The 56,944-nt window shown below is 64.5% G+C and carries 56 protein-coding genes and 1 pseudogene (2 of these 57 only partly in view); 36 read left to right on the forward strand and 21 right to left on the reverse strand.

The annotated features are described in order from the left end of the window. The 4 genes from CK228_RS27505 to CK228_RS27520 form a co-directional block, all read right to left on the reverse strand. Positions 1–214, reverse strand: the 5' portion of a protein-coding gene (locus tag CK228_RS27505) for a propanediol/glycerol family dehydratase large subunit (RefSeq protein ID WP_095789844.1). It extends 2,057 nt beyond the left edge of the window; only the first 214 of its 2,271 coding nucleotides appear in the window; its start codon is at positions 212–214; the stop codon falls past the left edge of the window. Positions 215–510: 296 nt separating this feature from the next. Continuing rightward, positions 511–1,464 (reverse strand): glycosyltransferase family 4 protein, encoded by a 954-nt coding sequence (locus CK228_RS27510; protein ID WP_095789845.1) that lies wholly within the window; start codon positions 1,462–1,464, stop codon positions 511–513. Next, positions 1,461–2,318: a glycosyltransferase family 2 protein gene (locus CK228_RS27515; protein ID WP_245438130.1), complete on the reverse strand. Its 858-nt coding sequence runs from the start codon at positions 2,316–2,318 to the stop codon at positions 1,461–1,463. The genes CK228_RS27510 and CK228_RS27515 overlap by 4 nt, the downstream gene beginning before the upstream one ends. A gap of 237 nt (positions 2,319–2,555) precedes the next feature. After that, on the reverse strand, positions 2,556–3,506 hold the full coding sequence (locus CK228_RS27520) for a LysR family transcriptional regulator (protein ID WP_019859771.1): 951 nt from the start codon (positions 3,504–3,506) through the stop codon (positions 2,556–2,558). A gap of 93 nt (positions 3,507–3,599) precedes the next feature. On the opposite strand from CK228_RS27520, the gene CK228_RS27525 reads away from it, so the two are divergent. The 21 genes from CK228_RS27525 (at position 3,600) to CK228_RS27625 (ending at position 23,904) form a co-directional block, all read left to right on the forward strand. After that, on the forward strand, positions 3,600–4,505 hold the full coding sequence (locus CK228_RS27525; RefSeq protein ID WP_095789846.1) for a dioxygenase: 906 nt from the start codon (positions 3,600–3,602) through the stop codon (positions 4,503–4,505). A 3-nt stretch (positions 4,506–4,508) separates the two neighbouring features. Then, entirely contained in the window at positions 4,509–5,468 is a 960-nt protein-coding gene (locus CK228_RS27530; RefSeq protein WP_095789847.1) for a VOC family protein, read from the forward strand. Then, on the forward strand, positions 5,465–6,124 hold the full coding sequence (locus CK228_RS27535; RefSeq protein ID WP_095774999.1) for a phospholipase: 660 nt from the start codon (positions 5,465–5,467) through the stop codon (positions 6,122–6,124). Before CK228_RS27530 ends, CK228_RS27535 begins: the two co-directional genes overlap by 4 nt. Then, on the forward strand, positions 6,124–7,185 hold the full coding sequence (locus CK228_RS27540) for a maleylacetate reductase (RefSeq protein ID WP_245438131.1): 1,062 nt from the start codon (positions 6,124–6,126) through the stop codon (positions 7,183–7,185). The genes CK228_RS27535 and CK228_RS27540 overlap by 1 nt, the downstream gene beginning before the upstream one ends. A 26-nt stretch (positions 7,186–7,211) precedes the next feature. Then, positions 7,212–8,486 (forward strand): ABC transporter substrate-binding protein, encoded by a 1,275-nt coding sequence (locus CK228_RS27545; protein ID WP_095789849.1) that lies wholly within the window; start codon positions 7,212–7,214, stop codon positions 8,484–8,486. A gap of 56 nt (positions 8,487–8,542) precedes the next feature. Then, positions 8,543–9,262 carry an ABC transporter ATP-binding protein gene (locus tag CK228_RS27550; protein WP_210202904.1) on the forward strand — a complete coding sequence of 240 codons (720 nt, stop codon included), beginning with the start codon at positions 8,543–8,545 and terminating at the stop codon, positions 9,260–9,262. Further along, positions 9,259–9,966 (forward strand): ABC transporter ATP-binding protein, encoded by a 708-nt coding sequence (locus tag CK228_RS27555; RefSeq protein WP_179296069.1) that lies wholly within the window; start codon positions 9,259–9,261, stop codon positions 9,964–9,966. Before CK228_RS27550 ends, CK228_RS27555 begins: the two co-directional genes overlap by 4 nt. A gap of 58 nt (positions 9,967–10,024) precedes the next feature. Beyond that, entirely contained in the window at positions 10,025–10,888 is an 864-nt protein-coding gene (locus CK228_RS27560; RefSeq protein WP_095774995.1) for a branched-chain amino acid ABC transporter permease, read from the forward strand. A gap of 7 nt (positions 10,889–10,895) precedes the next feature. Beyond that, a complete protein-coding gene (locus CK228_RS27565; protein WP_095789851.1) occupies positions 10,896–11,945 on the forward strand; it encodes a branched-chain amino acid ABC transporter permease in 1,050 nt (349 codons plus the stop codon). Further along, positions 11,945–13,699: an FAD-dependent monooxygenase gene (locus CK228_RS27570; protein ID WP_095789852.1), complete on the forward strand. Its 1,755-nt coding sequence runs from the start codon at positions 11,945–11,947 to the stop codon at positions 13,697–13,699. Before CK228_RS27565 ends, CK228_RS27570 begins: the two co-directional genes overlap by 1 nt. Positions 13,700–13,709: 10 nt before the next feature. Continuing rightward, the gene (locus CK228_RS27575) at positions 13,710–14,597 is read left to right on the forward strand and encodes an intradiol ring-cleavage dioxygenase (RefSeq protein WP_095789853.1); all 888 of its coding nucleotides are present in this window, start codon (positions 13,710–13,712) and stop codon (positions 14,595–14,597) included. Positions 14,598–14,667: 70 nt separating this feature from the next. Beyond that, on the forward strand, positions 14,668–15,486 hold the full coding sequence (locus tag CK228_RS27580; protein WP_095789854.1) for an SDR family NAD(P)-dependent oxidoreductase: 819 nt from the start codon (positions 14,668–14,670) through the stop codon (positions 15,484–15,486). A 66-nt stretch (positions 15,487–15,552) separates the two neighbouring features. Beyond that, the gene (locus tag CK228_RS27585) at positions 15,553–16,860 is read left to right on the forward strand and encodes an ABC transporter substrate-binding protein (RefSeq protein WP_095789855.1); all 1,308 of its coding nucleotides are present in this window, start codon (positions 15,553–15,555) and stop codon (positions 16,858–16,860) included. Positions 16,861–16,885: 25 nt separating this feature from the next. After that, positions 16,886–17,614 (forward strand): ABC transporter ATP-binding protein, encoded by a 729-nt coding sequence (locus CK228_RS27590; RefSeq protein ID WP_095774989.1) that lies wholly within the window; start codon positions 16,886–16,888, stop codon positions 17,612–17,614. Then, a complete protein-coding gene (locus CK228_RS27595; RefSeq protein WP_095789856.1) occupies positions 17,611–18,339 on the forward strand; it encodes an ABC transporter ATP-binding protein in 729 nt (242 codons plus the stop codon). Before CK228_RS27590 ends, CK228_RS27595 begins: the two co-directional genes overlap by 4 nt. Further along, positions 18,326–19,189 carry a branched-chain amino acid ABC transporter permease gene (locus tag CK228_RS27600; protein WP_095789857.1) on the forward strand — a complete coding sequence of 288 codons (864 nt, stop codon included), beginning with the start codon at positions 18,326–18,328 and terminating at the stop codon, positions 19,187–19,189. The genes CK228_RS27595 and CK228_RS27600 overlap by 14 nt, the downstream gene beginning before the upstream one ends. Then, positions 19,186–20,211, forward strand: coding sequence for a branched-chain amino acid ABC transporter permease (locus CK228_RS27605; protein WP_095789858.1), 1,026 nt, complete (start codon positions 19,186–19,188; stop codon positions 20,209–20,211). The genes CK228_RS27600 and CK228_RS27605 overlap by 4 nt, the downstream gene beginning before the upstream one ends. A 13-nt stretch (positions 20,212–20,224) precedes the next feature. Next, on the forward strand, positions 20,225–21,241 hold the full coding sequence (locus CK228_RS27610) for an alcohol dehydrogenase catalytic domain-containing protein (RefSeq protein ID WP_095774986.1): 1,017 nt from the start codon (positions 20,225–20,227) through the stop codon (positions 21,239–21,241). Positions 21,242–21,253: 12 nt separating this feature from the next. Beyond that, positions 21,254–22,042, forward strand: coding sequence for an alpha/beta hydrolase (locus CK228_RS27615; RefSeq protein WP_095789859.1), 789 nt, complete (start codon positions 21,254–21,256; stop codon positions 22,040–22,042). Between the two features lie 28 nt (positions 22,043–22,070). Further along, on the forward strand, positions 22,071–23,291 hold the full coding sequence (locus CK228_RS27620; RefSeq protein ID WP_095774984.1) for an acyl-CoA dehydrogenase family protein: 1,221 nt from the start codon (positions 22,071–22,073) through the stop codon (positions 23,289–23,291). 58 nt (positions 23,292–23,349) lie between these two features. Continuing rightward, positions 23,350–23,904, forward strand: coding sequence for a flavin reductase family protein (locus CK228_RS27625; protein ID WP_245318270.1), 555 nt, complete (start codon positions 23,350–23,352; stop codon positions 23,902–23,904). Between the two features lie 102 nt (positions 23,905–24,006). Here the strand turns inward: CK228_RS27625 and CK228_RS27630 are convergent, their stop codons facing one another. From CK228_RS27630 to CK228_RS27655, 6 genes are all read right to left on the reverse strand, one after another. Then, on the reverse strand, positions 24,007–24,756 hold the full coding sequence (locus CK228_RS27630) for a ribonuclease activity regulator RraA (RefSeq protein ID WP_095789860.1): 750 nt from the start codon (positions 24,754–24,756) through the stop codon (positions 24,007–24,009). A gap of 23 nt (positions 24,757–24,779) precedes the next feature. Beyond that, entirely contained in the window at positions 24,780–25,943 is a 1,164-nt protein-coding gene (locus tag CK228_RS27635) for a mandelate racemase/muconate lactonizing enzyme family protein (protein WP_095789861.1), read from the reverse strand. Between the two features lie 26 nt (positions 25,944–25,969). Then, positions 25,970–27,067 carry an ABC transporter ATP-binding protein gene (locus tag CK228_RS27640; RefSeq protein ID WP_095789862.1) on the reverse strand — a complete coding sequence of 366 codons (1,098 nt, stop codon included), beginning with the start codon at positions 27,065–27,067 and terminating at the stop codon, positions 25,970–25,972. 10 nt (positions 27,068–27,077) lie between these two features. Continuing rightward, on the reverse strand, positions 27,078–27,968 hold the full coding sequence (locus CK228_RS27645; RefSeq protein WP_095789863.1) for a carbohydrate ABC transporter permease: 891 nt from the start codon (positions 27,966–27,968) through the stop codon (positions 27,078–27,080). Next, positions 27,965–28,924, reverse strand: coding sequence for a sugar ABC transporter permease (locus CK228_RS27650; protein ID WP_095774979.1), 960 nt, complete (start codon positions 28,922–28,924; stop codon positions 27,965–27,967). Before CK228_RS27650 ends, CK228_RS27645 begins: the two co-directional genes overlap by 4 nt. Positions 28,925–29,001: 77 nt before the next feature. Then, positions 29,002–30,480, reverse strand: a complete 1,479-nt coding sequence (locus CK228_RS27655) for a sugar ABC transporter substrate-binding protein (RefSeq protein WP_095789864.1) — start codon at positions 30,478–30,480, stop codon at positions 29,002–29,004. Between the two features lie 213 nt (positions 30,481–30,693). On the opposite strand from CK228_RS27655, the gene CK228_RS27660 reads away from it, so the two are divergent. The 7 genes from CK228_RS27660 (at position 30,694) to CK228_RS27690 (ending at position 37,715) form a co-directional block, all read left to right on the forward strand. Further along, a complete protein-coding gene (locus CK228_RS27660) occupies positions 30,694–31,404 on the forward strand; it encodes a GntR family transcriptional regulator (RefSeq protein ID WP_095775052.1) in 711 nt (236 codons plus the stop codon). 55 nt (positions 31,405–31,459) lie between these two features. Continuing rightward, entirely contained in the window at positions 31,460–32,626 is a 1,167-nt protein-coding gene (locus tag CK228_RS27665) for a mandelate racemase/muconate lactonizing enzyme family protein (protein WP_095789865.1), read from the forward strand. A gap of 61 nt (positions 32,627–32,687) precedes the next feature. After that, positions 32,688–34,046 (forward strand): mandelate racemase/muconate lactonizing enzyme family protein, encoded by a 1,359-nt coding sequence (locus CK228_RS27670; protein WP_095789866.1) that lies wholly within the window; start codon positions 32,688–32,690, stop codon positions 34,044–34,046. A gap of 104 nt (positions 34,047–34,150) precedes the next feature. Continuing rightward, positions 34,151–34,477 (forward strand): NIPSNAP family protein, encoded by a 327-nt coding sequence (locus CK228_RS27675; protein WP_095789890.1) that lies wholly within the window; start codon positions 34,151–34,153, stop codon positions 34,475–34,477. 9 nt (positions 34,478–34,486) lie between these two features. Continuing rightward, positions 34,487–35,686, forward strand: coding sequence for a mandelate racemase/muconate lactonizing enzyme family protein (locus CK228_RS27680; protein WP_095789867.1), 1,200 nt, complete (start codon positions 34,487–34,489; stop codon positions 35,684–35,686). Between the two features lie 112 nt (positions 35,687–35,798). Further along, the gene (locus tag CK228_RS27685; protein ID WP_095774974.1) at positions 35,799–37,295 is read left to right on the forward strand and encodes an aldehyde dehydrogenase family protein; all 1,497 of its coding nucleotides are present in this window, start codon (positions 35,799–35,801) and stop codon (positions 37,293–37,295) included. A 144-nt stretch (positions 37,296–37,439) separates the two neighbouring features. Then, complete coding sequence (locus tag CK228_RS27690; protein ID WP_095775050.1) at positions 37,440–37,715, forward strand: hypothetical protein; 276 nt, start codon at positions 37,440–37,442, stop codon at positions 37,713–37,715. Positions 37,716–37,795: 80 nt separating this feature from the next. Here the strand turns inward: CK228_RS27690 and CK228_RS27695 are convergent, their stop codons facing one another. Then, the gene (locus CK228_RS27695; RefSeq protein WP_095789868.1) at positions 37,796–38,893 is read right to left on the reverse strand and encodes a CaiB/BaiF CoA-transferase family protein; all 1,098 of its coding nucleotides are present in this window, start codon (positions 38,891–38,893) and stop codon (positions 37,796–37,798) included. Positions 38,894–38,998: 105 nt separating this feature from the next. On the opposite strand from CK228_RS27695, the gene CK228_RS27700 reads away from it, so the two are divergent. From CK228_RS27700 to CK228_RS36030, 4 genes and pseudogenes are all read left to right on the forward strand, one after another. Further along, positions 38,999–40,021: an LLM class flavin-dependent oxidoreductase gene (locus tag CK228_RS27700; protein WP_095789869.1), complete on the forward strand. Its 1,023-nt coding sequence runs from the start codon at positions 38,999–39,001 to the stop codon at positions 40,019–40,021. Between the two features lie 53 nt (positions 40,022–40,074). Then, on the forward strand, positions 40,075–40,722 hold the full coding sequence (locus CK228_RS27705) for a ThuA domain-containing protein (RefSeq protein ID WP_095789870.1): 648 nt from the start codon (positions 40,075–40,077) through the stop codon (positions 40,720–40,722). 62 nt (positions 40,723–40,784) lie between these two features. Further along, complete coding sequence (locus CK228_RS27710; RefSeq protein ID WP_095789871.1) at positions 40,785–41,132, forward strand: hypothetical protein; 348 nt, start codon at positions 40,785–40,787, stop codon at positions 41,130–41,132. A gap of 324 nt (positions 41,133–41,456) precedes the next feature. Beyond that, positions 41,457–41,756 (forward strand): annotated as a pseudogene (locus CK228_RS36030) (CatB-related O-acetyltransferase); the annotation flags it as partial. A 66-nt stretch (positions 41,757–41,822) separates the two neighbouring features. Here the strand turns inward: CK228_RS36030 and CK228_RS27720 are convergent. The 5 genes from CK228_RS27720 to CK228_RS27740 all read right to left on the reverse strand — a co-directional run bounded on the left by CK228_RS27720 (position 41,823) and on the right by CK228_RS27740 (position 47,865). Then, entirely contained in the window at positions 41,823–43,850 is a 2,028-nt protein-coding gene (locus tag CK228_RS27720) for an amidase (protein WP_095789872.1), read from the reverse strand. A gap of 119 nt (positions 43,851–43,969) precedes the next feature. After that, positions 43,970–45,055, reverse strand: a complete 1,086-nt coding sequence (locus CK228_RS27725) for a Gfo/Idh/MocA family oxidoreductase (RefSeq protein ID WP_095789873.1) — start codon at positions 45,053–45,055, stop codon at positions 43,970–43,972. A gap of 64 nt (positions 45,056–45,119) precedes the next feature. After that, the gene (locus CK228_RS27730) at positions 45,120–45,884 is read right to left on the reverse strand and encodes an ATP-binding cassette domain-containing protein (RefSeq protein WP_095774966.1); all 765 of its coding nucleotides are present in this window, start codon (positions 45,882–45,884) and stop codon (positions 45,120–45,122) included. Further along, positions 45,881–46,885 (reverse strand): ABC transporter permease, encoded by a 1,005-nt coding sequence (locus tag CK228_RS27735; protein ID WP_095774965.1) that lies wholly within the window; start codon positions 46,883–46,885, stop codon positions 45,881–45,883. The genes CK228_RS27730 and CK228_RS27735 overlap by 4 nt, the downstream gene beginning before the upstream one ends. Next, positions 46,882–47,865 carry a substrate-binding domain-containing protein gene (locus tag CK228_RS27740; protein ID WP_095789891.1) on the reverse strand — a complete coding sequence of 328 codons (984 nt, stop codon included), beginning with the start codon at positions 47,863–47,865 and terminating at the stop codon, positions 46,882–46,884. Before CK228_RS27740 ends, CK228_RS27735 begins: the two co-directional genes overlap by 4 nt. Before the next feature lie 551 nt (positions 47,866–48,416). Between CK228_RS27740 and CK228_RS27745 the strand changes: the two genes are divergently transcribed. Further along, entirely contained in the window at positions 48,417–48,617 is a 201-nt protein-coding gene (locus CK228_RS27745; protein WP_095774963.1) for a hypothetical protein, read from the forward strand. Positions 48,618–48,687: 70 nt separating this feature from the next. Here CK228_RS27745 and CK228_RS27750 read toward each other — a convergent pair whose 3' ends face one another. Beyond that, positions 48,688–49,914, reverse strand: a complete 1,227-nt coding sequence (locus CK228_RS27750; RefSeq protein WP_095789874.1) for an alpha-D-ribose 1-methylphosphonate 5-triphosphate diphosphatase — start codon at positions 49,912–49,914, stop codon at positions 48,688–48,690. Positions 49,915–50,138: 224 nt separating this feature from the next. Next, positions 50,139–50,951 (reverse strand): PfkB family carbohydrate kinase, encoded by an 813-nt coding sequence (locus CK228_RS27755; protein WP_095789875.1) that lies wholly within the window; start codon positions 50,949–50,951, stop codon positions 50,139–50,141. Between CK228_RS27755 and CK228_RS27760 the strand changes: the two genes are divergently transcribed. Then, positions 50,925–51,290 (forward strand): hypothetical protein, encoded by a 366-nt coding sequence (locus CK228_RS27760; protein ID WP_143750630.1) that lies wholly within the window; start codon positions 50,925–50,927, stop codon positions 51,288–51,290. The genes CK228_RS27755 and CK228_RS27760 overlap by 27 nt on opposite strands. Here the strand turns inward: CK228_RS27760 and CK228_RS27765 are convergent. Beyond that, entirely contained in the window at positions 51,263–52,297 is a 1,035-nt protein-coding gene (locus CK228_RS27765) for a class I SAM-dependent methyltransferase (protein WP_095789876.1), read from the reverse strand. The genes CK228_RS27760 and CK228_RS27765 overlap by 28 nt on opposite strands. 318 nt (positions 52,298–52,615) lie before the next feature. Between CK228_RS27765 and CK228_RS27770 the strand changes: the two genes are divergently transcribed. After that, the gene (locus CK228_RS27770) at positions 52,616–54,580 is read left to right on the forward strand and encodes an EAL domain-containing protein (protein WP_245318281.1); all 1,965 of its coding nucleotides are present in this window, start codon (positions 52,616–52,618) and stop codon (positions 54,578–54,580) included. A gap of 13 nt (positions 54,581–54,593) precedes the next feature. Here the strand turns inward: CK228_RS27770 and CK228_RS27775 are convergent, their stop codons facing one another. Then, complete coding sequence (locus CK228_RS27775) at positions 54,594–55,742, reverse strand: amidohydrolase (protein ID WP_095789877.1); 1,149 nt, start codon at positions 55,740–55,742, stop codon at positions 54,594–54,596. Positions 55,743–55,790: 48 nt separating this feature from the next. Next, positions 55,791–56,246 carry a hypothetical protein gene (locus tag CK228_RS27780; RefSeq protein WP_095789878.1) on the reverse strand — a complete coding sequence of 152 codons (456 nt, stop codon included), beginning with the start codon at positions 56,244–56,246 and terminating at the stop codon, positions 55,791–55,793. A gap of 323 nt (positions 56,247–56,569) precedes the next feature. Between CK228_RS27780 and CK228_RS27785 the strand changes: the two genes are divergently transcribed. Continuing rightward, on the forward strand, positions 56,570–56,944 hold the beginning of the coding sequence (locus CK228_RS27785) for a caspase family protein (protein WP_143750631.1). It continues 1,767 nt past the right edge of the window; 375 of the gene's 2,142 nt are visible here — the first part of the coding sequence; its start codon is at positions 56,570–56,572; its stop codon lies beyond the right edge, outside the window.

Consider the following 56,944-nt stretch of genomic DNA (forward strand, 5'->3'; position numbering starts at 1 on the left):
CGATGAAGCGGTCGATCATGTCGTAGTCGTGTTCGAGCACCCCATCGAGGGATACGACGCGCCCGTCCCTGATGCCGATGCCGGGTTGGGGATCGGCCGGACTGGAGAAAGCGGAGAAGCCGTTGGCGGGGTCTTCCGCCGCAAACTTGTCCAGCCGCAACGGCCGCTCGTCCCAGTCTGCGAAGCGCTTCCAGCGGTTCAGTTTCGGCGTCATGCGTGCGATCCTCGACCCAGCCGAAAGACTAGTGAAAGCTTACCCGCCACACAATGACCCTGGATCGACCGCCGGCCAAGGGGGCGCACGCCGCAGGCTCAAAATACCCGAAGCTGCTCGCCATCCTGTCGATCTTCGCAGCAGAGGCGCTCGAAATCCACCGACGGCAGAGGCTGCCGGTGCCACAGGTCATACGGCATTTATTTCGTTTTGCTGGAGCATGGCGCGACGTGTTTCGGCATCGAATTCGGCCGCCAAAGATCAGGTTTGGCCGGGCACGTCTGAAGCCGCACGTCTCACCGGCCCGACCGCTCCGCTGCGGTGAGCAACGAGGTAAACATGTGCGCGTAGTTCTCCGCCTGCACGCCCCAATCCCACTCCCGGATCGTCTCGATCATGCGGGCGGCCATCCGCGACCGGAGCGATGGCGTGTCCCGCAACAGGGCGAGCTTGTTCGCAAGCCCTTCCGCGGTTCCATCGAAGAACAGCCCGTTGTCGCCATCCCGGATCAGCTCGGGCATGTTTCCCACACGGGTCGTCACCACGGGGACACCGCACGCCGCCGCCTCCAGGCAAGGATTGGGTGTGCCTTCGCTGCGACTGGCGCAGACATAAACGTCGAGATCCCGGTAGAAGTCGAGCATTTCGTCATGGTTGCGCCAGTGCTGCTCCCGAATCGCAGTCTGCAGTCGCACGCCCGGCACGGCAGCGACCGCGGGCTCGATGACGTCGTGGAAGCCGCGATGTGCCGGACCATGGTTGCCGAGACTTCCCGCCCATCCGACGCGGAGCTCGCCAGAATAGGGTTGCGGCTCTGGCCGGGGGCAAAAGAATGTCGTGTCGACTCCATTGGGCGTGTAGTGGACCGGAATACGCAGTAGAGGAGCGTATTCGCGCTCGAGCTGCCGATTGTTGACGAAGACGGCGCGCGCCAACCGCTGCAGGATAGCGAGCCCGGGCTCGCGGAATTCGCCCTCCATCTCCCTGTGGCTGCAGATCCCGATGAGCAGCCTGTCAGAGCGCCGGGCGAGGACCGATTCCGGCAGAGGCAGCTTCGCGATCTGGAACCAATAGAAGATGAGCACGACATCCGCGGCGTTCACGTCGGACTCAGTCACATCATGCTGAAATCGTTCGACGATCTCGAACTTCCTTGCCAGCACGCGCCGGAGATTCTGGGTCTTTCTATCGATCGCCCAGCCGGGTCGGTCCGCGATCGCCAGGATGCGGGGGAGGTGTCCATCGCTCACGAGGCGTACCGCTCAAGCCAATGCGCCAACCATGGATTGGCCTCGTCCAGATCATCGTCCGTCGCGGTGGTGCGCACCTGGGTAGTGTCCGGCAGTTGGATATCGCCTGGTCGCAAGCGGGGTCGCCATCCGTGCCAACCACGACCATTGACCTCCTCGCTCAGGAACCGGCGGCCACCATACTTGCGCGCGGCGTGCTCCGCGCTCAGGAACAGATAATGCTTCATGCGAAAACGCTCGGGGGAGAGCCTCACCGGCTCCACGAAGCGCACGCGATGGCCCCCTGACCACGCAATCTCCATGGGGCCGTCCTGTTTCTTGTACGCACGGACGCAGTGTGGGGAGAACGGCCGGAACGGGTAGTAGGTGCGCAGCGTGTCTTGATAATTGGGATTGTCGTGGTCGGGGGCTTCCCTGGTGGGAATGAACGTGAACTCGGAAGACTCGATCGCATTGAAGCCAAGTGCGTCGGCTGCCGCAATGGCGGAGACCAACGATGAGTACGAAGTCGGCGGAAGATGGATCTCGTCAGCGTCAAGATGCATGAACCAGTCAGCCTCGAGCGACTGAAATAGTTCCTCTTTGCGACGAAGAAGCTGTTCCCAGCAATACCAGCCGTTGTGCGGGATGCTTTCGAATCCTATCAACCCTGCCCCGCGGTAGCGCTGGGCAATCTCCAGCGTTCGGTCCGTCGACTGATTGTCGCAAATGTAGACCTGTACGCCTTGACGAAAGAGATTCTCGAGACATCCGGCGACGAACCGTTCCTCGTTGCGTGTTGTAAGGACTGCGACGACTCGCGGGGATTTCCGATCACGCGCGGCATGCGCAATGTTGGTGTTGAGTTCGACCAAGTTCCTCAATCCTTCGTTGTGTGCTTCCGGATGCTGGCCGGTCAACTGGCGCAATTACTGAACTTGGCCGAAATGACAAGTCTAAAGACTCAGACCCGCCATGCCAACGCGCCGTCACCCTAAGTGCAACCGCTCACAGCGGTTCCCGTCGCGATCGCGAGTCTCGGCAATATGCGTATTCGGAAAACAGGCCAGACGGCCGCTTGTGGCGTCGTTTCCGTGAAACGGTGAATTGCTCTAGCGACCCCAGATGACGGCATTCTCGTGCCGTTTTATGATGTGCTTCAGATTCTCGAAGGCGGTCGTGACGTGGCCGGCGAAGCGCTCCGCCGCCGGAGAGCGCGGCCCGCCAACACGGCGCAGGATGCCCAGTGAGCGGCTAGGCTGCGGGATTTCGTAGGGGAGCACCGTCACCCGGTTCTCCTTGCGCTGCGCGAAGACCACGGAAAATGGCAGCACGGCCAGTGCATCTGTTTCGGCGAGGAAGTTGATCACGCTCATCAGCGAGCCGCCCGAATAGCGCACGTTGAGGTCCGACATGCCGATGCTCATCAGGATCATCTGCAGGTCCGACATCAGCGGAGAGCCGGGCAGGGGCGCCACCCAGGGAAAGCTGGTCAGGTCATGCGCCCTGAGGCGGCGATTGCGCAGCAGCGGATGGTCTGGCCGGCAAGCCACGACATTGCGTCCGGGCAGGATCTCGGTGAATTCGAAGCCGGGTCCGAGGTCGAGCACGCCGATCGGCACGATCCCGAGGTCGATCTGGTTGCTCTCCAGCGCCGCGACCATCTCGGGCAGGTTCATATAGCTTTGCTGGACGGTGACCTCAGGCTCGAGCTTCTGGAATTCGCCGATCATCCGGCTGATCATGGCATCCATGAAGAAAGGCACGCCGCCGACGCGGACGACACCCTTGGTGCCTTTCATGAAGCCTTGCACCGCATCCGACGCCTTGCGCGAGGCCGTGATGATCGTGCGCCCTTGCGCCGCCAGCTGGAAACCGAGCGGTGTCGGCTGCAGCGGCCGGCGGCCCTTGAGGAAGAGGGGCTCGCCGACCCGCGCCTCCAGCATGGCCAGCGATCGGCTGACCGCGGGCTGGGTCAGGCCCAGCATGGCGGCTCCTTCCGACACGCCGCCTGCATCCAGCACCGCGGCGAGCTGCATCAGGTGGCGCTCGTTCAGCTTCATAGCAAAATGCTATACAAGGGGCGCGACATCTCATCAAGCATCGCGTCGGGCCGTGTTATCCCGTTTGGCAAGGGGAAGGGAGGCCCCGGCGAAATGGACGGCCAGCACGACCCCCAGAGGGATGAATTTCCCAAGGCGATCTCGACGCAGGCCGAAGAATTCGCGCGGCGCCTGGCGGCGATGGGCCAGTCCCGCCTGGTGGCGGCGGCGCAGGCGGCCGTGGATGGGTTGCACGCGCTGATAGTGGAGTTGCGGCCTTCCGGCGAGGAATTCCGGCTGGCGATCGATTTCCTGACCGAGGTAGGCCATTACGCCGATGCGCGGCGCCAGGAATGGGTGCTGTTCGCCGATGTGCTGGGCGTGTCCTCGCTGATCGAGGATCAAAACAGCCCGCGCCCCGCCGGGGCGACCCCCAACACCCTGGCCGGACCTTTCTACCGGGCCGATGTGCCGGAAATGCCGCTCGGCGGGAACATTTCGCGCGACCACAAGGGCGAGCCGCTGGAGGTTACAGGGCGGATCGTGGCGCTCGGCGGCGCGGGGATCGGCGATGCTATGGTCGAGATCTGGCAGGCCAATGCCGAGGGCCTGTACGAGAACCAGGAACCGGACAGACAACCGGAATTCAACCTGCGCGGACGCTTCCGTGCCGATCCGCAGGGGCGGTTCCGCTTCATGACGGTCAAGCCGAAGGGCTACACGCTGCCGGCGGACGGCCCTGTCGGTCAATTGATGTCCGCGCTCGGTCTTGGCCTCGAGCGGCCGGCACACATCCATTTTCGCGTTTCGGCACAGGGCTTCGAAACGCTGACGACCCACATCTTCGACCGGTCGGACCCCGCGATCGGCCGGGATGCCATTTTCGGGGTCAAACCCGAACTCATGGCCGAGTTCCGCGCGCTGCCGCCCCATGGAGGAAAGCGGAAGCACGCACTCGACCTCAATCTCGTGCTCTGCCCGCAGCGGCCGGGCGAAACCGAAACCTCTGGGAGGAGATGACCGATGGCCCGTGTCAGCGGCTACCACCATCTGACGCTGTCGACTGATGGCGCTCAGGAAGATTTTGATTTCTATACCAAGGCACTCGGCCTGCATTCGGTGAAGCGCACCGTCCTGTTCGACGGCGTCATCCCGGTCTATCACCTCTATTACGGCTCGCCCGACGGCGATGCTTCGACGATCATCACCACTTTCCCGTTCCGCAAGCCGGGCGTCTATGGCCGCCGCGGCACCAACCAGTCGCGCACCATCATGCAATCCATCCCCAAGGGGGCGGCGGATTTCTGGGTGGACCGGCTGAACGCGCGCGGCATCAAGGCCACCAAGATCACACGCTTTGGCGCCGACCGCGTGGCTTTGGCGCATCCCTGCGGCATCCCGCATGAGCTGGTGGAAAGCGACAGCGATCCGCGCACGCCCATCACCAACGAGGCGCAGGGCATCGGCAAGGCCCACGGCATCAAGGGCATCTACGGCGCCGTCGTGGCGGTGATGGATCGCACCGCGATGGACGATTTCCTGACCGTCGCATTGCCGCTGGAGAAGGAGGCGGACAATCACGAGGGACTGGTGTTCCGCGTGCCGGACGCGACCGGCGTCAATCAGCGGGTCGAGGTGATCGTCGATCGCGACAGCGCGCAAGGCACCTGGACGCTGGCGGGCGGGACGATCCACCACCTCGCCCTCAACACGGGCGACGAAGAGAACCAGTTGAAGTTGCGCGCTCATATCGAGGGCCTCGGCTTCACCGATATCTCGGAGCAGAAGGACCGCAATTACTTCAAGTCCTGCTATGTCCGCTCGCCCGGCGGCGCGCTGTTCGAACTCGCCTGGACCACGCCGGAAGGCTGGGCCAAGGACGAACCCCCGGGCCAGATCGGCAAGACGCTGGTCTTCCCACCATGGTTCAAGGACCGCGAGAGCGAATTGCAGGCCGGTCTGGAACAGGCGGATTTCGCGTGAGTTCAGGCAGCGGTCCACTCCGGCTCGGGCCAAAGGGCGCGCAAGCGAAGGCGATCTGCGTCTTCGTTCACGGCCGCGGCCAATCGCCGGAGGAGATGCAGTCGCATGTGCTGTCGCGGCTTTCCGCGCCTGCCGTGGCATTCATCCTGCCGCGCGCGCCGCTCGGCACATGGTGGGAGGCGCGCGCCGTCGACCCGTTGACGCCGGTCGCCCGCGCGCACCTTTCCGACGCGCTCGACCATTTGGCGGCCGCTGTGGTGGCGGCGCGGGCGGAATTGCCCGGACTGCCGCTGCTTCTGGCGGGCTTCTCGCAAGGAGCATGCCTGTCGATCGAATATCTCTGCGCCGGGCTGCCGCCGCCGGACGCGCTTGCCGCCTTCACGGGCTGCCGCGTCGGTGTGCCGGCGGACGGGCGCTCCGAAGCCGTGCCGGCCGGCGTGCCGGTCTATCTTTCCGGTAGCGATTCCGATCCCTGGATTCCGGTCTCGGCCTTCGCCGATACGGCGCAGTCGCTAGGCCGCAGTGGCGCGAGCCTGCGGGCCGATCTGTTCCCCGGCCGGGGCCACGAGGTTTCGGATGCCGAGATTGCGATGCTGGGCACCATCATCGCCGACCTGGAGGCCGGCCGGGGTGCGCGCATGGGAGCGGCGCGATGATGGACAGTTTCACCTTTCCCGGGCTCACGACGCGGGTGATCTTCGGTGCCGGCACGATGGCCCGCGCCGAGGAGGAGGTGCGGCGGCTCGGCCATGACAAGGCGCTGGTGCTGTCGACGCCACATCAGAAGGCCGATGCGGACAAGCTGGCTCAAAGCCTTGGCGGCCTCGCCGCCGGGGTCTTTGCCGGCGCGGTCATGCATACCCCCGTCGAGGTCACGGAAAATGCCGTCGACGCCTTCCGCGCCAGCGGCGCCACGGCGGTGGTCAGCCTCGGCGGCGGCTCGACCACAGGGCTCGGCAAGGCCATCGCCGTGCGCACCGGCGCCGATCAGGTGGTGATCCCGACCACCTATGCCGGCTCGGAAATGACCGACATCCTCGGCGAGACGGCGGCCGGCGAAAAGACCACACGCCGCTCGCCGGACATCCGTCCCGAGACGGTGATCTACGACGTCGATCTGACACTGAGCCTCCCGGTTGGTCTCACCGTCACTTCGGCGATGAATGCGATCGCCCACGCCATGGAGGCCTTCTACGCCCCCGACCGCAACCCGGTGATCGTGCTGATGTGCAGGGATGCCATGGCTGCGTTCCGGGACGGCATTCCGCGGCTGATCGACAATCCGCAGGACCGCGCGGCGCGGACGCAGGCGCTGTACGCGGCCTGGTGCTGCTCGACCGCGCTCGGCTATGTCTCGATGGCGCTGCATCACAAGCTGGCGCATGTCTTCGGCGGCTCGTTCGACACGCCGCATGCCGAAACCCACGCCATCCTGCTGCCCTACACGACCACCTTCAACGAAGCGGCGGTGCCAGATCTGCTGCGGCCGATGGCCGAAGCCTTCGGTGGTGGCTCGGCGGGCGGCGGGCTCTGGGATTTCGCACGCTCCGTCGGCTCTCCGCTGAGCCTGAAGGAGATCGGCATCAGGCAAGCCGATCTCGACCGCGCGGCGGCGATCGCGGTGAGGAACGCCTATGCGAATCCGAGGCCAATCGACTTGGGGTCGATAAGGGAACTCCTCCAGGCGGCGTTTGAGGGACGCCGTCCAGGGGGCTGACAAGAGGCAAGAGGGAGGAAGAGCAGATGATTACAAGACGGAGCTTACTGAAAGCGTCGGCGGCGACAGGTCTTGCGCTCGCCGGTTCTCGGCTGGCGACGCCGGCGCTCGCGCAGGGCGCCAAGATTCGCCTGGGCTATGTTTCGCCGCAGACGGGGCCGCTCGCCGGCTTCGCCGAAAGTGATGCGTACAACATCAAGGCTTTCCTCGCATCCGAGGCGGGCAAGAATTTCGACGTCATCGTCAAGGACAGCCAGTCGAACCCCAATCGCGCGGCCGAGGTGGCGAAGAGCCTGATCGTCGACGACGAAATCAACCTGATGCTGGTCGGCTCGACGCCCGAGAACACCAACCCTGTCGCCACCACCTGCGAGGCGGAGGGCGTGCCCGTCATCTCGACTATGGCACCGTGGCAGCCCTGGTTCATTGGCCAACAGGGCAATCCGGCCGATCCGTCGTCGTGGAAGCCTTTCAAGTTCGCCTATCATTATTTCTGGGGCCTCGAAGACATCATCGCCGTCTACACGGGCATGTGGAAGCAGCTTTCCTCCAACGGCAAGGTGGGCGGGCTGTTCCCCAACGATGCCGACGGCAATGCCTGGGGCGACCCCAAGAACGGGCTGAAGCCCGGCCTAGATGCCGCAGGCTTCAGCCTCAGCGATCCCGGCCGCTATCAGAACCTCTCGGACGATTTCACCGCGCAGGTCAACGCCTTCAAGGCGGCGAATGCCGAGATCGTCACCGGCGTCGTCATTCCGCCCGACTTCACCACTTTCTGGAACCAGGCCCGCCAGCAAGGCTTCAAGCCCAAGGCGGTGACGGTGGCCAAGGCGATCCTCTTCCCGCAATCGGTCGAGACGCTCGGCGACGCCGGCCACAACCTCTCGTCCGAGGTGTGGTGGTCGGCCTCGCATCCGTTCAAGTCGTCGGTGACGGGTCAGAGTTCAGCGGACCTGACGGCGGATTTCACCGCCAAGACCGGGCGCCCGTGGACCCAGCCGATCGGCTTCGTCCATTCGCTGTTCGAGGTGGCGGCCAATGTCATGGGCCGCGTTTCGGATCCGTCGAATGCCGAGGCGATCGCGGCGGCGATCGCGGCCACCGACATGACGACCGTGGTCGGCAAGGTGGCCTGGGGCGGCGCGGGGCTGCCGCCGTTCGCGGCGAAGAACGTCTGCAAGACGCCGCTCGTCGGCGGCCAGTGGCGCAAGAAGGCGAGCGGCGGCTTCGATCTGGTGATCGTCGAAAACGCCACCGCGTCCGAGATTCCGACCGCAGGCAAGATGGAAGCCCTGGCCTGACGCCGCAGAGGGCGGCGGATGCCGCCGCCCTCGTTCGGCGCGACCCGAGGATGACAGTGATGATACTCAGGCTGGAAAACGTCTCGAAGTTCTTCGGGGCCTTGAAGGTTACCGATGGCGTAACCGTCTCGGTGCGGCGCGGCGAGGCGTTGGGCATCATCGGCCCGAACGGGGCGGGGAAGTCGACGCTCTTCAACCTGATCACCGGCAATCTGCTCGCCAATGAGGGCCGCATCGAACTCCTCGGCCGCGACGTAACCCGCGCCCCGGCCATGGATCGGGTGCGCATGGGTGTCGGCCGCAGCTTCCAGATCCCGCAGCCCTTCGAGGGGCTGAGCGTGTTCGAGAACCTCTTGACCGCAGCCGCGTTCGGCCGGGGCGGCCGCGAGGCCGAGATGGTCGACGATTGCGCGCGTATCCTCGAAGAGACCGAACTTCTCAGGAAGGCCAATGTGCTGGCCGGATCGCTGAGCCTTCTCGACCGCAAGCGCCTGGAGCTCGCCCGCGCCCTGGCGACGGGACCCGAGCTGCTGCTTCTGGACGAGATCGCGGGCGGGCTGACCGAGGGCGAATGCAAGGCGCTGGTCGCGACGATCAAGGCCATCCACGCCAAGGGAACCACGATCATCTGGATCGAGCATGTGCTGCATGCTTTGACGTCGGTGGTCGAGCGGCTTCTCGTGCTGGATTTCGGGCGCGTGATCGGGATCGGCGCGCCGGACGCGATCATGGTCTCGCAGCAGGTTCGCGAAATCTATCTGGGGCTCGAGGTCTGATGCTGCTGGAGACGCGCGCCCTCACCGCGAATTACGGCCAGTTCCGGGCGCTGTTCGGCCTGGATATCTCCGTGGCGGCGGGCGAGTGCGTGGCGATCATCGGCGCCAACGGCGCGGGAAAGTCCACGCTGATGCGCTCGATCACGGGCGTGATCCGCAACGAGGCCGCCATGGTTCTGCACCGGGGCGAGCCCATCGGCGCGCTGTCCTCGGCCGAGATCATGAAGCGCGGCATCGCCATGGTGCCGGAAGGGCGCCGGCTCTTTGCCTCGCTGAGCGTTGAGGAAAACCTGCTGATCGGCGGGCAGGCGCGCAAGGCGCCGGGGCCGTGGAGCCTGGAGTCGGTCTACGACCTCTTCCCGATCCTGCGCGAGCGGCGCAAAAACCCCGGCACGGCGCTCTCGGGCGGCCAGCAGCAGATGGTCGCGATCGGCCGGGCGCTGATGTCCAATCCTGAATTGCTGCTGTGCGACGAGATCAGCCTCGGCCTCGCGCCCGTCGTCATCCGCGACATCTACGCAGCACTTCCCAAGGTCCGCGAAAGCGGCGCCGCGATCGTGCTGGTGGAGCAGGACATCGGCAAGGCGCTGGCGGTGGCCGACCGCGTCTACTGCATGATGGAGGGCCGGGTGACGCTGGTCGCCAAGGCGGCCGATGTCACGCGCGAAGAAATCCATTCCGCCTATTTCGGAGTGGCGGCATGACGAGGCAGCCCTGCATGCCCGCGCAATTTTCCCGCCGCCTGATGACGGGGGCGCGGCGATGATCTGGCTGGACACCCTCGTGCAGGGAATGCTGCTGGGCGGGCTCTATGCGCTGTTCGCGGCGGGGCTGAGCCTGGTCTTCGGCATCATGCGGCTGGTGAACCTCGCCCATGGCGACCTTATCGTCTTTGCCGCCTATCTGGTGCTGATGGGCGTCACGCTGCTTGGCCTGTCGCCCTGGGTCGCCGCGCTCATCGCCATGCCGGTGATGTTCATGCTTGGCTGGCTGCTGCAGGCCGCCGTGCTGAACCGGGTGCTTGGCAAGGATATCCTGCCGCCGCTTCTCGTCACGTTCGGCCTGTCGGTTGCTCTGCAGAATGGGCTGCTCGAAGCCTTTTCCGCAGACAGCCGGCGCATTCCGGCAGGCGCGCTGGAGGGGGCCTCGCTCGATCTCGGGCTGGTCACGGTGGGCGTGATGCCGCTGATGACCTTTGCGTCCGCGATCTGCGCCATCGTGGCCTTGAACGGGCTCTTCTATCACACCGCCCTCGGCCGTGCCTTCCGCGCCACCTCGGACGACGCCGTGACGGCGGGCCTGATGGGGATCGAGCCGAAACGGGTGTTCGCCATCGCCACCGGGATCGCGATGGTCGTGGTGACGCTGGCGGCGCTCTATCTCGGCATGCGGGCGAACTTCGATCCCTCGATCGGGCCGGCGCGGCTGATCTATGCCTTCGAGGCGGTGATCATCGGCGGCCTCGGCAGCCTGTGGGGAACGCTTGCGGGCGGGATCATCATCGGCGTGGCCCAGACGGCCGGCGCGGCGGTGAATCCGGAATGGCAGATTCTGGCGGGCCACATCGCCTTTCTGGCCGTGATGCTGCTCAAGCCGCGGGGCCTGTTCCCGCGCGCAGTGGATTGAGGGCGGCATGTATCGGCTGACAACCCGCACCCGCGCCGGAACTGCCACGGAGATCGCCGTGATTGTTCTCGTCGTGGCCGGGCTCGCCTTGCCCGCCGTGACCTCGCGCGGTGTCATACAGGACCTGTTCTTCATTCTCACCATGCTGACGCTGGCGCAGATCTGGAACCTGCTGGCGGGCTATGGCGGTCTCGTCTCGGTGGGTCAGCAGGCATTCGTCGGCATCGGCGCCTATGCGATGTTCGCTGGCGTGATCCTGCTCGGCTGGAACCCGGTTGCCGCGATCCTGCTGGGCGGCCTTGCGGCGCTGGCTCTGGCCGTTCCCACGGCCTTCTTCGCCTTCCGCCTGCAGGGTGCTTACTTCGCCATCGGCACCTGGGTGATCGCCGAGGTGACGCGGCTGCTGATCGCGCAATGGAAGGCGCTCGGCGGCGGCACCGGCACCTCGCTGCCACGCGAGGCGACCAGCAACATCATGGGCACGGATGCGATCCGGACGCTGTTCGGCGTGCGCGAGGCGGCCGCCCGCGACATTCTCGCCTATTGGCTGGCGCTGGCGCTGGCCGTGGCCGTCACCGGCTGCATCTACTGGCTGCTGCGCAGTCGCCTCGGGCTGGCGCTGGCGGCCGTGCGCGACAATGTCGATGCGGCCCAGGCGGTCGGCGTCGATGTCGGGCGGCTCAAATGGGCGGTGTTTCTAATCGCCGCGGCCGCCACCGGACTGACCGGCGCGCTGATCTTCGTGCAGACGGCCCGCATCTCGCCGGAGGCGGCCTTCGCCGTCACCGACTGGACGGCCTATGTCATCTTCATCGTCGTCATCGGCGGCATAGGCACCATCGAGGGGCCCATCGTCGGGGTGCTGGTGTTCTTTGCGCTGCGTTCGGCGCTGGCCGACTACGGCAGCTGGTACCTGATGACACTCGGCCTCGCCGCCATCGCGGTGATGCTGTTCGCACCGAAGGGGCTGTGGGGGCTGATTTCGGCCCGCACCGGCCTGCACCTGTTTCCGGTCCGCCGCAGGCTGGCCGGTCCGAAGATCGAGGGAGGAATTTGATGGCGGATATCGAAACCGACGTGCTGATCGTGGGCACGGGCCCGGCCGGCTCGGCCACGGCGGCACTTCTCGCCAGCTCCGGCGTCGCCAACATGGTCGTGAACCGCTACCGCTGGCTGTCGAATACGCCGCGTGCCCACATCACCAACCAGCGCACCATGGAAGTGCTGCGCGACCTCGGGCCGGAGGTCGAGGCCGAGGCCGTGATGCACGCCTCGCCGCAGGAGCTGATGGGCGAGAACGTGTTCTGCGAAAGCCTGGCCGGCGAAGAGCTTGGCCGGATGAAAAGCTGGGGCACCGACCCGCTCTCCAAGGCTGAACATCTCCAGTCGTCGCCGTCCTTCATGAACGATCTGCCGCAGACCTTCATGGAGCCGATCCTGTTCAAGACGGCGTGCGCGCGCGGCACGCAGGCGCGCATGAGCACCGAATATGTCAGCCATGTCCAGGATGCGGACGGCGTCACCACGACCTGCCGCGACAGGCTGTCGGCCAGGGACTTCACCGTGCGGTCGAAGTTCCTCGTCGGCGCCGATGGCGGCAACTCGCTGGTGGCCGAGCATCTGGGCCTGCCTTTCGAGGGCAAGATGGGCGTCGGCGGGTCGATGAACATCCTGTTCCGGGCCGATCTTTCGAAATACGTCGCGCACCGGCCAAGCGTCCTCTACTGGGTCATGCAGCCCGGTGCCGATGTCGGCGGGATCGGCATGGGTCTCGTTCGCATGGTGCGGCCGTGGAACGAGTGGCTCATCGTCTGGGGCTACGACATCAACCAGCCGCCGCCCGATGTGACGCCCGAACTGGCAACCGGCGTCGCGCGCCAGCTGGTCGGAGATCCCGAGCTCGAGATCGAGCTCCTGGGTGCCAACACCTGGACCGTGAACAACTGCTTCGCCACGCACATGCAGAAGGGGCGGGTGTTCATCATGGGCGACGCCGCGCACCGGCATCCGCCCTCGAACGGGCTTGGCTCCAACACGTCGATCCAGGACGGGTTCAACCTCGCCTGGAAACTCGCCAAGGTCGTCAAGGGGCAGGCGGGGATCGGGCTGCTGGACAGCTACTCGGCCGAGCGTGCGCCGATCGCGCGCCAGATCGTGACGCGCGCGAACCAGTCGATCGCCGAGTTCGGCCCGATCTTCGAGGCGCTCGGCATGGATGGCGGCGTGGATCACGACAAGATCCAGAGGAACATGGAGGCCCGAGCAGACGCTAGCCCGGCGGCCGAAGCGCAGCGCGAGGCGCTGCGCAAGGCCATCGCCTTCAAGAAATACGAGTTCGACGCCCACGGCGTCGAGATGAACCATCGCTATGCGTCGGGCGCCGTGGTGACCGACGGCCACCCCGAGCCGGCTTTCGAGAAGGATCGCGAGCTGCACTATGCGCCCACGACCTGGCCCGGCGCGCGCCTGCCGCATGTCTGGGTGTTCGAGCGCGCGGGCAGGAAGCTCTCGACACTCGACCTTTGCGGACATGGCGAGTTCACGCTGTTGACCGGCATTGGCGGCGAGGCGTGGCTCGCCGCCGCGGAAATGGTCGCCGCGGAACTCGGTCTGCCGATCCGCACCCATGTGATCGGCCCGCGCCGCCCGATCGAGGACCATACCGGCGACTGGGCGCGCGCACGCGAAATCCGCGACTCCGGCTGCCTGGTGGTGCGCCCCGACCATCACGTCGCCTGGCGTTCCGAAACGCTGGCGGCCGATCCGGCGACCGAGCTGCGCCGCGTCTTCAAATCCGTTCTGGCGCGCTGAGGAGGATCCCATGACCGACGAACACGAACACGGCTATTTCACTGAAGCCAACTCGGCCGAAGTCGTCGTGGCGCGCAACAAGAACGCCAAGGACCAGCGGCTCGGCCAGGTCATGGAGGTCATCACCCGCAAGCTGCACGAGGCGGTGAAGGAGATCGAGCCGACGCAGGAGGAATGGTTCGAGGCGATCATGTTCCTGACGCGGACGGGCCAGATCTGCAACGAGTGGCGGCAGGAGTACATCCTGCTGTCGGATATCCTCGGCGTCTCGATGCTGGTCGACGCGATCAACAACCGCAAGCCGTCCGGCGCCTCGGAATCCACCGTGCTGGGGCCATTCCATGTCGCCGACGCGCCCGAACTGCCGATGGGCTCGAACATCTGCCTCGACCAGAAGGGCGAGCCGATGTTCGTGCATGGCCGCATCCTCGACACCGAGGGCAACCCGATCGCTGGCGCCAAGATCGATGTCTGGCAGGCCAATGACGAGGGCTTCTACGATGTGCAGCAGAAGGGCATCCAGCCCGACTTCAACCTGCGCGGCGTCTTCCGCACCGGTGCGGACGGACGCTACTGGTTCCGCGGCGCGAAGCCCAAATACTACCCGATCCCGGATGACGGGCCGGTCGGCAAGCTGCTCGGCGCGCTGGGGCGCCACCCCTATCGCCCGGCGCATCTCCACTACATCGTCGAGGCCGAGGGTTTCGACGCGCTGACCACGCACATCTTCGATCCGGACGACCCGTATATCGATACGGACGCCGTCTTCGGGGTGAAGCAGAGCCTGCTCGCCGAGTTCCGCAAGGTCGAGGATGCCGAAGCCGCGGCGAAGGCCAAGGTTGCCGCGCCGTTCTACGACGTCGAGTTCGATTTCGTGCTTTCGCGAAAGAAGAAGTGACCCCCGCGCCGTGGGTGCCGCGAAGGCGCCCGCACGCAGGTCGGTATCGCGTAAAAATGGGAGGAAACTGATGGCCGCACTTCAGAAGATGTTCGATGTCAGAGGCAAGTCGGTGATCGTCACCGGTGGCGCCAGCGGCATCGGCCAGGCCTATGCAGAGATCATGGCCGAGCATGGCGCGAAGGTCTGCATCTTTGACCTGAACCCCGCCGGGCTGGACAAGACCGTCGCCACGATCAGGGCCGCGGGCGGCGATGTCTGGGGCCAGGTCGTCGATGTCGGCGACCGCGCGGCGATGGCCCAAGCCTTCGACAAGGTGGCCGACAAGGCGGGCTCGATCGATGTCGTGTTCGCCAATGCCGGGATCGACGCCGGACCGGGCTTCAACAGCCCGACCGGCGAGAGGAACCCCGAGGGCGCCATCGAGAACCTGGCTGACGAGCACTGGGACAAGGTGATCGAGATCAACCTGACTTCGGTCTACACCACCATCAAGCATGCCGTCCGGCACATGAAGCCGAATGGCGGCGGCCAGATCATCGTCACGTCGTCCATCGCCTCGCTGATCAACGAGAGCATCGTGGGCACGCCCTACATGCCCGCCAAGGCCGCGGTGAACCATCTCGTGCGCCATATGGCGATGGAACTCGGCGCCTACAACATCCGCATCAACGCCATTCTGCCCGGCCCGTTCATCACCAACATCGCCGGTGGCCGGCTGCGCAATCCGGCCGACCGCCAGGCCTTCGAGGCCCAGTCGCTCGTCGGCCGCATCGGCGATCCGGAGGAGATCAAGGGGCTGGCGCTATACCTGGCGTCGCCCGCCGCGTCCTACGTCACCGGCTCGCTGATCGTCATCGATGGCGGCTCGCTGCTGCGCATGACTTGAAGGAGCTTTGAACCGACGCCGGTCTCGTCGAGGGGACGGGCCGGATTAACCCAGGGAGGAAATGACATGACCTACTACAACAGACTCGTGAAATCGGGTTTGCCCAGCCGCCGGACCGTGCTGAAGGGGATTGGGGCCGGTGTTGCGGCCGCCAGTACGCTGGCCATGCCGCGCTATGTGCGCGCCGCGACCGCTGGCAAGATCAAGCTTGGCTATCTCAGCCCCACCACCGGTCCGCTCGCCCTCTTCGGCGAGACGGACGGCTACACCTTGCAGAAGATCCGCGCCCTGCTCGGCGGCCAGCTGCAATGCGCCAACGGCAATACCTACGAGATCGAGATCCTCGATCGCGACAGCCAGTCCAATCCGAACAAGGCATCGGAAATCGCCGGCAACCTCATCCTGAACGACGAGGTGCACCTGCTCGTTCCGGCTTCGACCACCGACACGATCCTGCCCGCGGCCGAACAGTCGGAACTCTATGAGACGCCGTGCATCTCCTCGGGCGCGCCCTGGCAGGCCGTGATCATGCCGCGCGGCGGCGGCAAGCAGACCTTCGACTGGACCTACCATTTCTTCTGGGGTCTCGACGAAGCGCTGAATACCTTCGTCGGGCTCTGGAACCATCTGGAGACCAACAAGAAGGTCGGGATGCTGTTTCCCCAGAACGTCGACGGCGAGACCTGGGGCAATGACGAATACGGCCTGCCGGCGCCGACCCGCAAGGCCGGCTACGACGTCGTCGTGCCCGGCTACTTCCAGCCGCGCACCAATGATTTCTCCGCCCAGATATCCGAATTCAAGAAGCAGGGTTGCGACATCATCGGCGGCATCACCTATCCGGACGATTTGAAGACCTTCGTCACCCAGTGCAACCAGCAGGGCTTCAAGCCGAAGGCGGTCACGGTGGCGGCGGCGCTGCTGTTCCCAGGCGGTGTCGAGGCGATGGGTCCGCTCGGCGCCGGCATGTCCTCCGAGGTGTGGTGGACGCCGGCCTTCCCGTTCAAGTCGTCGCTGACCGGGCAGGTCAGCCGCGACATCGCCGACCAGTGGGAAGCCGATGCGAAGCGGCAGTGGACGCAGCCGCTGGGCTATTCGCATGCCTTGCTCGAGGTCGCGCTCGACATATTGAAGCGCTCCTCCAATCCGCTCGACCGCCAGGCCAACCGCGACGCGCTGGTCGCCACCGATCTGCAGGCGCTGGTCGGCCACATCAAGTTCGACGGTTCGCCGCACAAGAACATCTGCAAGACGCCGATCTTCGGCGGCCAGTGGGTGAAGGGCGAGAAATGGCCCTACGACCTGAAGATCGTCGACAACACGGTCAATCAACTCTTCGCGCCCCAACAGGCGATCAAGCCGATCGCCTGGTGACATGAGCAGGGACGCGGAAGGATCCATGGATAGGGCAATCCTGCTGACGGCGCGCGGCGTGTCGAAGTCCTTCGGCGCCGTCCGCGTCCTGCATGAGGTGAGTTTCGACGTGCATCGGGGCGAGGTACTGGGCATCCTCGGCCCGAACGGGGCGGGCAAGACGACGCTGTTCAACATGATCAGCGGCGATTTGAAGGCATCCGGCGGCGAGATCCAGCTCGGCGACACGGCGCTGCGCGGCGAGCCGCCCTTCCGTCGCTGCCAGATGGGAATCGGACGGACCTATCAGATCCCGCGTCCTTATTCCGGCATGACCACCTTCGAGAACCTGCTGGTCGCCGCCGCGTTCGGCGGCGGCCGGTCGGAGAAGCAAAGCTATGCTTTCTGCGCCCAGGTGCTGCGCGATTGCGAGCTTTCCGACAAGGCCAATGTCTCAGCCGGCGCCCTGACGCTGCTCGACCGCAAGCGGCTGGAACTGGCGCGCGCGCTGGCGTCGGATCCGAAGCTGCTGCTGCTGGACGAGATCGCGGGCGGGCTGACCGACGATGAATCGAAAGCGCTGGTGGCGCTGGTGCGCCGCATCCGCGACCGCGGCATCACCATCGTCTGGATCGAGCACGTACTGCACGCGCTGCTGGCGGTGGCGGACCGGCTGTTGGTGCTGAACTTCGGCGAGAAGATCGCCGAAGGCGTGCCCGCCGAAGTGATCGCGCTGCCCGAGGTCCAGCGCGTCTATATGGGGATCGAGGCATGACGGCCGTTCTTTCCACCCACGGGCTGCTGGCCCGCTATGGCGATTTCCAGGCGCTCTACGGCATCGACATCGAGCTGCACCAGGGTGAGGCCGTGGCCCTGATCGGCGCCAACGGGGCAGGCAAGTCCACCCTCCTGCGTTCGATCATGGGCCTGCTCCCGGTTGGGCGCGAGATGGTGCGGCTGCACGGCGACCCTGTCGGTGGTACCGCGACCGACCGCATGGTGCAGAAGGGCGTCGCCATCGTGCCGGAGGGCCGCCGCCTGTTCACCGGCATGTCGGTCGAGGACAATCTGCGCGTCGCCATCGACCAGGCCGCGCGCATGGGCGCCAAGGGCGGATGGACGCTGCCACGGCTGCACCAGCTGTTCCCGATCCTCAAGGAGAAGGCCCGCACGCAGGTGCAGAGCCTCTCGGGTGGGCAGCAGCAGATGGTGGCCATCGGCCGCGCGCTGCTGTGCCAGCCGCGCGTGCTGCTTTGCGACGAGATCAGCCTCGGCCTTGCGCCCAAGGTGATCCGCGAGATCTATGCCGCCTTGCCCGAAATCCGTGCCACCGGGACGGCGATGATCGTGGTCGAACAGGATGTCGGCCTCGCCCGGACCGCCTCGGACCGTCTCTACTGCATGCTGGAGGGGCGCGTGACCCTGACCGGCAGGTCGGCCGAAATCACGCGCGAGCAGATCGGCAAAGCCTATTTTGGAGCGGGCCATGGAGTGGTTTGACGCCTTGGTGCAGGGGATCCTGCTGGGCGGCATGTATGCCCAGTACGCGCTCGGCATGGCGCTGATGTTCGGCGTCATGCGCATCGTCAACATCAGCCATGGCGATCTGGTGATCCTGCTGTCGCTGATCGGCATCTCGATGGCCACGGCCTGGGGCCTGGGACCGCTGCCTGTGCTGATCGTGTTGGTGCCGCTCGCGGTGCTGATGGGCTGGGTGCTGCAGAAGGCCGTGCTGAACCGGGTGGTGGGCAGCGACCCGCTGCCTTCGCTGATCGCGACCTTCGGACTGTCGATCGCGCTGCAGAACCTGATGCTGCAGATCTGGTCCGCGAACAGCCGGTCGCTGCCCGGACATGGGATCGAGAGCCAATCCATCGAGATCGGCAGCGTCTATGTCGGCCTGCTGCCGCTGATCGTGCTGGCGGTCGCCACGGGCCTGACCTGGGGCCTCGATCTGACATTGAAGCGCACGCGCTTCGGCCGGGCGCTGCGCGCCGCGTCGGCCGATGTCGAGGCTGCGGCGATGACCGGCATCAACCCGCGCGCCGTCTATGCGATGGCGACGGCGGCGGCGGTCGGCATCCTGGGCTTTGCCGCCGTCTTCCAGGCGCTGCGGTCGACCGTCGCGCCGGCCGATGGACCGGCCCAGCTGATCTACGCGTTCGAGGCGGTGATCATCGGCGGCATGGGGACGGTATGGGGCGCCTTCGTCGGCTCGATGGTCCTCGGCATCTCGCAGGCCATTGGCTTCCGCATCGATCCGGGCTTTGGCGTGCTCGCCGGACACATCGTCTTCCTGATCGTGCTGGCGACCCGCCCGCAGGGCCTGTTCGGAAAGGCATTGACATGAGTGCGATCCCCTATGTGGAAACCGAGGCGCCCGAAGTCCTGGTGCAGCGCCAGACCCGCTCCGGTCGCGTCGCGATGACGCTGGCGGTGCTGGCGATGATCGCTGTCGCGGCCATGCCGTGGTGGGCCTCGACCGGCACGATCCGCTCGATCCTGGTGTTGTGCTGCTACATCGCCGTCGCGCAGATGTGGAACCTGCTCGCCGGCTATGCCGGCCTTGTCTCGGTGGGCCAGCACGCCTTCATGGGCGCGGCCGGCTATGCGCTTTTCGTGTTGGCGCAGACTTACGGCATCAATCCGTTCGTGGCGGTCTTCATGTCACTGCTGGTGCCGGCCGCACTTGCCGTGCCGATCTACCTTTTGCTTCATCGCCTGGATGGCCCGTATTTCTCGATCGGCACATGGGTGGTGGCCGAGGTCTTCCGGCTGACCGCCTCGAACCTGCCGCTGGTCAATTCCGGCGCGGGCATGTCGCTGCGCGTGATGAAGGATTATTCGGCCTTCGAGCGCAATGTCGCCATGTCGCTGCTCTGCGCCGGCATGCTGCTGGTCACGCTGGGCGGCAGCTACTGGCTGCTTCGCTCGCGCTTCGGCCTTGCGCTGATCGCCATGCGTGACAATCCGGTTGCGGCAGCCAGCCAGGGCGTGAATGTCGCAAAGCTGCGCTTCCTGGTCTATGTCGCGTCGGCGGTCGGCTGCGGCCTTGCGGGCGCGATCTATTTCATGGCGCAGCTGCGGATCACGCCGGGTTCGGCCTTCGACCCGATGTGGGCGAATGTGGCGATCTTCATCGTCATGGTCGGCGGGATCGGCTCCATCGAGGGCGTTCTGATCGGATCCCTGATCTTCTTCATCGCCGACCGCTGGTTCGGTGAATACGGCGCAACCTATTTCGTCGTCCTCGGCCTGATGACGCTGCTGGTGGCGCTCTACGCCCGCACGGGCATTTGGGGCCTGATCTCGAAACGGTGGGATGCGCCATGGTTCCCGATCCGACGCAAGCTCGTCGATCCGGACCGCTGAGAGGGAGGTTCTTATGAAAGCAGCCATCTTTGACACGGTCGGCAGTCCGCTGCGCGTCGGCACGGTGCCGGACCCGACGCCGGCGCCCGACGAGGTCGTCCTGCGTGTCGCCGCTTGCGGCATCTGCGGCAGCGACCTGCACATCACCGAGGATCCGGTGCCTTTCGGCATCGGCGGAGGCTTCGTTCTCGGTCATGAATTCGCCGGTGACATCATCGCGCTGGGATCACGCGTGGCGGGCCTTGGGGTCGGTGATCGTGTCGCCGTCGTGCCGATGCGCGGCTGCGGGCACTGCCAGGCCTGCAGGCGCGGCGATCCAGGCCGCTGCCCCGACATGGTGCTGATTGGTGGCGGCTATGCGCAATACGCGGCCGTCACCGCGCGCCAGTGCCATGTCTTGCCCGAAGAGGTGGCACTGGAGGACGGCGCGCTGGCCGAGCCGCTCTCGGTCGCGCTGCACTGCATCGTGCGCTCGGGCATGAAACCGGGAGACCGGGTCGTGATCCTGGGTGCCGGACCGATCGGCCTGCTCGTCGCCTTCTGGGCGCGGCGGATGGGGGCGTCGTGCGTGGTCGTGGCCGATATCCACAGCCATCAGCGCGACCGCGCGCTGGCGCTTGGCGCGACCGGGTTCGCGCTATCGGGCAACAGGCTGGCCGAGAACCTTGCCGATCTCTGCGGCGGTGCGCCTGATATCGTCTTCGAATGCGTCGGCAAGCGCGGTCTCATCGACGCGGCGGTCAAGGCGGTCCGGCTGCAGGGCACGGTGGTCGGCGTCGGGCTGTGCATCGGCGGCGACGAATGGGACCCGTTCGTCGCGCTGACCAAGGAAGTAAACCTGCTGTTCTCGGTCTTCTTCCATCAGCGCAACGAGTTCGGCGTCGCCCTCGATGCGCTGCGCGGCGGACCTTTCGCGCCGCAGGCGCTGATCACCGATCGGATCGACCTCTCGCCGGTTCCGCAGGTTTTCGAGAGCCTTCGCCGCCGTACCACGCAGTGCAAAGTGCTGATCCAGCCCGACCTTGTCTGAGGAGGAATAAGAATGACCGTTCAGTTCGAAACGCTCGACTACGATGTCGGCGGCATAAAAACGGTGGTGAAGGCCATCGGCAAGGGCAAGCCCGTGCTGTTCCTGCACGGTGCCTCGACGCTGGAAGGTTTCGACTTTGCAGCAGGTCTCGCCGACCGGTTCCGCGTTCTGTGCCCCAGCCATCCGGGCTTCGGCTTTTCGGGTGCCGCGCCGCATGTGGCTGGGATGTCCGACATGGTTCTACACTATCTGAACCTGCTCGATGCCCTGAAACTGTCGGAAAAACCTCATCTCATCGGCTTTTCCATGGGCGGCTGGATGGCGACGGAGCTGGCCGGCCTTGCCCGCGAGCGCTTCGACAAGGTGGTGCTGGTCGCGCCGGCAGGGCTCAACGATCCCGCGCACCCGGCCACCGATCTGGGCGCGGTCGCGCCGCAGGAACTGCCGGCCTTTCTGTCGCATGACGTCTCGGTGGCGTTTCGCTATTTCCCCGACGGCTCCGACCCGGCCTTTGCGGAGGCCTTCGGCGCCGACCGCGCCCGCGAAGGCGAGACGCTGGGCCGCCTGCTGGCGCCATTCGGCATGGGCCACCCCAATCTGCGCCGCTTCCTGGCGCGCATCACCAATCCGGCGCTGGTCGTCTGGGGCACCAAGGACCGTCTGCTACCGGCCAGCCAGGCGCCACTCTTCGTCGCGGCGCTCCCGGACGCACGCCTGATCCTGGTCGAGGATGCCGGCCATTTCGTCATGCAGGAAAAACCAGAAACGCTGAACAAGATCGGCGACTTCCTCGCCGGCTGATCACATTTCAAACAAGGAGGAGAAAACGATGAACAAACCCATCAAGCATGGCTCATGGGGAACGACCGTCGACCATCGCGACCTGCTGGAGAAGATCGCCGAGATCGGGCCGATCCTGGAAGCCAATGCCGCCGCCGACGAGGAGAGCGGCGAACTGACCCAGGCTACGTTCGAGGCGCTGAAGCCGCTGCGCATGTCGCATATCTTCGCCGCCGAGAGCCTTGGCGGCGCGCAGTTGCCACCCACGCAGGGCCTTGAGCTGATCGAGGCGATCACCTGGCATTCGGGATCGGCGGGCTGGGTTTCGATGGTGCATTGCTGCATCGGCGCGATGTCGGCGGCCTTCCTGCCGGACAGTGCGGTCGCGCGGCTTTTCGCGCCGGGCACCGACAACCGTTTCTCGGGGCAGGGCGCGCCGCTGGGCATGCTGAAGAAGGTCGACGGTGGCTATCGGCTGAACGGCAAGTGGAGCTATGGCAGCGGTTTCAGCCACGCCACCTACAGCCACAGCGCCGCCTTCGTCGATGACGGCACCGGCAAGCCCGCCAAGGACGAGAACGGCAATGTCATCGTCATGTGCGCGCATGCGCCGATTTCCGAGCACAAGCAGCTCGGCAATTGGGACGTGCTGGGCCTCGGCGGCACCGGCTCCATCGACTATGCGGCCGAGGAGGTCTTCATCGCCGACGATCTCGTCTTCCCGATCCTGACCGCGCCGCCGCTGCGCCAGAAGGAGTTCTTCAGCCTCGGTGTCGTGGGCCTCGCCGCCATCGGCCATACCGGCTGGGCTCTCGGTGCCGGCCGGCGGATGCTGGACGAGATCGCCAAATTCGCCCGCTCGAAGTCGGGCCGCGCCGGGCTGATCGGCGAGAGCGAGAAGTTCTGGCACGACTATGGCCGCGCCGAGGCCCGCTATCGTGCCGCCCGCGCCTTTGTCTTCGAAACCTGGCGCGACGTCGAGGCGACGGTCGAGGCCGGCAACAGGATGTCGACGCGGCAGATCAGCCTTGTGCATCTGGCCAAGTCCGAGATTCACGAAGTTGGCGTCGATATCTGCAACTTCGCCTACCGCGCAGGTGGCGGTGCGTCGCTGCGCGCCGGTGTGATCCAGCGCACCTTCCGCGAGATGATGGTGGCGGCCAACCACTTCACGATCGCGCCGTCGATCGTCACCTCGGCCGGCCGCGACATCGGCGGCATGTGGAGCGACCGCGTCTGGCAGTTCTACGACCTGATCGAGAAGAAGTAGTCCGAAGGGCCGGGCGGGTGGACACCGCCCGGCCGCCTTTCCACGCAGCAGAAGAGACATGTCGATGAACGCGCCGCATCCGATGACCAACGCCTTTCGCGAAGCCTTTCGCCGCCATCCGGCGGGCGTCGCCGTGATCACGGCCGACCCCGGCGACAGACCGGTGGCGATGACCGTGTCCTCGCTGATCTCGGTGAGTGCCGCGCCGCCGGTCGTCGCCTTCTCGCTATCGATGAAATCGACCTCGTCCGAGCCCCTGCTGCGGGCCGAGACCATGGTGATCCACCTGCTCCGCTTCACCGATATCGACCTGGCGCAACTCTGTGCGTCGAGCGGCGCGGAACGCTTCCCGCCCGGGGGCGCCTGGGCGCGGCTGCCCACGGGCGAGCCGCGCTATACCGGCGTTTCGACCTGGTTTCGCGCACGCCGGCTCGGCCTGTTGCCGATCGAGGGTGCGACGCTGGTCGCGGCGGAGCTGCTGGAAGGCGAGGTGCAGCCGGACGAGGTCCCTCCTGAGGCGCATTCGCTGGTCTATCTCGACCGTCGTTGGCATCGCCTGCACAAGGAACTGGACGGCGTGGCCGAGCTGCTCGATACGTCCCGTTTTCTGTAAGCCCGCCTGTGCGCGAGGCGGGCTCAAAATATCGCTCGACGAAATGGCGAGTGGCCATCGCGCTGCCGGAAGGGCTGCCACCCGCCGCGGGTGATCCCTGCGTTAATTTGGGTTCCCCAGGCCGTTTTTCTTACGCCACGCCTCATACTCTGCGCGGGCGTCGTCATGCAGCGGATAATAGCGTTGCAACGGGGCGCCCTGGAGGAGCTTCTCGCGTGAGAACTCTTCCCAGTCATGATGCTTCTTCGCCTCTTCGATGACCTTTGCGGCCATTGCGACAGGAACCACCACGACGCCATCATCGTCGGCAACGATGATGTCGCCGGGGATCACCGTGACACCGCCGCAGGCAATCGGAACGTTGACGGCATTGGGATAGATGCTGGTCTGCACATGATAGTTCGGCGTCCAGCCGCGCAGCCATAGCGGCAGGTCGAGCTTCTCGACATTGGGCCTGTCGCGCATGCATCCATCGATGACGATGCCCGCGCCGCCTCTGCCCTTGAAGTAGGTGGACATCATATCGCCGAAGACACCCGAGCTCATGTCGCCGCGCGCGTCGACCACGACCACGTCGCCGTCCTGGGCGTGATAGAGCACGTGCCGATGCAGTTGCGTCTCCGGATCGGCATATTCTCCCTCGTTGAAGAGATCCGGCCGCTGCGGCAGGAACTGCAGCGTCAGCGCCGGCCCGACGATCGACTTGCCGTGGTTCTGCGCCACCGGTCCGACCATATGCGGATTGCGGAAGCCCATGTGGCCGAGCGTGCCGGCAACGGTCGCGGCGCCGATCTCCCTCAGTCCCTCGATCAGGTCCTTGGGCGGCCGGATGATGTCGGAGGTATGCGTCATGGTGGACTCCGGTTGAAATTGAACTACCAGTTGGTGACAGAACCATCGCGGCGCTTGAGGTGGGGCGCTTCCCAGAAGCGGAAGCTCTGCGCCTGGATCGCCGCCTCATTGACCTCGACGCCGAGCCCCGGCAGATCGCCGACCGGATAGGCGGGGCCGTCGAGTTGCGGTTGCACGGGGAAGAACTCGGAACTGTCGAAACCCAGCTTTCTTTCCGGCACCCTGGTCTCGAGCCAGGCGAAATTGGGGACCGCGGCGGCGAGATGCACGGTCGCGGCCGTGCACACCGGGCCGAGCGGATTGTGCGGCATCAGGTCGACATAGTGCGCCTCGCTCCAGCCAGCGATCTTCATCGCTTCGGTGAGCCCGCCGACATTGCAGACATCGAGCCGGTTGAACTGATGGATGCCGCGCTCGATGTAGGGCAGGAACTGCCACTTGCTGGCAAATTCCTCGCCGATGGCGAACGGGATGTCGGTCATCGTGCGCAGGGATTCGTAGGCTTCCGGGGTTTCGTCGCGTATCGGTTCCTCGAGGAAATCGAGCACGCCGCGGCCGAGCTTGTTGCAGAAGCTCGCCGCCTCGGCCACCGACAGCCGATGATGATAGTCGATGCCGAGGACGGCGTCGTCGCCCAGGGCCTCGCGGGCCTTGTTCAGCATCCGCGCGGTCACGCCGATCGACTCGCGCGGCTCGAAGATGTCCTTGCTGCTTTGCCCGGCGGGGAAGAAGCGGATCGCCTGCCAGCCCTGTTCGTACAATTCGCGGGCTCGTTCGATGGCAACATCGCCCTCGGCCTCGTCTCCGGTCGAGGCGAAAGTGGGGACGCGGTCGCGCTGCTTGCCGCCGAGCAATTCGTAGACCGGCACGCCCAGCGCCTTGCCCTTGATGTCGTGAAGCGCGATGTCGATGGCGGAAATCGCCGCCTGCAAAACGCGGCCGCCTTCAAAATACTGGCTGCGATAGGCCTCTTGCCAGATGCGGCCGATCTGCAGGGGATCGCGGCCGATGAGGAATTCGCGATAGTGTTCGACCGCGCCGGTCACGGCCCTCTCGCGGCCGCTCAAGCCGCTCTCGCCCCAGCCGAAGATGCCCTGGTCGGTCTCGACCTTCACCAGCATCTGGTTGCGCGTTCCCACCCACACCGGGTAGGGCTTGATCGCGGTGATCTTGAGCTTCGTCGTCATCAACGCCCACGTCCCAAACGCCTGTCTCAGGCGGCCTCGAGAGCCATTTCAGTTTCGCCGTCGAACAGGTGCATCCGCTCCTGGTCGAACTCGAGCCAGATCTGCTCGTCAGGTTTGACGGCAATGTTGGGGGACACGCTGATGTTGACGATGGCGCCGGAGAGCAGCGCCTGCACGAAGGTGACGTCTCCGGTTGGTTCCACCGTATAGGCCTTGGCCGGAATGGCGCCGGGGACCGCGCTTTTGTGGAGTTTGATCGTCGAGTGTCGCGCACCGAGCACGATCTTCCTGGTGGTCGCACTCTGGGCCTTGCGCGCGTTGCGTTGCGACAGCTGGAGGCTCCAGCCTTCCGCGCTCTTCAGGACGGTGTCGCCGTTTGCCATCGATGCCTCCAGCGGAATAAGGCTCATCGCCGGGCTGCCGACGAAGCTGGCGACGAACATGTTGGCGGGATGCGCGAAAACCTGCGCCGGCGAATCATATTGCTGCAGATAGCCGCCGTTCATCACAGCCATCCTGTCCGCCATGGTCACGGCCTCGAGTTGGTCGTGCGTCACATAGACGATCGTCGCTTTGAGATCCTGATGGAATCGCTTGATTTCGGAGCGCATCTGCACGCGCAGCTTTGCGTCGAGATTGGAGAGCGGTTCGTCCATCAGGAACACCGCCGGATCCCGAACGAGCGCGCGGCCGAGTGCCACGCGCTGCTGTTGCCCGCCCGAGAGTTCGCGCGGCTTGCGCTCGAGCAACTGCGTCATGTCGAGCACCCGCGCCGCTTCCCGGACCTTCTTGTCGATCTCGGCCTTGGGCAGCTTGCGCATCTGCAGCGGGAAGGCGAGGTTCATATAGACCGACTTTTGCGGATAGAGCGCGTAGTTCTGGAACACCATTGCGATGTCCCGGTCCTTGGGGTCGAGGTCGTTGACCACCTGGTCGCCGATGACGATGTCGCCAGATGTGATCGGGATCAGCCCGGCGATGAGGTTGAGCGTCGTCGTCTTGCCGCAGCCAGAGGGGCCGACAAGCGCGACGAACTCGCCGTCATTCACCGTCAGCGAAACCTCGTTGACGGCTTTGAAGCCGCCATAGGTCTTGACGAGATCTTTGAGGACCACATGGGCCATCGGCAACTCCCTAGTGCTTGACCGCGCCTTCTGTAAGGGCGCGTACGAAGTATCGTTGCAGGACGAGGAACAGCACCACGACGGGCACGCTCATCATGAAGCTGGCCGCCATCAGGCCTGGAAAGTCCGTCGTGTTTTCCGAGAAAAAGCGCTGGATGCCGACCGGCAGCGTCAACTGCTCGTTCTTGGAGAGGAAGGTGTAGGCGTAGATGTACTCGTTCCACGCGCCGATGAAGGAATAGATCGCCGTGGCGATGATGCCCGGCGTCGAGAGCGGCATGACGATCAGGATGAAGGCCTGGAACCGCGTTGCCCCGTCGATGCGCGCCGCCTGTTCGAGCTGCACCGGGATGTTGTCGTAGAAGCCCTTGAGCAGCCAGATCGCCAGCGGCAGACCGAAGGTGAGATAGGTGAGAACGAGCGAGCCATGCGTGTTCACCAGCCCGATCGCGCGCATCAGGATGAAGAGCGGCACGAGAAAGATCACCGCCGGGAACATGTTGCGAAGCAAGACGGTGAAGAACAGGAAGTTCCGGCCCGGGAAGGTGAAGCGCGAAAACGCGTAGGCCGCCGGAACCGCCACGATCACCGAAAGGACAGTCGTGGCGGTGGAGACAAAAAGGCTGTTCCAGAAGAAGCGGAGGAAGTCCTGGCCGACACTGTTCTGCGGATCGAGCAGCTTCTGGTAGCTGGCGAGGGTCGGTTGGTCAGGCCACCATTGCGGCGGGAATTGCATCGCGGCGAAGCCGGACTTGATCGAGGTGATCAGCATCCAGGCCATCGGCAACGCTGTGTAAAGCAACATGAACACCAGGAAGATGCGCCCGCCCCAGCGCCATCCGTCTATGCGTATGCGGCGAGGGGCCTGGCCTCGAGGGGGAGTCTCGGCAATCGTGCTCATGCGCCCCCATCCTTGCGGTCGTTGCCACTTAGCGCGCGGACGTAGAAGTAGCCCAACGTCATCAGGATGATGAACAGCAGCACCGAATAGGCCGATGCCACCCCCCAGCGCTGCCGGCCGAAGGCGAGCTCATAGATGTGGGTGATCCAGATATGCGATGCGTTCGACGGCCCGCCGCCGGTCATGATCCAGGGGATGATGAAGGAGTTGAAGTTGGCGACTGCCAGCAGCAGGATCGTCACTGTCGAGACATTGCTCAAATGCGGGAAGGTGACGTGCCAGAAGCGCTGCCACGCATTGGCTCCGTCGACCTTTGCGGCGCGCAGCAGCTGCTCGGGAACCGTCTGCAGGCCTGCCATCATCATGATCATGGCAAACGGAAATTCGCGCCAGATGTTGACGACGATCAGGGAGGGCAGCACCGTTGAGACGCTGTCGATGAAATTCGGCGGCCGGTCGGCCAATCCGAGGCCGACCAGCACCGCGCCGATGATGCCGAAGTCCGAGTGGTAGATCCACTTCCAGATATAGGAGGCGGCGACCGCGCTGATGACCCAGGGAATGATCAGAATGGCGCGCAGGACACCACGGCCGAAAAAGTCGCGGTGGAGCGCCAGCGCGGCGGCAAACCCCAGGACGAAGGAGATGACGGTGGATCCCACAGTCCAGATCAGCGTGTTCCAGGTGACCTTCCAGAACACCGCGCTGGTGAGGATGGCGGTGTAGTTGTTGAAGCCGATGAAGGTCTTGTCGCGAAGCTGCAGGCCAGGCGGCGTATTAAAGAACGACAGCTCGATCGTGTAGTAGATCGGATAGGCGATGACGACGAGCATCACGGCGATCGCGGGCAGCACGTACGCGTAGTCGGCGCGATGCTCCCAGATCTTGCGCAGCACGCCGGCTCCACCGGGTTGCAATCTTCGGCGAGCCTCGGCCTTGCCGGTCACGATCGTCACTTTGGCGTGCCCTTGTTCTTCGGAACGAACCGGCTGACCCTCGGAGCAGCCGGCTAAGATCGCAGGTCAGGCTCGGACTAGAGTCCGCCCATCAGGTCTTTCACCTTCTTGGCCGCGTCGTCCGCTGCCTGATCGACGGTCATCGCTCCGGTCAGGGCATTCTGCAGCATGTCCGGGATGATGATGTTCATGATCTCGGGAGATTGCGGCAGCGCCGGGAACGGGATGCCGTATGGCAGCATCGAGGTGGTGACATCGAGGAACTTGATCTTGTCCAGGCGCTCCTTCATCCATTTGGTCTTGAAGCCGTTGAGATTGCCCGGGTTCGAGCCGGCATAGGCCATCTTCAGCGACCATTCCGGGCTGGTCCACATGCAGATGATGGCCTTCGCGGCCGGTTCGTCCACCTTGCCGCCCTCGACATATTCGGGCTTCAGGATGTGGATGTTCGAGCCGCCGAACACGACCGCGCGCTTGCCGTCGGGGCCGGTCGGGATAAGGCCGTAGCGCATGTTGTCGATGACGGTCTGCGCCTTGTCCTTGTCGGTGCCGGTCGCCTTCTTCTGCAGGTCGAGCATGACGTTGTAGTCGGACGGGTGCGAGATCATCATGCCGAGCTGGCCGGCGAGGAACAGCGGCTGGTTGTCGGCCTGCTGGTTGGTGAGCGCCGAAACCGGAACCGACTTGTCGCGGACGTACATGTCGTAAGAGGCTTGCAGCGCCGCCTTGCTCTGCGGGCTGTCGAGTTCGATCTGCTGATAGGTCGGGTTCGCCTTGGCTTCGTCGAAGACGCCGCCGCCATAGGCCCACAACTGAGGCATGAAGCGATACGGGGTATTGCCGGCATTCTTGCGCGCCACGAGGCCGTAACCGGCAATGCCGAGCTTGTCGTGGATCTGCTTGGAATATTTGACGACGTCGTCCCAGGTTGCCGGAGCCTTGTCCGGATCGAGGCCCGCGCGCTTGAAGATATCGGCATTCCAGATGAACGCCATCGTTTCATTGTTGGTTGGAATGCCGTAGGTCACGCCGTCCCAGGTCACGGCCTTCATGGCGCCGGGCCAGAAATCATCCGTCGAATACCCTACATCCTCGGGCTTGAGCGGCTGCAGATAGCCCTTTGAAGCGAACTCGGTGCCACCCAGGATTTGCAGGCGGACCGCCATCGGCGCCGCATTGCCAAGGAGCGCCGTGCGGAATTTGTCCAGGAGATCGTTGTAGGTGAGGGCCTGTTCCTCGAGCTGGATGTTCGGATAAGTCTTGCGGAAGGTCTCGAAGAAATCCTTGTAGTACTGGCGCAAGAGATCGGGGTCGCCCTCGAACACGCCCTGATACCAGAAGGTCAGTCGCCCCTTGTAGTCGAGCGGGGTGACCTTGGCGCAATCGGCCGCCGTGTCAAATTCCTGCGTGCCCGCAATGGAGCGCACATATTCCGGCGACCACTTGCTCAAGTCGACCGGCGGAGCAGCCAGAGCCGGTGCGGACATCAACGATGCGATTAATGCAGTGGAGACAGTGCCGCGCAGGACGGCACCGCCGAGTGTGAACCTCGTCATAGGTATCCTCCAGGTTTCTCTCCCATGCCGCTCTGCATCGAGGCGAGCGGCTTTATTCGTCGACCGCGGGGACATCTCCTCAAATGTATCCCTTCGAGCGCTTTACACGTTTTCAGATCGCAGATTGGCTGTCAACGCAACAAATCGTACATTGTTTATGGAAATCGTGCGTGATATCGAAAAAGTCGTGTATTCATGGAAGGGGAACCGGCCTTGGCCGAAACGCGGGAATTCAAAGCAGAGCCACCCGAGGGGATCGATCCACTTGGGGCCTCGAGCGAGGGCGCCTCGCTTTATGAGCTGATCAGGGAGGACATCATCGAGGGCCGGCTCGCCGCCAACGAGCGGCTTGTGGTCACCGATCTGGCCCGGCGTCACGGCACCTCGACCAATCCCGTGCGCGAGGCCCTGCAACTGCTGCGTGGGGAAGGCTTTGTCACCTTTCTCCCCAATCGCGGGGCGCGCGTGCGGCCCATAGACCAGGATTTTGTCCGCGATATCTACGAGATCGGTGTGCTGATCGAGCCGGCCCTGACGCGATGGTTCGTGAGCATGGCCACCGACGAGGACATCGCCGAACTCGAACGTCTTCAAGGTCTGATCGAAGAGAACAACTTCGCCGACACGTTCAGGCACAGCGAGCTGGACACCGCCTTTCACACCGTGATGTACCAGCGGCACTACAACCGCCATGCCGCCGAGCTTTGGTGGAAGCATCGCGAAGTGCTGCGCGCCGTGAGCCGGCGTTTCAATTTCACGCTCGCCCGGCGTGCCGCGATCATTCGCGAGCACCGCGAACTCATCGCGCATGTGAAGGCGGGAAATGCCGACGAGGCAGCCGAACTCATCGCGCGCCATGTCGAGGGGTCCGGGCGGCATGTCCTCGAACACATGCGCGCGCGCAACGCCGCGCGGGCAGGGTAGAGCAATCGGCCCGGAACACCGCTCTTCGGGTCTTCCAGATAAAGGTAGTTGAGAGATGAAAATCACGAGCATTCGGCCGTGGCTGATCAAATCCGATGCTTCTTATTGGGGAGAGTACCTGTTCGTCGAAGTCACGACCGACGAAGGGGTGAGCGGCTGGGGAGAGATCACCACCACGACAAAGCTTGCCAACCGTGCGCTCTGCACGATCCTGCGACAGATCGGCGCCGCCGTGACCGGCGAGGATCCGGCGCGCATAGAGCACCTGTGGCACAAGATTTTCCGCAGCTTCACCTATATGGGCAGCCGCGGCGCCGCCGTCGAATGCGTGAGCGCCATCGACATAGCCCTCTGGGACATCCGTGGCAAAGTCCTCGGCAAGCCGATCTACGAGTTGCTGGGTGGACCGGTGCGCGAGGAAATCGCGCTCTACACCCATCCCAACCAGGCCAAATTCACCAGCAAGGAGGCTGTGGTCCGCGAAATCAGCGACATCGTCGAATCCGGGCACACAGGGCTCAAGTTCGACCCTTTTCCGCATCAGGGCCGCGGCGCCGATGGGCTGTCGCGCGAGCAGCGGGACGGCTATCTCGATGGCAGCATGACCCGCAAGGACGAGCGCGAAGCAGCCGAACTCACGGCTCTGATCCGCGAAACGGCAGGCCCCGACGTCGACATCCTCATCGATGCGCATGGCCGCTTCGACGTCCCCACCGCCATTCGCCTCTGCCGCAGCCTGGAGGAAACCGGCCAGATCGACTGGTTCGAGGAGCCCTGTCCGCCCGAAAGCCTCAACGCGCTCAAACAGGTTCGTGACAAGGTCAGCGCCCCAATCTCATGGGGCGAGCGCGGCCATACGAAATGGGATTTCGTGCCGGTGCTCGAGAACAAGCTCGCTGACTACATCATGCCTGACGTCACCTGGACCGGCGGCATTACCGAACTCAAGAAGATTTCCGCCCTGTGCGAAGCCTACTACATCCCGGTCTCGCCGCACGATGCCGCGGGGCCGATCAACGTGGTCGCGGGGGCGCAGGTGATGATGACCGTTCCGAACTTCTACAAGCTCGAAACGTCGGAGTGGAACCTGGGCAAATACGATCACCTCATCGACAGACCGCTCGATGTTTCGAACGGCAGCCTCAAGCTGACGTCGAAGCCTGGTCTCGGTGTTGAGATGAACCGCGACTACCTGCAAGCCCATGAGATCGAGCTGAGCTAGCAAGGCTCAACTTCGGCACGCGCCTGGGGCGACAAGCCCCCGACCAGAACGAGGACAAATCATGCCAAAAACGGGTGGAGCCGGCGAGGCTCTCAATCGGGTCAACACGAATTCCAAGCCATCCGACCTTCGCATCACCGACATGCGGGTGGCCGAAATCGTCGGCGCGCCGTTCACCTCGGCGCTGCTCAAGATCTATACCAACCAGGGCATCGTCGGGCTCGGCGAGGTGCGTGACGGCGCCAGCGCCACCTACGCGCTGATGCTGAAGAGCCGGCTGCTTGGCGAGACCCCTTGCGACATCGATCGCCTGTTTCGCCGCATCAAGCAGTTCGGCGGTCACGGCCGGCAAGGCGGCGGCGTCTCGGCGGTCGAGATCGCGTTGTGGGATCTCGCAGGCAAGGCCTATGGCGTCCCCATCTACCAGATGCTCGGCGGCAAGTTCCGCGATCAGGTGCGCGTCTATTGCGATACCGATGCCGAGAAACCGAGCGGCACCGAAACCGGAAAGCGCCTCAAGCAGCGCATGGACCGCGGTTTCACCTTCCTCAAGATGGACCTGGGCTTGATGCAGATCGCCCATGTCCCGGGCGCCGTGTCCGCGCCCGCCGGCGCACTCGAAGGATTTCATGCCAATCCGCGCGGCCGTGGCGGCACGCTCGAGGAGCGCAAGGCCCGCAATCTCGCCTACGACGCGCAGAACGTGCAGCACCCGTTCACCGGCCTGCATTTCACCGAAAAGGGGATCGACCTGCTCGAGCAGTACATCCACGAGGTTCGCGAGGTGATCGGATACGAGATCCCGCTCGCCATCGACCATGTCGGCCACATCTCGCTGCAGGACGGCATACGCCTGTCGCGCCGTATCGAGAAATACGTTCCAGCCTGGCTGGAGGATGTGATCCCCTGGCAACACACCGAGCAGTACCGGCAGTTGCAGGGGGCCACCACGGTGCCGATCTGCACCGGCGAGGACATCTATCTCAAGGAGGGCTTCGAGCCGCTGCTCAAGAGCGGCGGCCTTTCCGTCATCCACCCGGACCTGCTTACCAGCGGGGGCATTCTCGAGACCAAGAAGATCGGCGACATGGCGCAGGATCACGGCGTCGCCATGGCCATCCATATGGCCGAAAGCCCGATCGCCGCGATGGCCGCCGCGCATGTCGCCACCGCGACCGAGAACTTCATGGCGCTCGAATACCATTCCGCCGATGTCGACTGGTGGGACGATATCGTCACCGGCCTGCCCAAGCCGCTCGTCAAGGACGGCTTCATCACCGTGCCCGACAGACCGGGGCTGGGCATAGACGATGTGGTCGACGAGGTGATCAGCCAGCATCTGCAGCCCGGTGTCACGGGGATATGGCAATCCACCGAGCATTGGAACAATGAATATAGCTGGGACCGGACCTGGAGTTAGCCCAGACCCCCTGCCATCATTCCCGCCAGGCTCACAGGGCCAACCACCGACCATTCGTGTCGACCTCGCCCAAGGGAGAGGTGAAGAAAGAAACGGACGAAACCATGATCTACGAACTGCGTATCTATGACTGCCTGCCGGGCAGGCTGCCGGCTTTGCTCAAGCGCTTTTCCGACCAAACGCTGGCCATCTGGGAGAGGCATGGCATCCGCCAAGCCGGGTTTTTCACCACGGCGATCGGCGAAAACAGCAATCGCCTCACCTATTTCCTCGCCTGGGAATCGCTGGCCGAGCGTGAGGTGAAATGGTCGGCTTTCGTCACCGATCCGGCATGGCACAGGGCCCGGGACGAGTCTGAGCGCGACGGGCAGATCATTGCCAATATCAGCAGCCAGCTGCTCACGCCGACAGCTTTCTCGTCTGTGAACTAGGACTGCGCCATGAAGATCACCGACCTGCGCTGCGCCGTCATCGGGCGGCATCCCATCGTTCGCGTCGTCACTGACGAGGGTCTCTACGGTCTGGGCGAAGTCGAGTTCACAAAGACCTATCTCAAGCCCTTCGTGCTGCATTTCCGCGAGGCGCTGATCGGCGAGGATCCGACCGACGTCGAGCGGGTGATGCTGAAGATCCGCCAGCGCGGCTCGTTCAAGCCCTATGGCGCCGCCGTCTCCGCCATCGAGCACGCCTTGTGGGACATCGCCGGCAAGGCGGCGGGCGTGCCGGTCTACAAGCTGCTCGGCGGCAAGGTGCGCGACAAGGTACGCGTCTACAACGGCTCGATCCGCCGCAAGCGCGCCGGCGACCGGCCGGAGGATTACGCCGCCGACGCCAAATGGATGATGGAGCAGCCGCAGAATTTCTTCATGATCAAGCAGGGAATCTCGTTCCATTCCAACATGAAGGACAGCATCGAGGGCTTCCACTACGGCGTGACGCAGAAGAAGGCCGGCTATCACGGCGCCATGGATCAGGGCGTGATCAGCGAGCGCGGCTTCAATCACATGCTCGACTGCGTGATCGCGATGAAGGAGGTGCTGGGCGACAAGGTCAGCCTGGCGCTCGACTGCGGCCCGGGCTGGATGCTGCCCGATGCGATCAAGTTCGCCCGCGCCGTCGAGAAGTACAATCTGATGTGGCTCGAGGACATGCTGACCGGCGACTATGTGCCATGGGTCAATCCGCAGGCCTATCGCGAGCTGACCACCTCCACATCGACGCCGATCCATACCGGCGAGCAGATCTACCTCAGGCACAATTTCAAGGAACTGATCGAGACGCAGGCGGTGCGGGTGATCGGTCCGGACCCGGCCGATATCGGCGGCATTGCCGAGCTCAAATGGGTTGCCGAGCACGCCTATATGCACTCGATCCTGATGGCGCCGCACGGCACCGCGAACGGCCTGCTCGGCCTCGGCGCGCTGATCAATGTCTGCGCCACCTTGCCGGCAAATTACGTCGCGTTCGAATATCCCAGCGCCTCTGACCCGTGGTGGGAGGATCTGGTGATCGGCCTGCCGGCGCGGATCGTCAAGGACAGCATGGTGGACCTGCTGGAAGCGCCTGGCCTGGGGCTCGACATCGACGCCGAAGCGGCCAGGAAGTATCTCAGCGAAGAGGATGCGGGCTTCTTCGACTGAACCATCCTTCTTTCGCTCAACGTCGCCGGCATGCAGCCCAAGCTCCCCTTTCCATGTTGAGGTCGACCGCGCCGGGAGTAATAGTCGCGGCGGAGTTCGTGAGGAGGAAGAGATGACGCTCAACTTCGACCCGAGAGCGAAGGCCACGACGCTCTACCATGGCGAATTCCGGCCGATGTTCGTCGGCGGCAAGTGGGTCGCGGCGCGGTCCGGCGAGGAGATGCAGGCGCTGAACCCGGCGACGGGCGAGGTGCTGGCCACGGTGCCGCGCGGCGGGGCGGCCGATGTCGACGCGGCCGTGGCCGCCGCACGCGCGGCCTTCGAAGGGCCGTGGTCGAAATTCTCGCCCTATGAGCGACAATGCGTGCTGTTGCGCATCGCCGACCTGTTCGAGACGCATTGGGAAGAGCTCAGCGTTTCCGACACGCTCGACATGGGGCTGCCGATCACCCGCACGCTGGCCAACCGGCGCCGTGTCATCGGCATGCTGCGCTTCTATGGCGGCATGGCGACGGCGTTGCATGGCGAGGCGATCGACAACTCGATCCCTGGCGAGATCGTCTCCTTCACGAGGCGCGAGCCGGTCGGCGTCGTCGGCGCGATCATTCCCTGGAACGCGCCGACCGCCGCTTCGATCTGGAAGATCGCGCCGGCGCTGGCCACCGGCTGCACCATCGTGCTGAAGCCCTCGGAGGAGGCGTCGCTGACGCCGTTGCTGATCGCGCGTCTGATGCAGGAAGCCGGCGTGCCCGACGGCGTCGTCAACATCGTCACCGGCACCGGGGCGGAGGCCGGGGCGCGGCTCGCCGAACATCCCGACGTCAACAAGATCGTCTTCACCGGCTCGACGCTGACCGGACAAGCCATCGCGCGGGCGGGGGTGGCCAACCTCAAGCGGGTTTCGCTGGAACTCGGCGGCAAGTCGCCGATCATCGTCTGCCGTGACGCCGATATCGACAAAGCCGTTCCGGTCGCGGCGATGGCGGTGTTCGTGCATTCAGGGCAGATCTGCATCGCCGGTTCGCGGCTGTTCGTGGCGCGCGAAATCCACGACGAGTTCGTGCGCCGCGTCGCGGAATTCGCCGGCAGGCTGCGCATCGGCCACGGCATCGAGGCGGAAACCGAAATCGGGCCGCTGATCAATGCCAGGCAGGCCGGCAAGGTGGAGGGCTATATCAAGGCCGGCAGCGACGAGGGCGCCAAACTGGTCGCCGGCGGCTCGCGGCTGACGGGCGCGCTTTATGACGGCGGCAACTTCATCGCGCCGACCGTCTTCGGTGCAGTGTCGGACAAGATGACCATTGCGCGTGAAGAGATCTTCGGACCGGTCATCTCGGCGATGCCCTTCGACACGCTCGACGAAGCGGTGGCGCGCGCCAATGCGACGCCCTATGGGCTCGCCGCCGGCATCTTCACCACGCATCTCGGCACCGCGCACAAGCTGGCGCGCCGCATCAAGGCCGGCTCGGTCTGGGTCAACATGTACCATGCCATCGACCCGGCGGTGCCGTTCGGCGGCATGAAGATGTCCGGCTATGGACGCGAGGGCGGCATCGAGCATCTGCATGAGTATCTGGAGACCAAGTCTGTCTGGATCCAGACAGACTGACGGGTGTGCGGGGCTGACGCGCTGTGCGGGTCGCTGCGGCGCAGGCAAATCGCGGGACAAGCGAACCGTTGCAGGGGGGAACCTTTGTTCGGCTGGTGATTTTTGCCTATATAGGAGATACGAATGGCCAGGAGGGTGTTGCCGATGACGACGAAACGGGTTGCGATCTGCGCTCTTGCCGTGGCGATGGCCTGTGGCATGTCAATGTCGGCATCCGCCGGGTCCAGGCATCGCCATCACCAGGCCGAGCCAGAACGCTACGTTCCCGCCGATGACGATCTCATCGGCTTCCTGTTCGGCGGTCCGCGCTACTACGACCAGCAACTGTTCACGACGGCAGCAGGCGCCTGTTCCTACCATCGGGTCGGGCCGGATGCGAACGCGTTGAACAAGATCAACGATCATCACTGCGGAAAGTAGCTGGCCGCTTGGCTGTCAGCGCAAGCCAGTGTCAGGCCCGGCAGCCAATGGCAATTCCAGCAGCCTGAAACTGGCTGATTTCAACGGTTTGCAGCGGGACCCGCCAGTTCCGCGCGAATCTCGGTACCGTGTTCGTCGCGCGCGGGACCTTTCGTCGGCGTCTTTTGCGCCCATCCGGAAAAGCGCGGAGCGGCGGCTGCCTGCAGGACGCCGCCCACCGCCAGCCACGAGCCGCGCGCGGCCATGTGCGGATGCTGTGCCGCTTCCCATGGATTGAGCACCGGGGAGACGCAGGCGTCAGAGCCTTCGAACAGGCCGGTCCATTCGTCGCGCGGTTTTGCGGCAAAGATCGCCGCCAGCCGGCTGCCGAGTTCCGGCCAGAGATCGCGGTCGAATTGCTTGGCGAATTGCGGATCGGCGGCGAGGCCGAGCCTTTCGAGAAACAGCGCATAGAATTTCGGCTCGATGCACTGGACGCTGATGAATCCGCCATCGGCGGTGCGATAGACGCGGCACCAGTGCGGGCCGTCGAGAAGGCTTTGGCCGCGTTCGGCGACGAGCCCGCCGGACTGGCCGAGCACCATCAGCAGGTTCATCATGTGGGCCGAGCCGTCGACGATGGCCGCGTCGACCACCGTGCCCCGGCCGCCGGCACGCGCGTTCATGATGGCAGCCAGCATGCCGATCACCAGGTAAAGCGCGCCGCCGCCTATGTCGCCGGTGAGCGTCGGCGGCGCCATCGGCGGCTCGCCCGGCAAGGAGGCGTACCAGAGCGCACCGGACAGGCCGGCATAATTCAAATCATGCCCGGCGGTGCGGGCGAGGGGGCCGTCCTGGCCCCAGCCGGTCATGCGGCCGTAGACCAGGCTTGGATTGGCCGCGAGGCAGGCATCCGGGCCGAGGCCGAGGCGCTCCATGACGCCGGGCCGAAATCCCTCGATCAGGCCCTCGGCGGTGGCGATGAGGCGCTTCAGCACGGCGACATCCCCGGCATCCCGGAGATCGAGCGCGATGGAGCGCTTGCCGCGATCGAGCAGCGAGCGTTCGGGCAGGCCAGGCACGGGCGCCTGCTTGCGGTGGACGACGATGACATCGGCGCCGAGATCGGCGAGCAACATGCCGGCGAAAGGCGCCGGCCCGAGCGCCTCGATCTCGACGATTCGCGTCCCTTTCAGCATTCCCCCCTCCACGGCGTTCAGGCCCAGAGTACGGCGCAAGGTGACGGTGTGTAACCCCGCTGTTTTGGCATTGAAGCAAGTGCCGCTCGCATATACTTCAGGGCCATGAAAAAAATCGGTTTTCTGTCATTCGGGCACTGGACGCCCTCGTCGCAATCGCAGGTGCGCTCGGCGTCCGACGCGCTGCTGCAATCCATCGATCTCGCCGTCGCGGCCGAGGAGCTCGGCGCCGACGGCGCCTATTTCCGGGTGCATCATTTCGCCCGCCAGCTCGCTTCGCCGTTCCCGCTGCTGGCGGCTGTGGGCGCCAAGACCAGCCGCATCGAGATCGGCACGGCGGTCATCGACATGCGCTATGAGAATCCGCTCTACATGGCCGAGGATGCCGGTGCCGCCGACATCATCGCCGGCGGGCGGCTGCAGCTTGGCATCAGCCGTGGCTCGCCAGAGCAGGTGATCGATGGCTGGCGCTATTTCGGCTACCAGCCGCAGGAAGGCAAAAGTGACGCCGACATGGCGCGGCATCACGCCGAGGTCTTTCTCGACACGCTGCGCGGCGAGGGGTTCGCGCAACCCAATCCACGGCCGATGTTCCCCAACCCACCCGGCCTGCTTCGGCTCGAGCCGCATTCGGAAGGTCTGCGCGAGCGCATCTGGTGGGGCGCGGCCACCAACGCCACGTCGGAATGGGCGGCCAAGCTCGGCATGAATCTGCAGAGCTCGACGCTCAAATTCGACGAAAGCGGCAAGCCCTTCCACATCCAGCAGGCCGAACAGATCCGGATCTACCGCGAAGCGTGGAAAGCGGCAGGACACGCGCGTGAACCACGCGTCTCGGTCAGCCGCAGCATCTTCGCGCTGGTCGACGACCGCGACCGCGCCTATTTCGGCCGCGGCAACGAGAGCCGCGACCAGATCGGTTTCATCGAGGAAAATACGCGAGCGATCTTTGGCCGCAGCTACGCCGCCGAGCCTGACGTGCTGATCAAGGAGCTGGCGCAGGACGAGGCGATCGCCGAGGCCGACACGCTGCTGCTGACCGTACCCAACCAGCTCGGCGTCGACTACAACGCCCACGTCATCGAGGCGATCCTAACCCATGTCGCGCCGGCCCTGGGCTGGCGCTGACGGCCGCGCCATGTAACCATCGATCGCGGTTGGCGATTCAGGAGGTTCACGGCATGGCGAAGAAGGCTTTGATTGCCTGGGGTGGTTGGGAAGGCCACACGCCCGAACGCAGCGCCAACGTCATCCGCGCGCTGCTTCAGCGCAACGGGTTCGATGTCACGCTGGGCCAGGGCACGGCGATGTTCGCCGATCCGGAACTGTCTTCCTTCGATCTCATCGTGCCTGCCATCACCATGTCGACGATCGAAAAGGCCGAGCTGCAGAATCTGACCGCCGCGGTTCGCGGGGGAACAGGCCTCGGCGGCTTCCACGGCACGATGGGCGACAGTTTCCGCAACGAGCCCGACTACCAGTTCATGACCGGCGGCCAATGGGTCGCGCACCCCGGCAACATCATCGATTATCGGGTGGTGATCACACAGCCCGACGACCCGATCACCAGAGGCGTCGGTGATTTCGCCTACCGGTCGGAGCAGTATTACATGCATGTAGACCCCAGCAACGAGGTGCTGGCGACGACCACTTTCAGCGACGCGCATTTCCCGGGCATCGATGGTGTCGTCATGCCGGTGGTCTGGAAGCGAAGGTATGGCGCGGGGAAGGTGTTTTACAGTTCCCTTGGGCACACCGCGGACGAGTTCGCGGTGCCGGAAATGGCGCTGATTGTCGAGCGCGGTCTGCTGTGGGCGGCGCGGGGATAGCGGCACGCGAAGTCCCGTGAAAATCTGGGCCGAGTTCGCTGGGACATCTACGGAGATATCCAATGAGTGATTTCAACTGGTCCACATCCGAGAAGAAGCTCGCGCGCCATGCCTTCGATACGGCTCTTGAGACGGCCCTCGCAAAGACGATGGCCGAATTCAAAAGCAAGGCCGGTGCGATGACGCAGCCCTCCGAGATGTGGGAGCTGGAAGACTATTTGCGCGAACGGCGGCGGGACATCGATCGGACGTTCGATTACCGCTATTCCCAGCTTCTCTACGTGTTTGCGCAGCTCATTCGCGCAGGTTATCTCGATGAAAAGCTGCTTGTCGGCTTGTCGCAGGACAAACGAGACGTCATTCAGCGGGACTTGGCCTTTGTGGCGAGTCGCTCGGCCAGCTTTCCGTGACGGCCGGTCAAGACCAACCATGGCTTGGAAAAAATGGGATTTGCAAGAAGACTTCGAACCATGCTCGGTCTTCGACGAGCGCCAAAGCCGGAAAACATACCGCAGCACGCATCGATCGGGCGAAGAACGCTCTTCTACACAAAGCCCAGCAATATTTATGGCTGTGACGAGACCTCACCGCTTGAAATAGGAGCGTTCTGCTCCATTGCGGAGGAGACGCTATTCCTTTGTCGTGCCAATCATCCGACGCACTTTGTCTCGACTTTTCCATTCGAAGTTCACATGACAAATTCGATCGCGGCCTATGATGATCTGGTGGTCAACGGGCCGACAAAAATCGGCAACGACGTATGGATTGGTCGACGCGCAATCATCCTACCGGGAATAACCATTGGAGACGGTGCCGTTGTCGGAGCCGGCTCGGTCGTCACCAAGGACGTGGCGCCCTACGCGGTCGTGGCGGGAAATCCTGCCAGGTTCATCCGGAACAGGTTTACCGATGACCAGATCGCGAGTTTGCTCGCTATACGCTGGTGGGAATGGAGCGACGAGAGGATCAAGGCCGACCTGCCGACCTTCTATGGATCCATTGATGCCTTCATCGCCGCCAACCGCGCATCATAGCCCAACGGCGTCAATCCAGAATCCATGGAACTGCTTTCCGCTTGTGCCGAACGGCACATCATGCCCTCACTCAATTCCTCCCGTGATCACATAGGCGCCGGCGGTGCGTCCATCCTCCAACCGCACCACCACTGTCACGATCGAGCCATAGGAGCCGCGCCAGATGCTGTGGAGGCGCTGATGCTCGGCGGCCGGCACGAGTGCACGCCCGCTGAAGCGCGCCCCGGCCCGCTGCATCGCGACCGGCTCTCCGTTGACATGGACTTTGACGTCGGCGTTCTTGGCTTCGGTTGGCTCAACAGGCAGGTCGAGCGTAACTGTGATCTCGTCCTGATCTCCGGACCTGCGCGTCTCAGCGGCGAGCGCGATGGCAAGTCGCGGCGCCGCGCTGCCACCGGCCTTGGCGCTCCGTCCTGAAAACACATCGTCGGTCAGCTCGGGCGTGCGTGGCGGGCTTGTGCGGCGCTGGGTGGCGCGCTCGAAATCGCCGGCCATGCGCAGCAGATCTTCATCGTCATAGGCCTTGCCGGCGAAGGTCAGGCCGACCGGCATGCCGATGTCGGCCATCGTGCCCATCGGCACGGTGACGGTCGGGATGCCGAAATGGCGCCAGACAAGATTGCCGTTGGCGACCCAGGTGCCGTTGCGCCAGGCAAGGTCCGCCGACGTCTCGTTAATGTCGGCATTGGCCGGGCCGACATCGGCGGCGGCTGGCAGCACCACGGCGTCGATGCCTTGCGCGTCGAGCCAGTCCTCGAAATCGATCCGCCGTGTCGCTTCCAGCCCTTTCAGGCCGTCTTCAAGCGTTGGGATGTCCCTGAAGGGCGTGACGCCGGATTTGGCGCGTTCGACATAGTCCGCCAGGTCGAAGCCGTCCTCATAGCGGTCGGGCAGCGTGCCGGGCGGCTGCGGGAAGATCTTCGGGCCATCGACCGAAGCGAGATCGTGCAGGGCCGGGTCGGCGTTGGCGCGCAGGAAATCGTCCCAGCCCCAGATGCAGAGATCCCAGATTTCGCGGTCGGCGAAATCCGGCGGCACCAGCCCGCGCTCGACCATGGTGCGGGCGCCGGGACGGTCGCGCTCGTAGTTGGAGACGACGGGGAAATCGACTTCGACCACTTCGGCGCCAAGCCGTTCGAGGTCGGCCGCCGCCTGTCCCCACAGGGCGAGCACCGAGGCACGGGTTTCGATCGGTTTATCGGCCTCGCTGTCGCGGCCGATATACATTTTCGGCACCCCGAGCCGCTTGCCTTTCAGTGAGCCCGCAAGCACCAGATCGGCATAGCGCTGCGGCCGCACTTGAGAGCTTTTCGGCAGCGCGACCCAAGGCTGCGCACGCCAGAAATCGCCGCGCGTCTGCGGGTCGTCGGCGACGATCACGTCGAGCAGTTCGAGCATGTCAGGCATGGTCCGCGTGTGCGGCACCACGACATCCATGGTCGGCACCAATGGCCAGTTGCCGCGCACGGAAATGACGCCGCGCGACGGCGTGTAGGCGACCAGCGCATTGTTGGTGGCCGGCGCCCGGCCGGACGACCAGGTCTCCTCGCCGAGCCCGAAGGCGCAGAAGCTGGCGGCCGTTGCGGTGCCGGACCCGTTGGACGACCCCGAGGCGAAGGCGGCGGTCAGGTAATCGGCATTGTAGGGGCTTTCGGCGCGGCCATAGACGCCGCGCTGCATGCCGCCATTGGCCATCGGTGGCATGTTGGTGAGGCCGATCAGCACCGCGCCGCCGGCGCGCAGCTGGGCGATGGTGAAGGCGTCCTCATTGGCGACCAGGTGCTCGAAGGCCGGCGAGCCGGCGGCGACCGTCAGGCCTTTGACCTTGTAGCTGTCCTTGGCGGTGTAGGGGATGCCGTCGAGCGGCCCGAGCAAGGTATTGTTGCGCCGCCGCTGGTCGGAAGCCGCTGCTTCTTCGAACATGGACGGATTGAGCACGGGGACGGCGTTGAGGCTGACGCCATGCCGGTCGAAATGCGCGATCCGCCTGAGATACGCCGCGACCAGCTCGACGCTGGTGACCGTGCCGTCATCGAGCGCGCGGCGCAGTTGGTGGATCGTCGCTTCGGCGAGATGAAGGGCGGCATCGGTCATCGCGGGTTCCAGGCTGTTGTCTGTGCGCCATGGATGAGCGAGCCCGCCGGCTTCGGCAAGGGCCAGCAGTCAATCTTTGTCGGAACGCGTTGTTCCTGCGGATAACTTGCCGGCAGGGCTCAGGCGTCTCCGCCGCTCTCCTTCATGCGCTCGATGATCGCGGCCATCAGCGCCAGGTCGCGGCGGGAATCGGCGAGGTCGGTCAGCGGCTTGGTGCCTTCGATGATATGCCGATGGAAAATCTCCAATTCGTTGGAGAAAGCATCGCCGTAAAGCGGCCCGAAGCTTTTCGTCACCGGGCCGAATGGGCCGGCTTCGGTGACCTCCAGCCGGGTCGGCAGGCTGCGGATGTAAGGCGTGTCGTAGATGATACGCACGCGCCTGGTGTTGGAGCGCACCTCAATCATGGCGTCGAACAGGCCGAGATCGTCGACCACCGCGTCATAGAGGCAAGCGAAATGGCCGTAGTCGAAGGTGACCGACGTGTTGGCGCCGCCATTGGTGCGGTGCGCGGCAACCACGCCCTTGGGCTCGCCAATGAGACCGCGCATCGCCGAGATGTGGTGCGAGGACAGCGCCGTCAGCCCGCGATAGGCGCGCACCAGGTCGGCCGGCGCGTCGGTGCCGACAACCTCGCGGATCAGCGCGTCCCGCTCCCTGGCGCCGCGCGCCAGCAGGGCAGGGTCGATGTCGTCGGGGTAGAGGATGTTCTGGCTCTTCTTCAGGAAATGCCGGCCCTCCGAAATCAGGTCGAAGATGCGGACATGGGTGATGTCGGCATGATCAGGCAATTCGTCTCTCGCCTGGAGATAGGCCGGCGCATAGCGGCGCATGTAGCCGACGAACAGGGTCTTCCCGTAGGCCGGCATCAGCGCCAGCAGCTCGTCGATCTCGCGCACCGTGAGACAAGCGGGCTTCTCGAGCAGGATGTGCTTGTCGGCTTGCATGGCGGCGCGGACGAAGCGGCTGTGGGTGTCGTCCGACGACAGCACGAAGACGACGTCGATGTCAGGGGAATTGATCAGCGCCTCGGCCGTGTCGAAGGCTGTTGCGGCATATTCGGATGTGACGAGCGCCACCAGGCTTGGTGAGACGTCGTAGACGCCCGCGATTATCCAGCGGTCGCGCTGGTCAGCCAGAACGGGCAGATGGATCGACTGCGCGACCTCTCCAAGACCCACAAGCCCGACACGAAGTGGCGCCACTCTCAAACTCCCTTGATTTCATTTGCGGCCGAGGCGGCCAACGATTGATTTCACGATTGGGCGATCACACCGCGCCGGTGACCAGCGCGACCAGTTCGTTGCCTGATGTCTCGGAGGCACGCACCGTCGCGGCCATCTTTCCCGCCCGCATCACCCAGATCTGGTCGGACAGGCGCCGCACCTGATCGAAATTGTGGCTGACCAGGATGACCGAGACCGACTGTTCGCGCAGGCGGCGGATCAACGCCTCGACATTGGCGGTCTCCTGCACGCCAAGCGCTGCCGTCGGTTCGTCCATCACCACCAGCTTGGCGCCGGAGCCGACGGCGCGGCAGATCGAGATCGCCTGCCGCTGGCCGCCCGACAGGCGGCGCACACGCTGGTTGATCGACGGCACGTTGATCGACAGGCGCGACAGCATGGAGCGCGCCTCGCGTTTCATCGCCTTGCGGTCGAGGAAAGCGAAGGGGCCGATGCGGCGCACGAGCTCGCGGTTGAGGAACAGGTTCTGCGCCACCGTCAGTTCGTCGATCAGCGCCAGGTTCTGGTGCACGGTCTCGATGCCGGCCTTGCGCGCTCCGTCCGGGTTGGAGAAGGGATGTTCGCGGCCATCGAAGACGATCGAGCCGGCATCCGGCACATGCACGCCGACCAGGCAGCGGATCAGCGTCGACTTGCCGGCGCCATTGTCGCCGATGACGGCGGTGACTTCGCCGCGGCGTGCCTGGAAGGCGACGTCGGTGAAGGCGCGCACGCCGCCGAAATGCTTGCTCAGGCCATTGCAGGCGATGATCGCGTCCGAGGCGGAGGAGGGGCTGACGGCGCTCATTTCTGGTACCGCATGATCAGCGCTGCCAGCACCACGATGGCGCCCACGGCAAGCGGTTGATAGAAGGCCGAGACGTTGAGCAGCGTCAGCCCGTTGACCAGCGCGGTGAGCATCAGCGCGCCGATGGCCGGGCCCAATATGCTGGCGCGGCCGCCGAACAGGCTGACGCCGCCCAGAACCACCGCCGCCACCGAATTCAGGAGCAGGCTGGTGTTGATCTGCGGCTCGGCCGAGCCGATGCGGGCAACCAGGAGAATGGCCGCGATGCCGGCGCAGAAGCCGGAGATGGTGTAGGCGGCGATCTTGACGCGGTTGGTGCGGATGCCGAGCGCGCCGGCGCTTTCGACCTGGCCGCCGGTCGCCAAGAGATGGACGCCGAAGCGCGTGTGGTAGAGCGTGATATGCGCCACAATGACGGCCGCGATCGCTACCCAGACCGGATAGCCGAACGGTCCGAACGAGCCCGAAGCGAGTTTCAGCAGGAAGGTCGAGCCGACCATGGTCGGTTCGCCGCCCGACAGGATCAGGCCAAGCCCGGTGATGCCCGACAGCGTGCCGAGCGTCACCACGAAATCGGGGATCTTGCCTGCGGTGATGATGAGGCCGTTGAGGAAGCCGATGGCGCTGGTGGCGAGCACCGCGAGCACGCAGGCGATGAAGATGCCGTAGCCGGCCGCGTTGAGGAGACCGAGGATGATGGCGCCAAGCATGACGGCCGCCGCCAGCGACAGGTCGATGCCTGACGTCGTGACGACGAAGGTCTGGCCGATCGACAACACGACCAGGATAGCCGCCGCCAGCAGCAGCGCCTGCAGATTGGCGACGCTGAGAAAGACCGGCTGGGCGATGCCGAAGACGATCACGAGACCGACCAGGCCGACGACGGATGCCCAGTCGGCCCAGAAGGAAGGATCCAGGAGGAGAGCCGACAGGGAGGGGCGGCTCTCCTCCGCCGCGCCCGCCGAATGGGCGACGGGCGCGTTGTCCGTGGGATTGCTCACTTCAGCATCTCGCGGAAGGGATCTGGATAATCGCCGCCGGGACGCGGAAAGTTCTTCAGCGAGGCGTCGGCGTTGTCCTTGTTGATCAGGAGCACGGGTGCGGGCACGTTGGCGGGCAGTTCCTTGCCCTTGGCGGCCAACGCACAGGCTTCGACACCCATGGCGCCGACGACATAGGGATATTGGGCGACGGTGGCCGTGAGTTCGCCCGCCGCGATCGATTTCAGCGCGTCGACGATGCCGTCGAGGCCGATCACCTTGACGTCCTTGCCCGAGGTCTGCACGGCGCGTTCGACGCCGAGCGCCATGATGTCGTTGGCGGCGAAGAAGCCGGCGAGATCGGGGTGCGCCGCGAGGATGTCGGTGGCGGCGGTCAACGCCTTCTCACGATCCCAGTCGGCGCTCACCATCACCGCCACCTCGAGCTTGCCTTCGACGGCCTGCTTGAAGCCCTTGATGCGGGCATTGGAGCCGACATCGCCGACGATGCCGGCGATCAGCGCCACCTTGGAGCCCTTCGGCACCAGCTTCAGCATTTCCTCGCCGGCCAGCGCGCCGGCGGCGACATTGTCGGTGCCGATATAGGTCGAGACGGCAAAGCCGGCGGCCTTTGCCTGTTCGGGGTCGATGGTCGAGTCGATGTTGACGATCGGCTTCTTCTTCTGGGCGACCGGCACCAGCGCCTGGACGAGGTTGGAGACGCTGATCGGGTTGACCAGGTAGCAATCGAAGTCCTGCATGGCCATGGCGGTCAGACGGTCGGCCTGGCCGGTGGCGTCGCCCATATTGGCGGCGGCCTGGACGCTGACATTGACGCCACTGGCTTTGCCTTGCTCCTCGATGCCCTTCTGCATGGTCTGGAAGAAGGGGTTGTCGAGGCCCTTGACGATGGCCGCGACCTTGGCCGCGTCCCCGGCGTGGGCCGAGACGATGGTTGCCAGCAGGCCCGCGCCAAGCGTCAGGCCGTTGAAGATGCGCATTTTGTTCCTCCGCTTCTTGATTGTTGGATGTGTCTTGTCGGCAAGCCCACGGACGTCCGTGGCCGGTGCTGCGAGAACCATGCCTGCATCGGCAACGCCGCGCGGCCCGCGGCCCGGCGAACGCCAAACGTCTCGCGGACGACGGACCCGGTCGGGACCTTTTCCATGCCAGGCATTTCTCCTCCCAGAGCGCTGACCTAGCCCCATCAGCATTTGCGCATGTTTGATAAAAAATTGACACGCGTCAAGATTTAAAATGGTGCGAAGCGGTTTTGGCTCGTTGGGCCGCTTTCGACAGATTTCCGGAATTGCCGGCTCGGCAGGGGCGGGGCTCTCACCAGGCTCTGTCGCACCGCCGCCGGCCCGTTTGCCGCCAAGCGGCAATCCATGGGTGCTGCCGTCGCTGTCGCCGCCGAGCAACTGTCAGAAAAATACTGGAGATCAGACATACCAAAACGGCTTGCAAGCGTAAGCTAAAGCTCGCAGAAGTTGTGGAAAAGCATGCCGTTTGAGAAGGCTTTTACCGTCATCCAGCATGAAAGGGGGGAATCATGCCTGACCACAATGCCATGATCCGCACGGCCATCGGACGGCTGCTTTCCGAGAAGACCGGAGTCGCGGTCATTTCCATGAGAGAGAGTATCACCGAGTTGCTGGCATTGACCGGCGCGGCGCACACCATCGAAACCTTGCAGGACATGCTGCTGGAAATGGCCGAGGTGCGCGGCATGACGGTCGTGCTCGACGTTTAGAGCAGTTCACCGTTTCCCGGAAACGGCGAACTGCTCCAACCTTGTTTTGATGCAATTCCCCGGGAAAGCGCTACGCGCTTTCCCGGGCGGCAGCAGGTAGCCGTTCAGCCGCGACCGGGCCAACGCGTTCTGCCTTGCCCGCTGGTGCAAGCGTGCCATCACCGTAAATCATGCGGCCGGCGCGGAAGGTGGCGCGGACGCGTGGCACGGGATGGCGGTCGGCCACCACCAAATCGGCCAGAAGGCCGGGCTCGATGGCGCCGCGATCGGTGAGCCCCAGGGCGTTGGCCGGGTTGGCGCTTGTCAGCGCCGCCGCCGCCGCGAGGCCATTGCCTCGCAGCTCCGCCAGGCCGAGCACGGCCGGCAGGATGGACGCCGGATGGTAGTCGCTGGCCAGCATGTCGAGCAACCCGGCTTCATAGGCCTGCCGGGCGGAAAGATTGCCGGAATAGGACTCGCCGCGCAGCGCGTTGGGCGCCCCCATGGCAGTATGCATGCCGAGCCTGCGGGCCTCCTGCGCCGCTTCCAGGGTCACCGGGAATTCGCTGAGCGCGGCGCCCAGGCCATGCACCAGTTCGACCTTTTCCAGCGTGTCGTCGTCATGCGAGGCGAGCACGATGCCGGCGGCTTGGGCTCGCGCCGACAGGTCCTGCAGGGCGTTCAGCACATCGCCTTGCCCTTCGCGGCCCGCCATGCGCTTGCCGACGACCTCCGAGGCCGCGGCAACGGACATGCCGCGCTCCTTGGCGATGCGGGCAATGTAGAGCTCGACGTCGCGGTATTGACCCTGTCCGGGCGTGTGGTCCATCAGCGAGATCAGGTGCAGCCTGCCGGCGTCCATCAGCTTCCGCAGCGTGGGAAGCGCCGGGGTGAAGGTCACTTCGAAGCGGGCATGGATGCGGTGGTCGACCAACAGGTGGTCCTTCAACCCGGCAATGGTGCCGATGATTTCTGTCGTATGGTCTTCCGAGCGCAGCACGCCGCTGGTGACGCTGGCGCCGATGAAGGAGAGCGCGGCATAGGCGGTGGTGATGCCGCAGGAGGCGAGCTTCTTGTCGAGCTCGGCAATGCCGATCCGCATCGGCACATGCACGCCGATGCGCGGCTCGACTTCCCTCTCCACCATGTCGCCATGCATGTCGATGAAGCCGGGCAGCAGCAGGCGGCCGCCGCCCTCGATGTCGGCGTGCCCGACAGGCTTCTCGCGGATCTCGGCGATCCGGCCGTTCTCGATCCTGACGGCGCCGTTCGGGATGACGCGGTCGCGCAGGACAATTTCGAATTCACTCAGCCACATGTCATGTCTCTTGCAAGGCAGCGATTTCAAGGTGGATTGCGCGGGCGACAAGGTCGGCGACATCGTTGGGATGATGAAGACGCCGATCATGGCGACGATGCGCCGGCTTGCCGACGCCTCGATCACGATCTCTCCAGGACATGTTTTCTAGTTCACTCGAATGCTGGTTTCCATTTGATTTTTATGACATTTTCATGAAAGCCGGCCTTGCCGGAGCCACTAATTCAGCCGGTACGTGATCGTTCCGACAGCCATTCGGCGGTTTGCCGGCTGGCCTGTTCGGCGGAAAGCTCAAGGGTCAGCCCTTGCAGCAGGCCGTGCAGGAAGATCCCCGCAAAGCAGTCGCCGGCGCCGATCGTGTCGGGCACGGAGACCTGCTTCAGCGGCGTGACGTGATTGAGCGCCTCGCCGTCATAGAGCGAGATCGGCAGCATTCCATCGGTCAGCACCAGCGTCCTCAGGCGAGGCCCGGCAATCCTTGATGCCCGCTCCCAGATCGCGTGCGTGTTCTCGCCGGGAAAGTCGGCGCGCGATCCGATGACGATGTCGGCCGGGCGGTGCGAGGTGCTGCGCAGCGGAAACTGCGAGACCACCAGCGGGATCGTCCGCAGCGAGGCAACAAGACCGTCGTCGAGCACCAGGGCGTTGAGATAGGCGGCGTCGCCACTGACAGGCTCCGGTGCGGCGAAGAGAGGGCGCAGCTGGCCGCTGGTGTTCAAAATGGTGCGCTCGCCGTTCGGCTCGAGCAGGATTTCGGTGAACCGGGTTTCGCCGGCCCACATGGTGACGTAGCCGGTGTCGATGCCGCTCGCCCGCAATTCGGCGAGTGCTGCCCGGCCATGGCCGTCGTCCATCAGATTGCTGATCAGCCGGACATCATTGCCGAGCTTCGCCAGCCGGGTGCCGGTGTGGAAGCCGCCGCCGCCAAGCCTGACAACACGATCGGAATAGGTGAGGCGCGCGCCCGAGGCGAGGGGCCCCGACAGCGACCAGACCTGGTCGTGATTGACGTGGCCGACAACGATGACTCTGCCCATGATCCCCTGCGTTCGGTCTTCGGTCGCCAGGCCTGGCGCCAGTGCATCGGCGATGAGGCCGCACGGGCATGCTCTTGGCGCACTATGACCGGGGTCGGCGTCACCGTCGACAAGCGCGTCTTCGTCAAGCGTTCCGGCGTCGGCACGGACGGAGACACCGTCCACGCCATGGCCTTGCGCCTGCCCGACGAACCGCTCAGGGCTTCCCAGAACCGCGATGAGGCGGAAAGCGGCCAGGAGGCGAAGGTCGCCTCTCAGCCAAACACAGCCAACAATTCACGCAGGCATTCCCGGATGCCCGCGCCGCCTGCTTACCCGCGCTTCTCAATCACGGCGTAAAGCACGTTGCGGTTCTCGCCGAAGAACACCTTGGCCTCTACCGCGTTGCGGTCGACGCTGGCGTTGACGATGTTCCACATGTCGACCTCCGAGCGCAGCAGCAGCACCCAGTCCATGAAGGTTTCGCGGTAGCCGGCGTCAGGGGTGCCCTCGGCGTAGTTGGCGAACAGGAATGTGCCGTTCGGCTTCAGCATCTGCAGGCAGGTCTTGGTGAGTTTCACGGCGACATTGTGCTGGAGGTAATCGTAGAGGCCCGAGGCGTAGATGAGATCGAACTTGCCGAGCTTGTGGCCCCGCGTCAGCACGGTCCGCACCGAGCCGTCGACGGCCTCGACCGCGGTGCCCTGGAAGTCGCGTGCGATCAGCCCGACGCTCTGCGGATCCTGGTCGAGCGCGACCCAGCGCTTGAGACGGCCCTCGGCCAGAGCGACGGAGCGATTGGCCTCGCGCAGATGGCCGGCGGCGATGGCCAGAACCTCGGTTTCGGGTCCGTTCTTGGCCGCCGCCTCGTCGACATAGCGGGTCAGGAGATCGCGCCGTTCGCGTGCTGCCACGCATGACGGAACGTTCTGGGTATGGCTGTAGAGCGCCTTGCCGATCTCCGAGGCGTTGGCCACACTCTCGGCAACGTGCGGGTCACAATAGATGTAGTCGAGCAGCTGCGCGTCGCCGGAATAGCCCCTCGGCTTGGTGAAGGACCAGTTCGTCAGCGGATCCTCCAGAAAATACTTCAGGATCGGATGGTTCTGCGCCACCGGTATCAAGGCCAGCCAGACGTCGGGATGCACCTTGGCCCGCAGCGCGCTGAGCAGCGACAGAAGCCGGCGTACGATCTCGGCGGGATATTTCTGCTGCTCGATCTGCTGCTGTGTGGCGTGGAGGATGAGCGCCAGTTCCGCACGTGCGGTTTCGAACTCTTCACCGTGATGCTCGAGCTTACCCCGGGGCAGGCTGCCGGCGATAATCTCTGCGGTAATCAGGCTTTGCCCATCGAACACGGTTTGCACACCAGGACTCCTTGGTTAACAGTCAGTTAACTTATTGCGTAGAATGCTCCATTTGCCAACGGCGCTTCGGGCGCATTTTATTGTTATGATTAATTTCCCGCTAACCATCTCAGTTTATTAGCGATATTGCGGATAAGATTCTGGGTCCGAGTTAACGCAAACTTGTCTGGCGCCATCGCATTTTACCGCGTGGCGATCGTGTCGCGTCCCAAGGAGTCGTCCTGCGTGGGGGCAGAAGCTGGAAGAGAGTTCGGAGCGCAAAATCCCCCAACCCGGGGATTTGTGAGCGAACGCGCGTCGTCCAGATCGGCCGATACGGTGGATGTGGAACCGTATGATCCGCGCCAGGAACTGGGGGTGGCGGAACTGCGCATCCTCTACCGCGCCGAAGCCCTGGCGAAGCGAAGGAAAGACGCCAGGCCTGGGCTCTGGATCGCCGTCGTCATCTATGTGCTGTTTTCGGTGTCGGACCTGCTGCTGATACCCGACGTGGCGGCCTACACGATCACGGCGCGCTTCGCGGTCGGATTGACCGCTCTGCTGACCCTGGAAACACAGCTTCGCCGGGGCGTGGCGACGGAGTGGCTCGACGTGACCTGCGCCGCGGCGATCATCTTCGGCTATGTCGGCTGGTTGTTCCCGGCATCCCTGGGCGCCAACAAGGAAACCGTCGCCTACTACATGGTGTTCGGCACCATTTTCATGATGAGTGCCAATCTATTTTTCACGTTCAGCTTCAAGGTGTCGATCATAACGTCGACGATCATATTGTGCATCCTGTACGTGGTGAACTATTTCCTGCCCGCCTCGCTGACATACAAGATGGTGTTCGGGACGTTCTATGTTTCGTGCTTCACCTTCACCTCCTATGTGAACTGGAAGCTGAATGAGGAGCGCTACAACGTCTTCCTGAACGCGCTGGAAGCCAAGATCCAGCACAAGGAGGCCACCGAACGCGGCAAGGCCCTGCTCAGACTGTCGCGGACGGATCCGCTCACCGGCCTGGAAAACCGGCGCGCGATCGACGAGAAGCTGCGCGATTACTGGAGCGACTGGCAAAAGCTTGGCAACGGCTTCGCGGCCATCCTCATCGATGTCGACTTCTTCAAGAAGTTCAATGACTGCTACGGCCACCAGGAAGGCGACCGCTGCCTGATCCATGTGGCCAACGCGCTGAGCGACCTGATCAAGAACTACAATGGCTCGATCGGGCGTTATGGCGGCGAGGAATTCATCGTGCTCGCCCGCATGGACAAGAAGGACCAGGTCGCGGAACTGGCGGAAGCCATTTGCCGCACGGTGGAGACCCTGGCGATCACCCATGAGCTCAGGCGCGACGGCATTTCGATCGTGACGGCGAGCGTGGGCGCTGCCTTCACCAGGGTGCAGGCCGGCGCCAAGCTGGAGAAGATCATCCACGAGGCGGACCGCGCGCTCTATCTGGCAAAGGCCAGCGGCCGCAATTGCGCCAGGCTGTTCGACCCGACCGATCCGCAGAGCAGCGACGAGAGCGAGAACCTCGCGGCGTTGCTGAAGATCGCGATCGGCCAGGGCCTCGTTTCACTCGTCTACCAGCCCATCCAGGATGTCGTGTCGGGCCGCGTCGAAGCGGTGGAGGCGCTGATGCGTCTCAAGATGCTGGACGGAACCCTGGTTCCGCCGAGCCTGTTCATTCCCGTGGCGGAACGCACCGGCGCGATCCTGGAACTCGGCCGCTGGGCCATACGGACGGTGTGCGCCGAGCTGCTGGCGGACGATCACGTCCCTCTCGTCAGTGTCAACGTCTCGCCGATCCAGCTCAAGACGCCTGGCTTCGCCGCGTCCGTCGCGACCATTCTGGGCGAGACGGGCGTGACCGGCAACAGGCTGGCCTTCGAGATCACCGAAGGGCTCGAGATGGAGATGCATTCGGACATCCTGCGCTGCATCAGCGACCTGAAGCTGCTCGGCATCAAGATCTGGCTCGACGATTTCGGCACCGGCTTCGCCGGTCTTTCGTGGCTGCGTCTGATCGATTTCGATACGGTGAAGATAGACCGCTCGTTCCTGCACGACTGCGGCACCCCGAAGGGCATGGCCATGCTGCAGGACATCATCGCGCTGGTGCGCAATCGCGGCCACCAGATCCTGGTCGAAGGCGTGGAAACCGACGAGCAGATCGCGCTGATGCGCGAGTTCGGGATCGACAAGATCCAGGGCTTCCGCGTCGGCCGTCCGGTTCCCGCCGCGAGTTTCCAGGCAAAGCGGGGCGTCCAGAAGCGCCCGTTCCTCAGGTCCGCCTAACCGGCGCGCGCGCTCACCCCAGCAGATTGCGCGCCGTGCGCATGAAGATCCTCGAGCCGATCGGGATCAGGTCGTCGGGAAAATCATAATCCGGATTGTGCAGGGAAGGGTGCCGTTCGCCGGCGCCGAGGAAGAACATCGCCGATCTGGCACTGCGGCCGAACAGGCCGAAATCCTCCGAGGCGCGCATCGGCAGGGCCTCTTGCCCGTGCGCGACGCCTTCTTCGTCGAGCGCGCGTTGCAGGTGCTCCACCGCGTCCGGGGCGTTGACGCTGGCGACGAAGATCTCGTGGTAATCCCAGCGCGCGGAGAGGCGATGGCGGGCCGCGATCTCGGTCACCAGGGCTTGCGCTCCGGCGCACAGGTCCGCCATGCGCTCGTCGCGGCGGGTGCGCAGCGTCGCCCACACCTCGGCATGGGCGGGCGCGATGCCGAACACGGCTTCGCCCATCGCGGCATGGGTGACGGTGACCATGGAGAAATCGTCGTCGGCGAAGGTGGCGCGGCCGAGCGCGGGCAGCGCCGGCATCAGCTCCGAGATCGCCGGCATCGGTGAAATGCCTGTCTCGGGCATGGAGGAATGCGCGGTCTTGCCCTCGAGCACGATGCGCATGCCGCGCGAGGCGCAGTTGACCACGCCGGGCTTGAGCCTGACCTCGCCGAACGGCACGCCGGGCAGATTGTGCAGCGAGAAGGCGAAATCCGGCGCGATCTCGCCGTAGCGCGGATCGGCGACGACGCCGGCAGCACCATTGCCGGTCTCTTCCGCCGGCTGGAACATCAGCACGACGCGGCCGCTGGCCGGCCGCTCGCGCCCGAGCTGCCGGCCAAGGGCGGCCAGGATCGCGGTGTGCCCGTCATGGCCGCACATATGCGACTTGCCCGGCACTTGCGAGGCATGCGGCACGCCGGAAAGCTCCTCGATCGGCAGCGCGTCGAGTTCGGAGCGGAACAGCACGGTCGGCCCGGCCCTGCCGCTGTCATAGACCGCCGCCACGCCGTGCCCGCCGAGGCCGGTCAGGACCTTGTCCGGCCCGGTGTCGGCAAGGAAGGCGACGACCTCTTTCGCCGTCTTCTCCTCCTCATTGGAGATTTCCGGCTGCCGGTGCAGCTTGCGCCGCCATTCGGTCAGCTCGACGATATCCCGGTTGGTCAGGGCCATGCGTTTGCGCCTCCGTTTGTTCCGATCGGCACAGTGTCGCAAACGCCGCTAGCGCACGCGATTGGGGCAGAGCGCTTTGAACTGGTCCAGCGTGACATCGTATGAGGAGGCACCGGAGCCATCGAGCACCACATTGTCATCGATCGATGTGATCAGGTAGTCCGTCGTCACCTCAGTGCCCTTGTTGCGGCCCTGGAACAGCATGTTGGCGCCGTAGAAGGTGGTGAACTTGCCGGTCTTGCAGTTGGCCGTGATCTCGAAGTGCAGCGGCGACTTCATTTCCGCGTCAATGCACTCCTTGGAGAAATCGTGGCCGTATTCGCGGCAGTAGACGCCGGCCTTGTGCCTGTCGTGCTTGGCCAGGATGCTGGCGTGCTCGGAGCCGATGCCCGACCTTTTGACGATGGTGAGTTCCATTCCCACCTTGTTGCCGTAGTAGATCGTACGCGCTTGCGCCGCCGTCGCCAGGATCAAGGCGGCCAGGAAAACCAACAGATGTCGCATAGAACTTCTCCCTTTGGCCGAAGTGCTTCATGTGAAAGGTTTCACGCGCCCAGTGGTCCCGTCAATCTTCCTGTTTTTGGCATCAAATGTGCGGCCGTAAGATGTTCATGGCCAGCTGTCAGCGGAGGTTCCGTCGCTCCCGGCCCTTGATAAAGCCAACCCCTGCGGATCTGGCGTTTCTTGGGATCAACGCCTTCAGTAGCGTGCGAATTTTCGAGTATTGTTCTCAGACGAAACTGCCTTGGTTGGCTTGCGGCAACAATTTTTCTTGCTTCGACTGATGGCCGCGGTACTGTTGAACAGCAACCTTGGTGTTTGTCGACATGCCTGACTTCAAACCCATTCGCAAGGCGATGGTCGTCATCGCGGTGTCCAACTACGATCCGCCTTATGAGGCGTTGCCCGGGACGCTTACCAGCGCAAGACGCATCGCCGCTTGGGCGAGAACCCCAGGTGACGGCCGTAACTACAAGGTGCTTGAGATCACCGATGCACCGGCCGGCGGCAAGCCTGGCATCCCCGTCACCGTCGAGCGGTTGCGCAAGGAGATCACCGACCTGCTCGATGCGGCGATCATCGATCGCCTTGTCGTCTATTTCGCAGGGCACGGTGTCGTGCGTTCGACGGCCGAGGAATTCTGGCTGCTGACGCATGCTGGCCGGGACAGTGGCGAATGCGTCGGCGTCATGCAGTTCATG

This window comes from Mesorhizobium sp. WSM4312 (assembly GCF_002294875.1).
In the GTDB taxonomy this organism is placed as follows: domain Bacteria; phylum Pseudomonadota; class Alphaproteobacteria; order Rhizobiales; family Rhizobiaceae; genus Mesorhizobium.

Coding starts and splice junctions, on each gene's coding strand:
- CK228_RS27640 (WP_095789862.1), bottom strand. CDS start 27,067: ATGGCCCATGTGGTCCTCAAAGATCTCGTCAAGACCTATGGCGGCTTC.
- CK228_RS27580 (WP_095789854.1), top strand. CDS start 14,668: ATGGCCGCACTTCAGAAGATGTTCGATGTCAGAGGCAAGTCGGTGATC.
- CK228_RS27595 (WP_095789856.1), top strand. CDS start 17,611: ATGACGGCCGTTCTTTCCACCCACGGGCTGCTGGCCCGCTATGGCGAT.
- CK228_RS27605 (WP_095789858.1), top strand. CDS start 19,186: ATGAGTGCGATCCCCTATGTGGAAACCGAGGCGCCCGAAGTCCTGGTG.
- CK228_RS27585 (WP_095789855.1), top strand. CDS start 15,553: ATGACCTACTACAACAGACTCGTGAAATCGGGTTTGCCCAGCCGCCGG.
- CK228_RS27610 (WP_095774986.1), top strand. CDS start 20,225: ATGAAAGCAGCCATCTTTGACACGGTCGGCAGTCCGCTGCGCGTCGGC.
- CK228_RS27740 (WP_095789891.1), bottom strand. CDS start 47,865: ATGCGCATCTTCAACGGCCTGACGCTTGGCGCGGGCCTGCTGGCAACC.
- CK228_RS27745 (WP_095774963.1), top strand. CDS start 48,417: ATGCCTGACCACAATGCCATGATCCGCACGGCCATCGGACGGCTGCTT.
- CK228_RS27560 (WP_095774995.1), top strand. CDS start 10,025: ATGATCTGGCTGGACACCCTCGTGCAGGGAATGCTGCTGGGCGGGCTC.
- CK228_RS27700 (WP_095789869.1), top strand. CDS start 38,999: ATGAAAAAAATCGGTTTTCTGTCATTCGGGCACTGGACGCCCTCGTCG.
- CK228_RS27625 (WP_245318270.1), top strand. CDS start 23,350: ATGTCGATGAACGCGCCGCATCCGATGACCAACGCCTTTCGCGAAGCC.
- CK228_RS27520 (WP_019859771.1), bottom strand. CDS start 3,506: ATGAAGCTGAACGAGCGCCACCTGATGCAGCTCGCCGCGGTGCTGGAT.
- CK228_RS27685 (WP_095774974.1), top strand. CDS start 35,799: ATGACGCTCAACTTCGACCCGAGAGCGAAGGCCACGACGCTCTACCAT.
- CK228_RS27675 (WP_095789890.1), top strand. CDS start 34,151: ATGATCTACGAACTGCGTATCTATGACTGCCTGCCGGGCAGGCTGCCG.
- CK228_RS27630 (WP_095789860.1), bottom strand. CDS start 24,756: ATGACGCATACCTCCGACATCATCCGGCCGCCCAAGGACCTGATCGAG.
- CK228_RS27530 (WP_095789847.1), top strand. CDS start 4,509: ATGGCCCGTGTCAGCGGCTACCACCATCTGACGCTGTCGACTGATGGC.
- CK228_RS27750 (WP_095789874.1), bottom strand. CDS start 49,914: ATGTGGCTGAGTGAATTCGAAATTGTCCTGCGCGACCGCGTCATCCCG.
- CK228_RS27720 (WP_095789872.1), bottom strand. CDS start 43,850: ATGACCGATGCCGCCCTTCATCTCGCCGAAGCGACGATCCACCAACTG.
- CK228_RS27730 (WP_095774966.1), bottom strand. CDS start 45,884: ATGAGCGCCGTCAGCCCCTCCTCCGCCTCGGACGCGATCATCGCCTGC.
- CK228_RS27590 (WP_095774989.1), top strand. CDS start 16,886: ATGGATAGGGCAATCCTGCTGACGGCGCGCGGCGTGTCGAAGTCCTTC.
- CK228_RS27710 (WP_095789871.1), top strand. CDS start 40,785: ATGAGTGATTTCAACTGGTCCACATCCGAGAAGAAGCTCGCGCGCCAT.
- CK228_RS27620 (WP_095774984.1), top strand. CDS start 22,071: ATGAACAAACCCATCAAGCATGGCTCATGGGGAACGACCGTCGACCAT.
- CK228_RS27635 (WP_095789861.1), bottom strand. CDS start 25,943: ATGACGACGAAGCTCAAGATCACCGCGATCAAGCCCTACCCGGTGTGG.
- CK228_RS27570 (WP_095789852.1), top strand. CDS start 11,945: ATGGCGGATATCGAAACCGACGTGCTGATCGTGGGCACGGGCCCGGCC.
- CK228_RS27775 (WP_095789877.1), bottom strand. CDS start 55,742: ATGGCCCTGACCAACCGGGATATCGTCGAGCTGACCGAATGGCGGCGC.
- CK228_RS27755 (WP_095789875.1), bottom strand. CDS start 50,951: ATGGGCAGAGTCATCGTTGTCGGCCACGTCAATCACGACCAGGTCTGG.
- CK228_RS27695 (WP_095789868.1), bottom strand. CDS start 38,893: ATGCTGAAAGGGACGCGAATCGTCGAGATCGAGGCGCTCGGGCCGGCG.
- CK228_RS27665 (WP_095789865.1), top strand. CDS start 31,460: ATGAAAATCACGAGCATTCGGCCGTGGCTGATCAAATCCGATGCTTCT.
- CK228_RS27600 (WP_095789857.1), top strand. CDS start 18,326: ATGGAGTGGTTTGACGCCTTGGTGCAGGGGATCCTGCTGGGCGGCATG.
- CK228_RS27705 (WP_095789870.1), top strand. CDS start 40,075: ATGGCGAAGAAGGCTTTGATTGCCTGGGGTGGTTGGGAAGGCCACACG.
- CK228_RS27575 (WP_095789853.1), top strand. CDS start 13,710: ATGACCGACGAACACGAACACGGCTATTTCACTGAAGCCAACTCGGCC.
- CK228_RS27565 (WP_095789851.1), top strand. CDS start 10,896: ATGTATCGGCTGACAACCCGCACCCGCGCCGGAACTGCCACGGAGATC.
- CK228_RS27645 (WP_095789863.1), bottom strand. CDS start 27,968: ATGAGCACGATTGCCGAGACTCCCCCTCGAGGCCAGGCCCCTCGCCGC.
- CK228_RS27670 (WP_095789866.1), top strand. CDS start 32,688: ATGCCAAAAACGGGTGGAGCCGGCGAGGCTCTCAATCGGGTCAACACG.
- CK228_RS27680 (WP_095789867.1), top strand. CDS start 34,487: ATGAAGATCACCGACCTGCGCTGCGCCGTCATCGGGCGGCATCCCATC.
- CK228_RS27540 (WP_245438131.1), top strand. CDS start 6,124: ATGGACAGTTTCACCTTTCCCGGGCTCACGACGCGGGTGATCTTCGGT.
- CK228_RS27690 (WP_095775050.1), top strand. CDS start 37,440: ATGACGACGAAACGGGTTGCGATCTGCGCTCTTGCCGTGGCGATGGCC.
- CK228_RS27545 (WP_095789849.1), top strand. CDS start 7,212: ATGATTACAAGACGGAGCTTACTGAAAGCGTCGGCGGCGACAGGTCTT.
- CK228_RS27780 (WP_095789878.1), bottom strand. CDS start 56,246: ATGCGACATCTGTTGGTTTTCCTGGCCGCCTTGATCCTGGCGACGGCG.
- CK228_RS27655 (WP_095789864.1), bottom strand. CDS start 30,480: ATGACGAGGTTCACACTCGGCGGTGCCGTCCTGCGCGGCACTGTCTCC.
- CK228_RS27615 (WP_095789859.1), top strand. CDS start 21,254: ATGACCGTTCAGTTCGAAACGCTCGACTACGATGTCGGCGGCATAAAA.
- CK228_RS27525 (WP_095789846.1), top strand. CDS start 3,600: ATGGACGGCCAGCACGACCCCCAGAGGGATGAATTTCCCAAGGCGATC.